This window comes from Ruegeria sp. ABD4_443 (assembly GCF_056160865.1).
Map to the genome: position 1 here is coordinate 1 of NZ_JBSWYA010000014.1, position 53,617 is coordinate 53,617.

At 60.6% G+C, this 53,617-nt stretch carries 52 protein-coding genes and 2 tRNA genes; 26 read left to right on the plus strand and 28 right to left on the minus strand.

Annotated features, from left to right (window positions below; all coding sequences use genetic code 11):
• Positions 1-105 precede the first annotated feature (105 nt).
• Positions 106-1,674 (minus strand): 2-isopropylmalate synthase, encoded by a 1,569-nt coding sequence (locus ACXAG8_RS17815; protein ID WP_475230260.1) that lies wholly within the window; start codon positions 1,672-1,674, stop codon positions 106-108.
• Between the two features lie 350 nt (positions 1,675-2,024).
• The gene (locus ACXAG8_RS17820; RefSeq protein WP_475230263.1) at positions 2,025-3,524 is read right to left on the minus strand and encodes an MORN repeat-containing protein; all 1,500 of its coding nucleotides are present in this window, start codon (positions 3,522-3,524) and stop codon (positions 2,025-2,027) included.
• 150 nt (positions 3,525-3,674) lie between these two features.
• Here ACXAG8_RS17820 and ACXAG8_RS17825 point away from each other — a divergent pair, with 150 nt between their 5' ends.
• Both ACXAG8_RS17825 and ACXAG8_RS17830 read left to right on the plus strand, forming a co-directional pair.
• Positions 3,675-5,333 carry an NAD+ synthase gene (locus tag ACXAG8_RS17825; RefSeq protein ID WP_475230268.1) on the plus strand — a complete coding sequence of 553 codons (1,659 nt, stop codon included), beginning with the start codon at positions 3,675-3,677 and terminating at the stop codon, positions 5,331-5,333.
• A gap of 324 nt (positions 5,334-5,657) precedes the next feature.
• Entirely contained in the window at positions 5,658-5,936 is a 279-nt protein-coding gene (locus tag ACXAG8_RS17830) for a hypothetical protein (protein ID WP_475230272.1), read from the plus strand.
• Positions 5,937-6,140: 204 nt separating this feature from the next.
• Here the strand turns inward: ACXAG8_RS17830 and ACXAG8_RS17835 are convergent, their stop codons facing one another.
• Positions 6,141-7,067, minus strand: coding sequence for an MBL fold metallo-hydrolase (locus ACXAG8_RS17835; RefSeq protein ID WP_475230275.1), 927 nt, complete (start codon positions 7,065-7,067; stop codon positions 6,141-6,143).
• Positions 7,068-7,182: 115 nt separating this feature from the next.
• Here ACXAG8_RS17835 and ACXAG8_RS17840 point away from each other — a divergent pair, with 115 nt between their 5' ends.
• On the plus strand, positions 7,183-7,617 hold the full coding sequence (locus ACXAG8_RS17840) for a DUF1801 domain-containing protein (RefSeq protein ID WP_475230279.1): 435 nt from the start codon (positions 7,183-7,185) through the stop codon (positions 7,615-7,617).
• Positions 7,618-7,736: 119 nt separating this feature from the next.
• Positions 7,737-9,062 (plus strand): glutamate--tRNA ligase, encoded by a 1,326-nt coding sequence (gene gltX, locus ACXAG8_RS17845; protein WP_475230285.1) that lies wholly within the window; start codon positions 7,737-7,739, stop codon positions 9,060-9,062.
• A gap of 76 nt (positions 9,063-9,138) precedes the next feature.
• On the opposite strand, the gene ACXAG8_RS17850 is transcribed toward gltX, so the two are convergent.
• Positions 9,139-9,708: a gamma-glutamylcyclotransferase family protein gene (locus ACXAG8_RS17850; protein ID WP_475230288.1), complete on the minus strand. Its 570-nt coding sequence runs from the start codon at positions 9,706-9,708 to the stop codon at positions 9,139-9,141.
• Positions 9,709-9,803: 95 nt separating this feature from the next.
• Between ACXAG8_RS17850 and ACXAG8_RS17855 the strand changes: the two genes are divergently transcribed.
• Positions 9,804-10,250 (plus strand): RrF2 family transcriptional regulator, encoded by a 447-nt coding sequence (locus ACXAG8_RS17855; RefSeq protein WP_475230291.1) that lies wholly within the window; start codon positions 9,804-9,806, stop codon positions 10,248-10,250.
• A 2-nt stretch (positions 10,251-10,252) separates the two neighbouring features.
• Here ACXAG8_RS17855 and ACXAG8_RS17860 read toward each other — a convergent pair whose 3' ends face one another.
• Positions 10,253-12,781 (minus strand): ABC transporter permease, encoded by a 2,529-nt coding sequence (locus tag ACXAG8_RS17860; protein WP_475230294.1) that lies wholly within the window; start codon positions 12,779-12,781, stop codon positions 10,253-10,255.
• The gene (locus ACXAG8_RS17865; RefSeq protein WP_475230297.1) at positions 12,778-13,473 is read right to left on the minus strand and encodes an ABC transporter ATP-binding protein; all 696 of its coding nucleotides are present in this window, start codon (positions 13,471-13,473) and stop codon (positions 12,778-12,780) included. The genes ACXAG8_RS17860 and ACXAG8_RS17865 overlap by 4 nt, the downstream gene beginning before the upstream one ends.
• A 50-nt stretch (positions 13,474-13,523) precedes the next feature.
• Here ACXAG8_RS17865 and ACXAG8_RS17870 point away from each other — a divergent pair, with 50 nt between their 5' ends.
• The gene (locus tag ACXAG8_RS17870) at positions 13,524-14,159 is read left to right on the plus strand and encodes an arylesterase (protein ID WP_475230304.1); all 636 of its coding nucleotides are present in this window, start codon (positions 13,524-13,526) and stop codon (positions 14,157-14,159) included.
• A gap of 30 nt (positions 14,160-14,189) precedes the next feature.
• On the opposite strand, the gene ACXAG8_RS17875 is transcribed toward ACXAG8_RS17870, so the two are convergent.
• Positions 14,190-14,750: a L,D-transpeptidase gene (locus ACXAG8_RS17875; protein WP_475230307.1), complete on the minus strand. Its 561-nt coding sequence runs from the start codon at positions 14,748-14,750 to the stop codon at positions 14,190-14,192.
• 190 nt (positions 14,751-14,940) lie between these two features.
• Positions 14,941-15,147 (minus strand): cold-shock protein, encoded by a 207-nt coding sequence (locus ACXAG8_RS17880; RefSeq protein WP_008757902.1) that lies wholly within the window; start codon positions 15,145-15,147, stop codon positions 14,941-14,943.
• A gap of 393 nt (positions 15,148-15,540) precedes the next feature.
• Between ACXAG8_RS17880 and ACXAG8_RS17885 the strand changes: the two genes are divergently transcribed.
• Entirely contained in the window at positions 15,541-16,149 is a 609-nt protein-coding gene (locus ACXAG8_RS17885; protein WP_475230312.1) for a DUF1353 domain-containing protein, read from the plus strand.
• A 73-nt stretch (positions 16,150-16,222) separates the two neighbouring features.
• On the opposite strand, the gene ACXAG8_RS17890 is transcribed toward ACXAG8_RS17885, so the two are convergent.
• Complete coding sequence (locus ACXAG8_RS17890; RefSeq protein ID WP_475230315.1) at positions 16,223-16,975, minus strand: hypothetical protein; 753 nt, start codon at positions 16,973-16,975, stop codon at positions 16,223-16,225.
• A complete protein-coding gene (gene ettA / locus ACXAG8_RS17895) occupies positions 16,972-18,639 on the minus strand; it encodes an energy-dependent translational throttle protein EttA (RefSeq protein ID WP_180884738.1) in 1,668 nt (555 codons plus the stop codon). Before ettA ends, ACXAG8_RS17890 begins: the two co-directional genes overlap by 4 nt.
• Positions 18,640-18,788: 149 nt before the next feature.
• Between ettA and ACXAG8_RS17900 the strand changes: the two genes are divergently transcribed.
• Positions 18,789-19,409, plus strand: a complete 621-nt coding sequence (locus ACXAG8_RS17900; protein WP_475230320.1) for a nicotinate-nucleotide adenylyltransferase — start codon at positions 18,789-18,791, stop codon at positions 19,407-19,409.
• Positions 19,410-19,476: 67 nt separating this feature from the next.
• A complete protein-coding gene (dacB, locus tag ACXAG8_RS17905) occupies positions 19,477-20,955 on the plus strand; it encodes a D-alanyl-D-alanine carboxypeptidase/D-alanyl-D-alanine endopeptidase (protein WP_475230323.1) in 1,479 nt (492 codons plus the stop codon).
• A 36-nt stretch (positions 20,956-20,991) separates the two neighbouring features.
• Here dacB and ACXAG8_RS17910 read toward each other — a convergent pair whose 3' ends face one another.
• Positions 20,992-21,414: a tellurite resistance TerB family protein gene (locus ACXAG8_RS17910; protein ID WP_475230326.1), complete on the minus strand. Its 423-nt coding sequence runs from the start codon at positions 21,412-21,414 to the stop codon at positions 20,992-20,994.
• A gap of 316 nt (positions 21,415-21,730) precedes the next feature.
• On the opposite strand from ACXAG8_RS17910, the gene ACXAG8_RS17915 reads away from it, so the two are divergent.
• From ACXAG8_RS17915 to ACXAG8_RS17925, 3 genes are all read left to right on the plus strand, one after another.
• The gene (locus ACXAG8_RS17915; RefSeq protein WP_475230329.1) at positions 21,731-22,309 is read left to right on the plus strand and encodes a hypothetical protein; all 579 of its coding nucleotides are present in this window, start codon (positions 21,731-21,733) and stop codon (positions 22,307-22,309) included.
• Between the two features lie 173 nt (positions 22,310-22,482).
• Entirely contained in the window at positions 22,483-24,057 is a 1,575-nt protein-coding gene (locus tag ACXAG8_RS17920; RefSeq protein ID WP_475230426.1) for a lysine--tRNA ligase, read from the plus strand.
• Between the two features lie 216 nt (positions 24,058-24,273).
• Entirely contained in the window at positions 24,274-26,559 is a 2,286-nt protein-coding gene (locus ACXAG8_RS17925) for a glycosyl hydrolase family 28-related protein (protein WP_475230332.1), read from the plus strand.
• Positions 26,560-26,604: 45 nt separating this feature from the next.
• Here ACXAG8_RS17925 and ACXAG8_RS17930 read toward each other — a convergent pair whose 3' ends face one another.
• Entirely contained in the window at positions 26,605-27,270 is a 666-nt protein-coding gene (locus ACXAG8_RS17930) for a hypothetical protein (RefSeq protein WP_475230335.1), read from the minus strand.
• A 139-nt stretch (positions 27,271-27,409) separates the two neighbouring features.
• Here ACXAG8_RS17930 and ACXAG8_RS17935 point away from each other — a divergent pair, with 139 nt between their 5' ends.
• Together ACXAG8_RS17935 and ACXAG8_RS17940 are read left to right on the plus strand one after the other, a co-directional pair.
• On the plus strand, positions 27,410-27,736 hold the full coding sequence (locus ACXAG8_RS17935) for an antibiotic biosynthesis monooxygenase family protein (protein WP_475230338.1): 327 nt from the start codon (positions 27,410-27,412) through the stop codon (positions 27,734-27,736).
• A gap of 67 nt (positions 27,737-27,803) precedes the next feature.
• Entirely contained in the window at positions 27,804-28,211 is a 408-nt protein-coding gene (locus ACXAG8_RS17940) for a universal stress protein (protein ID WP_475230341.1), read from the plus strand.
• On the opposite strand, the gene ACXAG8_RS17945 is transcribed toward ACXAG8_RS17940, so the two are convergent.
• On the minus strand, positions 28,196-28,720 hold the full coding sequence (locus ACXAG8_RS17945) for a HugZ family pyridoxamine 5'-phosphate oxidase (RefSeq protein WP_475230344.1): 525 nt from the start codon (positions 28,718-28,720) through the stop codon (positions 28,196-28,198). The genes ACXAG8_RS17940 and ACXAG8_RS17945 overlap by 16 nt on opposite strands.
• A 140-nt stretch (positions 28,721-28,860) precedes the next feature.
• On the opposite strand from ACXAG8_RS17945, the gene ACXAG8_RS17950 reads away from it, so the two are divergent.
• The 3 genes from ACXAG8_RS17950 to ACXAG8_RS17960 all read left to right on the plus strand — a co-directional run bounded on the left by ACXAG8_RS17950 (position 28,861) and on the right by ACXAG8_RS17960 (position 30,536).
• Positions 28,861-29,283: an excalibur calcium-binding domain-containing protein gene (locus ACXAG8_RS17950; protein ID WP_475230348.1), complete on the plus strand. Its 423-nt coding sequence runs from the start codon at positions 28,861-28,863 to the stop codon at positions 29,281-29,283.
• A 53-nt stretch (positions 29,284-29,336) separates the two neighbouring features.
• Entirely contained in the window at positions 29,337-29,894 is a 558-nt protein-coding gene (locus ACXAG8_RS17955) for an NYN domain-containing protein (RefSeq protein ID WP_475230353.1), read from the plus strand.
• 288 nt (positions 29,895-30,182) lie between these two features.
• Positions 30,183-30,536, plus strand: a complete 354-nt coding sequence (locus tag ACXAG8_RS17960) for an MmcQ/YjbR family DNA-binding protein (RefSeq protein ID WP_475230356.1) — start codon at positions 30,183-30,185, stop codon at positions 30,534-30,536.
• Between the two features lie 297 nt (positions 30,537-30,833).
• Here ACXAG8_RS17960 and ACXAG8_RS17965 read toward each other — a convergent pair whose 3' ends face one another.
• The 3 genes from ACXAG8_RS17965 to ACXAG8_RS17975 form a co-directional block, all read right to left on the minus strand.
• A complete protein-coding gene (locus ACXAG8_RS17965) occupies positions 30,834-31,553 on the minus strand; it encodes a hypothetical protein (protein ID WP_475230359.1) in 720 nt (239 codons plus the stop codon).
• Between the two features lie 66 nt (positions 31,554-31,619).
• Positions 31,620-33,806, minus strand: coding sequence for an excinuclease ABC subunit UvrB (gene uvrB / locus ACXAG8_RS17970; RefSeq protein ID WP_475230362.1), 2,187 nt, complete (start codon positions 33,804-33,806; stop codon positions 31,620-31,622).
• 66 nt (positions 33,807-33,872) lie between these two features.
• Positions 33,873-34,829, minus strand: a complete 957-nt coding sequence (locus ACXAG8_RS17975; protein WP_475230365.1) for a thermonuclease family protein — start codon at positions 34,827-34,829, stop codon at positions 33,873-33,875.
• 143 nt (positions 34,830-34,972) lie between these two features.
• Here ACXAG8_RS17975 and ACXAG8_RS17980 point away from each other — a divergent pair, with 143 nt between their 5' ends.
• The 3 genes from ACXAG8_RS17980 to ACXAG8_RS17990 all read left to right on the plus strand — a co-directional run bounded on the left by ACXAG8_RS17980 (position 34,973) and on the right by ACXAG8_RS17990 (position 35,859).
• A complete protein-coding gene (locus ACXAG8_RS17980; protein ID WP_475230368.1) occupies positions 34,973-35,284 on the plus strand; it encodes an ETC complex I subunit in 312 nt (103 codons plus the stop codon).
• Positions 35,285-35,761 carry a GNAT family N-acetyltransferase gene (locus ACXAG8_RS17985; protein WP_475230375.1) on the plus strand — a complete coding sequence of 159 codons (477 nt, stop codon included), beginning with the start codon at positions 35,285-35,287 and terminating at the stop codon, positions 35,759-35,761. It abuts the gene before it with no gap.
• A 21-nt stretch (positions 35,762-35,782) separates the two neighbouring features.
• A tRNA-Arg gene (locus tag ACXAG8_RS17990) sits at positions 35,783-35,859 on the plus strand.
• 100 nt (positions 35,860-35,959) lie between these two features.
• Here the strand turns inward: ACXAG8_RS17990 and ACXAG8_RS17995 are convergent.
• The 4 genes from ACXAG8_RS17995 to ACXAG8_RS18010 all read right to left on the minus strand — a co-directional run bounded on the left by ACXAG8_RS17995 (position 35,960) and on the right by ACXAG8_RS18010 (position 40,333).
• On the minus strand, positions 35,960-37,687 hold the full coding sequence (locus ACXAG8_RS17995) for a TRAP transporter permease (RefSeq protein ID WP_475230432.1): 1,728 nt from the start codon (positions 37,685-37,687) through the stop codon (positions 35,960-35,962).
• 138 nt (positions 37,688-37,825) lie between these two features.
• Positions 37,826-38,785, minus strand: a complete 960-nt coding sequence (locus ACXAG8_RS18000) for a TAXI family TRAP transporter solute-binding subunit (RefSeq protein WP_475230378.1) — start codon at positions 38,783-38,785, stop codon at positions 37,826-37,828.
• A 136-nt stretch (positions 38,786-38,921) separates the two neighbouring features.
• Positions 38,922-38,997: transfer RNA gene (locus ACXAG8_RS18005), tRNA-Val, on the minus strand.
• An 82-nt stretch (positions 38,998-39,079) separates the two neighbouring features.
• Positions 39,080-40,333, minus strand: coding sequence for an aminotransferase class V-fold PLP-dependent enzyme (locus ACXAG8_RS18010; RefSeq protein ID WP_475230381.1), 1,254 nt, complete (start codon positions 40,331-40,333; stop codon positions 39,080-39,082).
• A 243-nt stretch (positions 40,334-40,576) separates the two neighbouring features.
• On the opposite strand from ACXAG8_RS18010, the gene modA reads away from it, so the two are divergent.
• From modA to ACXAG8_RS18030, 4 genes are all read left to right on the plus strand, one after another.
• A complete protein-coding gene (gene modA / locus ACXAG8_RS18015; protein WP_475230384.1) occupies positions 40,577-41,353 on the plus strand; it encodes a molybdate ABC transporter substrate-binding protein in 777 nt (258 codons plus the stop codon).
• Between the two features lie 4 nt (positions 41,354-41,357).
• Entirely contained in the window at positions 41,358-42,050 is a 693-nt protein-coding gene (gene modB, locus ACXAG8_RS18020) for a molybdate ABC transporter permease subunit (RefSeq protein ID WP_475230387.1), read from the plus strand.
• Positions 42,047-43,156: a molybdenum ABC transporter ATP-binding protein gene (modC, locus tag ACXAG8_RS18025; protein WP_475230390.1), complete on the plus strand. Its 1,110-nt coding sequence runs from the start codon at positions 42,047-42,049 to the stop codon at positions 43,154-43,156. The genes modB and modC overlap by 4 nt, the downstream gene beginning before the upstream one ends.
• A gap of 74 nt (positions 43,157-43,230) precedes the next feature.
• Complete coding sequence (locus tag ACXAG8_RS18030; RefSeq protein WP_475230393.1) at positions 43,231-43,656, plus strand: hypothetical protein; 426 nt, start codon at positions 43,231-43,233, stop codon at positions 43,654-43,656.
• Between the two features lie 7 nt (positions 43,657-43,663).
• Here the strand turns inward: ACXAG8_RS18030 and hemF are convergent, their stop codons facing one another.
• From hemF to clpS, 4 genes are read right to left on the minus strand one after another with little or no spacing between them, the layout of a single operon-like run.
• Entirely contained in the window at positions 43,664-44,548 is an 885-nt protein-coding gene (gene hemF / locus ACXAG8_RS18035) for an oxygen-dependent coproporphyrinogen oxidase (RefSeq protein WP_475230436.1), read from the minus strand.
• A 5-nt stretch (positions 44,549-44,553) separates the two neighbouring features.
• Entirely contained in the window at positions 44,554-45,354 is an 801-nt protein-coding gene (locus ACXAG8_RS18040) for an SDR family NAD(P)-dependent oxidoreductase (RefSeq protein ID WP_475230396.1), read from the minus strand.
• Positions 45,355-45,391: 37 nt separating this feature from the next.
• A complete protein-coding gene (locus tag ACXAG8_RS18045; protein WP_475230399.1) occupies positions 45,392-46,357 on the minus strand; it encodes a class I SAM-dependent methyltransferase in 966 nt (321 codons plus the stop codon).
• Positions 46,358-46,409: 52 nt separating this feature from the next.
• A complete protein-coding gene (clpS, locus tag ACXAG8_RS18050; RefSeq protein ID WP_475230402.1) occupies positions 46,410-46,751 on the minus strand; it encodes an ATP-dependent Clp protease adapter ClpS in 342 nt (113 codons plus the stop codon).
• Between the two features lie 85 nt (positions 46,752-46,836).
• Between clpS and ACXAG8_RS18055 the strand changes: the two genes are divergently transcribed.
• Entirely contained in the window at positions 46,837-47,544 is a 708-nt protein-coding gene (locus tag ACXAG8_RS18055; protein ID WP_475230407.1) for an HAD family hydrolase, read from the plus strand.
• 282 nt (positions 47,545-47,826) lie between these two features.
• The gene (locus ACXAG8_RS18060) at positions 47,827-49,227 is read left to right on the plus strand and encodes a D-alanyl-D-alanine carboxypeptidase family protein (RefSeq protein WP_475230412.1); all 1,401 of its coding nucleotides are present in this window, start codon (positions 47,827-47,829) and stop codon (positions 49,225-49,227) included.
• 69 nt (positions 49,228-49,296) lie between these two features.
• Here ACXAG8_RS18060 and ACXAG8_RS18065 read toward each other — a convergent pair whose 3' ends face one another.
• From ACXAG8_RS18065 to ACXAG8_RS18080, 4 genes are all read right to left on the minus strand, one after another.
• Positions 49,297-50,544: a hypothetical protein gene (locus tag ACXAG8_RS18065; protein WP_475230415.1), complete on the minus strand. Its 1,248-nt coding sequence runs from the start codon at positions 50,542-50,544 to the stop codon at positions 49,297-49,299.
• A gap of 129 nt (positions 50,545-50,673) precedes the next feature.
• Positions 50,674-51,435, minus strand: a complete 762-nt coding sequence (locus ACXAG8_RS18070) for a LamB/YcsF family protein (RefSeq protein ID WP_475230420.1) — start codon at positions 51,433-51,435, stop codon at positions 50,674-50,676.
• Positions 51,436-51,447: 12 nt separating this feature from the next.
• The gene (locus ACXAG8_RS18075) at positions 51,448-52,452 is read right to left on the minus strand and encodes a 5-oxoprolinase subunit C family protein (protein ID WP_475230423.1); all 1,005 of its coding nucleotides are present in this window, start codon (positions 52,450-52,452) and stop codon (positions 51,448-51,450) included.
• On the minus strand, positions 52,449-53,198 hold the full coding sequence (locus ACXAG8_RS18080) for a 5-oxoprolinase subunit B family protein (RefSeq protein WP_475230440.1): 750 nt from the start codon (positions 53,196-53,198) through the stop codon (positions 52,449-52,451). Before ACXAG8_RS18080 ends, ACXAG8_RS18075 begins: the two co-directional genes overlap by 4 nt.
• Between the last annotated feature and the right edge of the window lie 419 nt (positions 53,199-53,617).

Sequence of the window (53,617 nt, forward strand, 5' to 3'; positions counted from 1 at the left end):
TCCCCCCCCCCCCCCCTCCCCCCCCCCCCCCCCCCCCCAAGCCGCTAGGGTGTCCGGCGCAGCCGGGCACCCGCGGGTGCGGGAGCGTTTGCCGCCCGCGCCGGATCAGGTCAGGTCTTTGTAGCTGATCTCGCGTGCGTCAGCGCCGGGGCCGGTCTTTTCGCGGCGCATGATCAGGCGGTTCAGCGCGTGGATATAGGCCTTTGCCGAAGCAACCACGGTGTCCGTATTTGCCGACTGGCCGGTGGCGATCATGCCGTCCTCGCCCAATCGAACGGACACGGTGGCCTGTGCATCGGTGCCTTCAGTTACCGCGTGGACCTGGTAGAGTTGAAGATGCGCCGTGTTCGGATAAATTGCGCGGATGGCCCTGAAGGTTGCATCAACGGGCCCGTCACCGTGCTCAGTTGCGATGACATCCTTGCCGTCGACTTCCAGCTCGACGGTGGATTCCGCCTGGCCGCCGGTGCCGCAGGTCACTTTCATCGAAACCAATTGCAGATAGTCGTCGGCCTCATCCAGCGTCATCAGCGCAACGAGGTCGTCGTCAAAAACCTCTTTCTTGCGATCAGCCAGATCCTTGAACCGCACGAAGATATCCTTGAGCTGGTTGTCGCCAACCTCGTATCCCAGCGTTTCCAGCTTGTCGCGCAAGGCCGCGCGGCCCGAGTGTTTGCCCAGCGGCAAAGACGTGCCCGAGAGCCCGATATCCTCGGGGCGCATGATCTCGAAGTTTTCGCGGTTCTTCAGCATGCCATCCTGGTGGATGCCGCTTTCATGGGCAAAGGCGTTTTTGCCGACGATGGCCTTGTTGAACTGGACCGGAAAGCCCGCAACGGTCGCCACGCGGCGCGAGATATGCATGATCTTGGTCGTGTCGACGCCGGTATGCCACGGCATGATGTCGTTGCGTGTGCGCAGCGCCATCACGACCTCTTCCAGCGCAGTGTTGCCCGCACGTTCGCCCAGACCGTTGATGGTGCATTCGATCTGCCGCGCGCCGCCCGCGACAGCGGCCAGCGAATTCGCGGTCGCCATGCCAAGGTCGTTGTGACAATGGGTGGCAAAGACCACCTCATCGGCATCGGGTACGGTTTCAATCAGGCGCTTGATCAGGTCGGCGCTTTCGGCCGGGGCAGTATAGCCCACCGTATCGGGGATGTTGATCGTGGTCGCACCTGCCTTGATCGCAATCTCGATCACGCGGCAGAGGTAATCCCACTCGGTCCGGGTTGCATCCATCGGTGACCATTGCACGTTTTCGCACAGGTTGCGCGCGTGGCTGACCGTTTCATGGATCTTGTCGGCCATTTCGTCCTGCGTCAGGTTCGGAATGGCGCGGTGCAGCGGCGAGGTGCCGATAAAGGTGTGAATCCGGTTCTTCCCGGCGTGTTTCACCGCCTCCCAGCAGCGGTCGATATCGGCGAAATTGGCACGGGCCAGACCGCAGATGCGGCTGTTCTTGGACCGTTCCGCGATTTCGGACACTGCCTTGAAGTCGCCTTCGGATGCGATCGGGAAACCGGCCTCGATGATGTCGACGCCCATTTCGTCCAGCAGCTCGGCAATTTCGAGCTTTTCGTCATGGGTCATGGTGGCGCCGGGGCTCTGCTCGCCGTCGCGCAAAGTGGTATCAAAGATCAAGACGCGGTCTTGGTCGGTCACGTTGGTCATGGGGTACTCTTTCTTCTTCTGTCCTAAAGCCATTGGCGCGCGGGCGTCCTCCTCTGAGCGGGCGCGCCGGATGGCACGCTCAGAGGCGGATTAGGATCAGTAGGCCACGCAGGTCGACGCTGCCTTTGGCGACGTTCGCAATACGGATATCTGCGTGGTTGATCATGGGTCCGAGGTTATACACCCCGAACGGCGAATGAAAAGCCGGAAAATGCAGGGCGCGGAGTTTTGACAAGCCGAGGTCTCGGCCGCCGCGCCCGCCCCGAAACCACTGGGGCAATTGGGTGCGATCGGGGGCGCCGCATCAGGCTGCGCCGTTCAGACAGGTTTTGCGGGGTTTGGTCGGCGGTTCAGCCGTCTGACCCTTCGGTACTGTCGCCAGTAGCTTGCGTGTCGGTTTCGGGGGCCTGTGTTGCCGGTGTTGCGGGCGTCGCTTCGGGCGTGGATGCGCCGCTGTCGGACAGCGCGCCGTTTTCCCAGGTTCCGGTTTCCTCTTCGCCATTGGCATAGCGCATGGTGCCCGCGCCCTGGCGTTTGCCGTCGACGAAATTTCCCTCGTAGACATCACCATTTGCGTATGTGGCGACCCCGAAGCCGGTGATTTTTCCCTGGGCCCATGTGCCGGTATATTTGAACCCGTTGGGCATGATGACCTCGCCCTGCCCATGGCGCTGACCTTGGGCGAAATCGCCGGTATAAACGGTGCCGTCGGCATAGGTGGCCTTGCCGGTCCCCTGACGGACGCCTTCGACCCAGTCACCGTCATATTTGGACCCGTCCGCGCGCGACAGCACACCCTTGCCATGGGTGCGGGCATTCTTGAACTGGCCGCGATAGACCGTGCCATTGGCATAGGTCGCAACACCCTGACCTTCGATCACGCCGGCAATCCAATCGCCATCATAGGTCGACCCATCGGGATAGGTGATCAGCCCTTTGCCATCGGCAAGATCGGCGCTGAAATCGCCTGTATAGACCGACCCGTCGGGATAGCTGAGCTCTCCCAGGCCCTCGATCTGTCCGTGGGACCAGTCGCCGGTATAAACATAGCCGTCGGTGCCTGTGAACGTGCCCTTGCCGTGGCGCTGGTCATCGACAAAGTCGCCGTCATAGGTGTCGCCATTCGCATAGGTCGCCTTGCCTTTACCCTGGCGGCGACCGTCCACCAGGTCACCCTCGTACACGTCGCCATTGGCCTGCGACAGCTTGCCTGCGCCGGTGATCTGGTCCTGCGACCAATTCCCGTCATAGCTGAGCCCGTCGGGCATGGTCAGGCTGCCCTGGCCGTGCCGTTGCCCGTTCTGAATGTCCCCGTCATAGACGGCACCGTCGGCATAGGTGATCTTGCCGCGGCCCTGCTTGACGCCATCGCTCCAGTCGCCCTCATAGACGTATCCGCCCGGTGCGGTCATCACGCCCTTGCCGTGGTGCTGGGCATCCTTGAACCCGCCTTCATACCGCATTCCGTTGGCGTATTCGGCTGTGCCGGTTCCATTGATCGCACCTGCCGACCAGGTGCCCTCATAGGTTCCGCCATCGGCGAATGTGATCTTTCCCGTCCCCTCGGGCTGACCTTTCGCGAATTGACCGACATAGACAGACCCGTTGGCATAACGCGCGGTGCCTTGTCCCTGGATCTCGCCTTCGACCCATTCTCCGGAATACTCGAACCCGTCCGGCAACCGGTACGTCCCGGTCCCATGCCGCAGGCCGTTTTCGAACGTCCCCTCGTAGACGCCGCCCACATCGTCGTCGGCGGTCATGACCTGCCCGTCCTGCGCCAGAGCTGCCGGGGCGCCCAGGCAAAGGGCCACAATCGCAAGGGTCTTGGGGAAAACGGTTCTGGTCATGCAGGTCTGCCCGATCGTCAACTGTTTATGCGCGTTTGCGCAAAACTAGGACACCGCCGCTGCCGGAGCAACGGCTTTTGCCGCATTTGTCTTTCACTCGCTGACCGATCTGGTAAACGCCTTTTAGACAGACGAGGGCAAGAGGGCACAATGGCCGACCGTTTCCGCATCACCCTGGCGCAACTCAACCCCACGGTGGGTGACATCGCACATAACGCGTCCAAGGCCGTATCGGCATGGAAAGCAGGGCGGGATGCCGGTGCCGACCTGGTCGCGCTGCCCGAGATGTTCATAACCGGTTACAACACGCAGGACCTGGTGACCAAGCCGGCCTTTCACCGCGCAGCGATTGAGGCGGTCAAGGCATTGGCGGAAACCTGCGCAGATGGTCCCGCGCTGGCCATTGGCGGCCCCTGGGTCGAGGACGAAAAGCTGTACAATGCGTACCTGGTTCTCAGGGGCGGCAAGATCGTCAGCACGGTCCTGAAGCATCACTTGCCGAACGAAACCGTGTTTGACGAAGTGCGCCTGTTTGACGCCGGGCCGTTGGGTGGGCCCTATGCCGTCGGCAATACGCGGATCGGCAGCCCGATTTGCGAAGACGGCTGGCACGAGGATGTGGCCGAAACGTTAGAAGAGACAGGGGCGGAATTTCTGCTGATCCCCAATGGCTCGCCCTATTTTCGCGACAAATACGACGTGCGCCTGAACCAGATGGTGGCGCGCGTGGTCGAAACCGGGCTGCCGGTGATCTACCTGAATATGGTGGGCGGACAGGATGACCAGGTTTTCGATGGCGGAACCTTTGGCCTGAACCCCGGCGGCGGGCTGGCATTTCGCATGCCGGTCTTTGACGAGGCCGTGTCCCACATCGACCTGACGCGCGGCAGCGCAGGCTGGGAAATCGTGCCCGCCGAGGTCGCGCCGCAACCTGATGCTTGGGAACAGGATTATCGCGCGATGGTTCAGTCCCTGCGCGACTATATGGGCAAGACCGGGTTCACAAAGGCCGTTCTGGGCCTGTCCGGGGGGGTCGATTCGGCTTTGGTCGCCGCCATTGCCGTGGATGCAATCGGGCCAGAGAATGTCCGGTGCGTGATGCTGCCGTCCGAATATACCAGCGACGCGTCCCTGCAAGACGCCGAGGCGGTGGCCAAGGCGCTGGGCGTGCACTATGACTTTGTCCCGATTGCCGAAAGCCGCGCTGCCGTCACCGGCACGCTTGCACCCTTGTTCGCAGGTCGCAACGAAGACCTGACCGAAGAAAATATCCAGTCACGCCTGAGGGGCCTGCTGCTGATGGCGATATCGAACAAGTTCGGCGAGATGCTGTTGACGACCGGAAACAAGTCCGAAGTCGCGGTTGGCTATGCCACGATCTATGGCGACATGAATGGCGGGTACAACCCGATCAAGGATCTGTACAAAACCCGCGTGTTCGAAACCTGCCGATGGCGCAACGACAATCACCGGGACTGGATGAAAGGGCCAAAGGGCGAAGTCATCCGTCCCTCGGTCATCGACAAACCCCCCAGTGCCGAGCTGCGAGAGGACCAGAAAGACAGCGACAGCTTGCCCGACTATCCGGTTCTGGACGCGATTTTGGAAATTCTTGTCGATCGCGACGGCTCGATCGCCGATTGTGTTGCGGCCGGGTTCGACGCGGTCGAGGCCCGCAAGGTCGAACATCTTGTCTATATCAGTGAATACAAACGCTTTCAGTCCGCGCCCGGAACGCGCCTGACCAATCGGGCCTTCTGGCTGGACCGCCGCTATCCCATCGTGAACCGCTGGCGCGATTCGGAGTGATCGTGGCCCCGGGGCCGCGCCTCATTTCCGGGTGCATTGCGTCTGGGTAGATGGCTGATTTGGCGGCCAATGGTTCTGGTTCGGAAACAGTGCGGCCCTATCCATTTGTTCGTTGCCTCATCGGGGATGAAAGGTCGGTGCCTTCGGGCGGTCGGCTTGCGCGGCGAACACTTTCTTGCCATAATTTAGATCCAGTCCTGCCGCATATGGGGCGGGCGTGGCGCGTTGCGATTGGGTGGGTTGACCGTTTCGTGCAGTGCCAAACAAGTTTGTTTTCGATGGCGCGCCCATGTTCGGGTGCCGGGTCATAGTTTTGGTGGTCAAATGGTTGATGAGTACGACAAGCCTCTGCATTCTCCTCTAAAGTGGAAGACGATGGAAACGCGTGCCCGCGATTTTGACGAGGCACGGCTGGACGCGGCTATTGCGGATATCCTGCAAGCTGAAAACGCCAATGAGTCCGCGGCCGCCGAAGAAAAAGTGGCCTTCAGGCCGGAATTCCCCGACCTTGCCCCGCAGGACCAGGCCGAGCCGCAGATGCCGGAACCCGGGGTTGCAGCGACGCTGCGCCAAAAATGGGCGGAGCTGTCCGGCGCGGCCTGACCGGCAAAAAAATCTCTCGAATCATTCACTCGGTCGCCGGTTTGATTGCGGCCGCCGGCGCTTTGCCCGTTGCCCGGATAGGGTGATCGCGCATTCGCCTGCCAAAGCATTTCATCCTATCGCATGATTTTCTGACCTGACCGAATGGCCCCCGCGCAGAAACTTGGCGCGTGCCACCCGGTCAGGAGAAAATCGTCGCTCAGATCAGCCCATCATCTGATAGCTGACCGGAACAAAGCGGAAGCCTTCCCCGCGTGCTTCGACATATCCCGCAGCAGGGAATGGCATGTGATAGCCGATCATCGGAATCCGGTCGGCGGCCAATTGGCCCAACACATTGCGACGCGACGCGGTCGCGGCGGTCTTGTCCATGTCAAAGCGGACCTCCCATTCCGGGTGGGCAAAAGACCATACATAGTGATTGGCCAGGTCGGCAGTCAGGATCAGGCGCTGGCCGTTGCTTTCCAGATGGTAAACCATGTGACCGGGCGTATGCCCAAAGGCCTGCATCGCGGTAATGCCAGAAACAACATCGCTGCCATCTTCGACAAAACCCATCTTTTCCGCAAAAGGCTTCACCTTCTCAGCCACCAGGTCGCCGACCCTGTTACCGGGGTCCATTGCGGCCCAGAAATCATACTCTGTTGCGCCGGTAACATAGCGGGCATTGGCAAATGTCGGTGCCCCGTCGGTCATCATGCCGCCAATATGGTCGGGATGCATATGCGTCAGAACCACCACATCCACGTCGGAAGGAGCAACGCCCGTATCCGCCAGCGCAGTCTGAATCCCGCCCTGTCCTAGCCCGGTATCGAACAGAACACGCTCGGATCCGGTATCGATCAGCGTCGGCGTAAAGAAGAACTGAGCCTTGTCTGCGGGAATGAAATTCTCGGCAGAGACTCTGGCGAATTCTTCATCTGACGCGCCGCCGCCAAAAATGTCTTTCGCGCCGTCGCGCGGCAGGCTGCCATCCAGCAGAGTGGTCACCGTGAAATCGCCCAACTGGAACGATTTCGCCTGTGTCGAATTGGCCCCGGTCCCGGCAGCCAGAACCGGGGCGGTCGCGGTCGCGAATGGCAACGCGGCGGCCGAGCCAAGGGCCGCCCGGCGGGTCATTTTCATCGTCATGGTCGTTCTCCCTTTCTGCGCATGATTGTTTGACTTAGGTCTGACTTTGGCTCGGGCCAGTTCAACGCCCAAAATTCTGCCGCGTATCTGAAGATTTCGTGATAGTTTCCGGTTCATGCCGCGCGCCCGGAACAAAACCTTGCCATCTGAGCATAGCGTCGCCGATTTTCTGGCGACGGTGCAACCCGCCCGAAAAGCGCAAGAGGCGCAACTGCTGGATCGGCTGTTTCGCGACGTGACGGGCTATGCTCCGATGATGTGGGGGTCCTCCATCATCGGCTACGGCCGCTACCACTACCGCTATGCATCGGGGCGCGAGGGTGACTTTCTGGCCACCGGTTTTTCGCCCCGCAAGACGGCGCATTCGATTTATATCATGCCGGGCTATGCAGATTTCAGCGAAATCCTGTCCCGGCTGGGCAAGCATAAGATGGGCAAATCCTGTCTTTATGTTAACAAGCTGGCGGATGTCGATCTTGGGGTGCTGTCCGCGCTCATCCGCGCCGGGCTGGATGAGCTTGCAAAGAGGTGGGAAATTCAACCCAGCTGAAACCATTCATCTTTTTCCAAATACTCTCGCCGAAGGCACGCGCCGAACCGGCGCGTATCTGCCATCTGCTGGACAATTCACCCATCCTGTGACAAGAGCCGCGACAACAGGAGACACCCATGACCACCACCCGTTTCGCCCCGTCGCCCACCGGTTACATCCATGTGGGCAACCTGCGCACCGCGCTGATGAACTTCATGATCGCCCGCAAGGCTGGCGGCACGTTCATCCTGCGTATCGACGACACCGACCCCGAACGGTCGAAGGAAGAATATGTCGACGCCATCAAGCAGGACCTGGAATGGCTGGGCCTGCATTGGGACCGGGTTGAACGGCAATCCGAGCGGCTGGACCGCTATGCCGAGGCCGCCGACAAACTGCGCGAAATGGGGCGTTTCTACGAGGCGTTCGAGACACCGACCGAGCTGGACCTCAAGCGCAAGAAACAGCTGAACATGGGCAAGCCGCCCGTCTATGACCGCGCGGCATTGACCCTGAGCGAAGCCGAGAAAGACGCCCTGCGCGCCGAGCGCGGCAATGGCGTCTGGCGTTTCAAACTGGATCACGAGCGGATCGAGTGGAATGACGGCATTCTGGGCGACATCTCGATTGACGCAGCCTCGGTTTCCGATCCGGTCCTGATCCGCGGTGACGGTCAGGTACTTTATACAATCGCGTCTGTCGTGGACGACACAGAGATGGGCGTGACGGATGTGGTGCGTGGTTCGGATCACGTGACCAACACGGCGACCCAGATTCAGATCATCAAAGCGCTGGGCGGCACCTGCCCGCGGTTTGCGCATCATTCGCTGCTGACCGGCCCACAGGGCGAGGCGCTGTCGAAACGTCTGGGCACGCTGGCCCTGCGCGACCTGCGCGAGCAGGGCGTGCAGCCGATGGCCCTGCTGAGCCTGATGGCGCGGCTTGGTTCGTCCGACCCGGTCGAATTGCGCGCGGATATGGCCGAACTGATCGACGGGTTCGACGTCAACCGGTTTGGCGCGGCGCCGACCAAGTTCGACGTGCAGGACCTGTTCCCGCTGACCGCCAGGCACTTGCAATCGCTATCGCTGGCAGATGTGGCGGACGCTGTCGCGGACGCTGGTGTTCCGGCGGAATTGGCCGAGGCGTTTTGGGCCATGGCGCGCGAGAACATCACCACCCTGGGTGACCTCAAGGGCTGGTGGGAGCTGTGCCGCGACGGGGCCGAGCCGCTGATTGCGGACGAAGACCGCGACTTTATCGCAGAGGCCGTGGCCCTGTTGCCCGAAGGTCCGTTTGATGGCGAGACCTGGGGCAACTGGACCAAAGCCGTGAAAGAGGCGACCGGTCGCAAGGGCAAGGGATTGTTCATGCCACTGCGCAAAGCGCTGACCGGAATGGAGCGCGGGCCCGAAATGGCCACCTTGTTGCCTTTGCTGCAGGTCATTCGCGCGCGCGGCTGAGGCCGCAGAGAAACGCGCCTTTTGGCGCGTGCCTTCGGCGAGAGTATTTGTCGAAAAAATGAATTGGGCCGTCGTGTTACACGGGGTGAACGAGTTGGGCACCCGTCTGTGTGAGGCGGTCATCGACGAATGAAATCTCATCCGCGCTCAGTTTCTGATGGCGCGGGTAGCGCGGTGCATCGCGGTCATTCAGGACCGGTGTTTCCCAGCCATCTGTGGTGGCAAAGAACCTGTCTGCACCGTCTGGTCCGAAGGCGCGCAGATAGCCCTGGACCACCACGTCGAGATAGCTGAGCAGCAGGGGGTGTTTGTCAGCCGGTGTGCTTTGCCGTTCCGGCGGCACCGCATAGACGGCAATGTCGACCGGATGTTTCAGGGGATGTGTCACCGAACGGGTGGCCGGGATGCGATCATAGGCCCATTCCCTTTTGTCCAACGCGGCCCAGTCGTTTTGCGGGACATGGGCGATCATGCCGTCGATCTCTGCGTCGGGGTCGGGGATTGCGGTCAGGAAGGCGGCCGGGCGGAGGTCTGTATGTCGCCACGCGCGCCGCCAGCCTTTCAGTTGGGCGGGGCGCGGGTCCGGGAAGTCGTGGGTGGCAAGGTTCACCAGACTGCCATAGCCAAAGAAATATGGGGCTGCCATGTCGCGTGCGGTCCGTGATTGACGATTGATGTATGTCAAACCGGTTTTTTGCGGAACATGCAATAACGCTGCATCTGAAAAATTGGGAGGCCTCAATGCGGATTACCAAGCGAACAAACATTGCTGTACGGTTGTTGATGTATTGTGCCGCGCATCAGCAGCGTCTTGTGACCAAGGCCGAGATCGCCGAAGTTTGCAATATTTCGGAAAACCACCTGGCCCAGGTTATCAACCAGTTAAGCCAGTTGAACTATCTGAGCACGCAACGTGGCCGCAACGGCGGAATGACATTGGCGCGCCCGGCAGATCAGATCCGGATCGGGGCGGTATTTCGTCATGTTGAGGGCGGTCTGCCTATTGCCGAGTGTTTTGCCGATGCCGACAACACATGCCCGCTGACCGACGCGTGCCGATTGCGGTTGGCGCTGCAGGACGCGGCCGAGGTGTTTTATGCGTCTTTGGACGACATCACGCTGGACGCGCTGGTGTGCGACAATGACCCGTTGTTGAAGATATTGCAGCCGGTGGCCTGCGTCCGGTGATCTCAGTCCGTGGCGCGCAGGACGTGGGCAGGTCGTGCCGATAGCGGGCGCAGCGCGAAGGCCAGCCCTGCAACCAGGGTGATGGCAATACCGGCTGTGATAATGGCGATGGCTGATGGCCATATGACCGCGTAGGTCGTCTCGAATACATAGGTGGCGACGGCCCAGCCGCCAGTGACACCCGCCACAAGGGCAACGCAACCCGCAGCCGCGCCTAGAATTGCCGCGCGCAATGCGAAGCTGAACAGGATAGGGCGGCGACCTGCGCCCAGTGTTTTCAGAATGGCGGCTTCGTATCGTCGTGCGGGCTCGGCCGAGGCCGCAGTGCCGATCAGCACCAGGAAACCGGTCAGCAACGAGACACCTGCGCCGATCGAGGTCGCCGTCGCCAGCCCCTTCAAAAGGTCCGATACGCGGGCGATTGCATCGCGAACGCGGATCGCGGTGATGTTGGGAAAGGTTTGGGCAAGGTCGCGAAGAATGGCCGCTTCGGCGTGCTGTTCGGCATAGACCGTTGCGATGAAACTGTGCGGCGCGGCGGACAAGGCGGACGGGTTCATTGTCATGACAAACCCCATTCCGGCCGTAGAAAAGTCTACCTCGCGGAACGAAGTCAGCTGGGCCGTGATATCGCGACCCAGAATGTTGACGGTCAGCGCATCGCCCAGTTCCAATCCCATTTCCATCGCCTCTTCTGCGGCAAAGCTGACCTGAGGGGGGCCGTCATAGTCGGGCGGCCACCACGTGCCCGCGGTTATGCGGGCGGTGTTTGGGGGCGCGGCTGAATAGGTTACCCCGCGGTCGCCGTCCAGGACCCAGTGATCACCCACTGCGTCGCGTGCTGGCACGCCGTTGATCCGGGTGATTATGCCGCGAAGCATCGGCGCCGTTTCGACGCGGGTGACGGCGGGGTCGTTTTCCAGGCGCGCCATGAAGCCGGGCATCTGGTTCTTTTGAATGTCGACGAAGAAATAGGACGGTGCCACTTTGGGAAGGTTGCCCGAGATGGCATTGCGCAATGTTCCGTCGATCTGGCCGATGGATGCCAGAACCGAAAGCCCCAGCCCCAGCGACAAGACGACGGATGCCGCCCCTTCCTGGGGGCTGGAGATGGCAGAGAGAGCCCATCGCAAGGGCGGGTAACCTCGCGCCATGGGGGCGGATTTGCGGGCAAGCCAGCGCGTCGCAGATGCCGACAGGAACAGCAATAGCAGCGCGGCTGCCATCCCTCCGCTTGTCCAGAGCGTCAGGCGCACCGTACCGCTGAACCAGGCCGCAGCCGTGATCAGAAGCGCCAGCCCGACCCCGGTGGCCAGGACGAAAACCGGTCGCGGAAAGCCGTGGGTCGACGACAGGGCATCACGAAACAGCGTTGCGGCGCGTATCTTTTCGGTCTTTGCAAGTGGCCAGAGGGTGAACAGGAAGGCGGTCAACGCACCATAAAGGGCGGCTTGGGCCATCGGTTGCGGATAGATCGCGAAATTTGCGGGAACCGGCAGATAGGCCTGGATCACCGGCGCAAGCAGCACCGGCCCCAAGGCACCCAGCACCAGGCCGATGGCGATGCCTATGGCAGACAATATGGCGATCTGAAAGCCATAGGTTTGAAAAATCGTTGCCCGGTCCGCCCCCAAAGTTCGCAGCGCCGCGATGGTCTCGGTCTTGCGGATGAGATAGGCGCGCACGGCTGCCGAGACACCGATCCCGCCGACAGCCAGACCGGACAGGCCAACCAAAACCAGAAAGGCCCCCAGACGGTCGACAAATTCGGCCATTCCGGGTGCTCCGTTGCGCGCATCGGCCCAACGCATTCCGGTGTCATCAAAGCGCGTTTGGGCGTCAGCGGACACCATGTCAAGGCGCGTATCGGGCGGGAGGTCCAACCGGTACCGGGTGGAAAACAGGGTGCCCGGTGCCAACAACCCCGATGATTGCAGGGCGTCCGTTCGAACCAATGTGCGCGGACCCAGGCCGAACCCACCTGACGCGCTGTCCGGCTCGGACAGGATCGCGGCCATCAAGACGAATTGCTGAGTTCCCAGTGTGAACACGTCGCCGGGCGTCAGCCCCAGTCGGTCGATCAGGACCGGGTCCATCACGCCTCCGGGCAGGGCCGCCGTGCCGTCCAGCGCGTCTTCGAGCGGCATGTCTGGGTCCAGCTCTACGGCGCCGATCAGAGGATAGGCGGCGTCAACGGATTTCACCTGGGTCAGCGCCCTTATGGGGTCAGGGTTTTGCGGGGCAACGGCCATCGACCGGAAATTGACGGTTTCGGAAACAGCTTGTGCGTTTTGCGCCATCCATTGACGCTCATCCGCGCTTGCGAACCGATAGGTGAACTCCAGCTGCGCATCGCCGCCCAGCAGGGTTGCGCCTTCCTGGACCAGACCGGCCTGGATTGCATAGCGAACGGACCCCACGGCGGTGATGGCAGCAACACCAAGCGCCAAGCATGACAGGAAAACGTAAAACCCGCGCAGGCCGCCGCGGAGCTCGCGCCGGGCCATCCGCCAGGCGAGCCTTACGGTCATTCCGCGGCCTCTTGCCGAAAGTCCTCGGCGATCCGGCCATCGCGCAGGCGGATAACGCGATCGCATTTCCGGGCAAGCGAGTGGCTGTGTGTCACCAGGACAAGCGTTGCACCATGCCGGTCCCGCAGATCAAACAACAGGTCGATGATGGCGCTGCCGGTGGTTTCATCCAGGTTTCCCGTGGGCTCGTCGGCCAGCAGGACGCGCGGGCGCGGTGCAGCGGCGCGTGCCAGCGCGACACGTTGCTGTTCGCCCCCGGACATCTGGGCAGGATAGTGGTCCAGACGGTGCGACAGACCGACTGAACGCAATTCGTCTGCTGCACGGTCGAACGCATCCTTGTGCCCGGCCAGTTCAAGGGGTGTTGCCACATTTTCCAGCGCGGTCATGGTCGGGATCAGGTGAAAGTTCTGAAAAACCACCCCCATGTTTCCCCTTCGAAACCGCGCCAGGGTATCCTCGTCTAGGTCGGTAATGTCGCGGTCCATCACGCGGACGCTGCCGGATGTCGCCTGCTCGAGCCCGCCCATCAGCATCAAAAGCGAGGATTTCCCCGACCCGGACGGGCCGACGAGGCCCAGGGTTTCGCCATGATCCACGGTCAGGCTGATGCCGTGAAGGATATCGACCCTTCCGGCATTGCCATCCAGCGACAAAGCGGCATTTTGGAGGTGCAGAGCAGGCGTTGCCATCAGTCTTTCCACAGGAGAACGGTCAATTGGGATATGGAGCGGCAGGAAGAATGCGCAAGGCTTTGATGTCGGGGCTGTTTATCTGCTGCGGCTTTGCGGCCACAGCAGAGCCGGTGGTCATCGCGGCGCTGGGCGATTCCCTGACCCAAGGGTACGGGCTGGCCGAGCAGGACGGGTTCGTCCCGCAACTTGGCAAATGGCTGGCCGGGCAGGGGGCCGATGTGCGGCTGATCAATGCCGGTGTTTCCGGGGATACAACCGCTGGCGGCGCGGCTCGGGTTGCGTGGACTTTGACACCGGACGTCGACGCGCTGATCGTGGCGCTTGGTGGCAACGATCTGCTGCGCGGGATTGCGCCGGGCGTGTCCCGCCAGAACCTTGAAACCGTCCTGCGAACGGCTGCCGAAGCGGATGTAGATGTCCTGATCGTCGGTATGCAGGCCCCGATGAACTATGGCGCCGCGTACAAACAGGATTTCGATGCGATCTATCCCGACCTGGCCGAGCGGTATGACACGGTCTATGCCCGGAACTTTTTTGCCGGGCTGCCGGTACAGGGTGATCCGGCAGCGGTTGTGGGTCTTATGCAGGCCGACGGCATCCACCCAAATGCGAAAGGGGTCAGCCTGATCGTCGACGCGCTTGGCCCTGCCGTTCTTGAACTTGTGGACAGGGTGTCCGGCTAGCTTTGCATGTTGCCGCGCCTGTGCGGGGCTTTAGACCACGGTGACGACCGTTCCCAGCGGGACGCGGTTATAGAGGTCGATCACATGCTCGTTCAGCATGCGGATGCACCCGTTCGATGCCGCGCGCCCGATGGTCTGTGGCTGCGTCGTGCCATGGATGCGGAAATAGGTGTCGACGCCGTTCTGGAACAGATACAGCGCTCGTGCCCCCAGTGGGTTGCCGTTACCACCCGGTTGGACATAGTCGTTATCCTTGAACCGGGCATAGGCGACAGGGTCCCGTTCGATCATCTCGTTCGTGGGTCGCCAGGTCGGCCATTCTTTTTTGACGTCAATCGTTGCTGTGCCAGTGAATTCCAGACCAGCCTTTCCGACCCCGCAGCCATAGCGGATTGCCTTACGCGGTTCGGTCACGAAGTACAGGTAGAACGAGCGCGGCACGACCAGAAGCTGGCCCGGCAGGAATTGTTTTTTGATCCGCACGAACTGCGGCGTCGGGTCATATTCGACCGCTTTTTTCTTGGCGCTGGCAACGCTGGGGGCGATGCCTGCTGCAACAGTTCCGGCAAGAAAGGCGCGGCGGGTGAACATGGTGGGCCTCTTCAACATTTCAAACAAAACTGGGTGCCAGTTTCGGAAGGATACCCTATCTGGTCAATTGTCAGTTGAAAATCACCGGAATGTGAAGTGCTGCGCGTGCCAAACAGGCAACGCAACCGACGCAGGGGGGGATGACCCCAAAAACAAGAAGGGCGGGGTTTAACCCCACCCTTCCAAGAGCTTATGCAAGCTCGATATTGTCGGCGCTTTCGCGGCCGTCGCGACCAGCGCGCAGTTCGTATGTGACCTTTTGGTTGTCGGCCAGGCCGGTCAGGCCAGAGCGTTCAACAGCCGAGATGTGCACAAACACGTCCTTGCCGCCTTCTTCGGGTGCGATAAAGCCAAAGCCTTTGGTGGTGTTGAACCATTTTACGGTGCCTGCTGGCATATCCGTTACTCCTGTTAAAGTGCTGCCCACGGTGTTGCGGCAGCCCGGCGTCGTCGTCTGTATCGATAGACTGAGCGCCGATGAAGGAGACAGCAGGTCGAAATAGAAAAACGTAAGCTTCTTGGATATGGCATCGGGCCGGGCGTTAGACAAGGGTTATTGTCGCAAAGGTTTCCCCCCGAGGTGCCGGTTTCGGACCCGGCGCGGATTGCCGCCGACGGTTTTGACCGGCGCATTGGGATCGAACTAGGCTGTACGCATTAGTTTACCGGATTGGAGGATGCGATGTTCAGGCAATGTCTTGTCTTTGTTATATTTCCACTTCTTGCGGCATGCAGCAGCAAGATCTACGACGACTCGGTTGCGGGAACTTTCAAAGGGTCTCTGCTTGTCATGTGGGTCGAAGGGAAAGCCGATGGCGACGGGGACGGGGAGTTCGTCTATGTCCCCGACATCACAGCCAAAGGGAAGGCGCTGGTTTTCAACAGGGCGCCCCAGACCGATGGACGGGTTGTTCATGCAACGTCGATGAGCCCGGACTGGATGTATACGGACGGCGGAAGCATTCCGCGGATTTTTCAGCCGGTCAAGGGACTGAACCCATGGGGATATGCGCCGGCGTATATGGTGCATGACTGGTTGTTTGTCGCGCACCGTTGTGTGACCGACGGCGATGCAACACCCAAGGAAAGGGAAATGGCCGACGTCACGTTCCGCGAAAGTTATGAAGTCATGGCCGAAATGCTGAAGACCCTTGAGAAAAGCGGCCGGATTTCAGAAAGCGACGTGCAACCGCGCGCCATTTCGTGGGCGGTTTCGACGGGAATATCCAAGAACCTCTGGGAACAGGAAGGCGTGTGCAAGGGCCGCAGGGTCACGGGTAAACATCGGGACCAGATTTTGGCCCGGTTGCGCATTGGCGCGGCAGGCAGGCAAAAATCGGTCAGGATCAATGGTCGAAACGTCAAACCGGCCACGGTCTTGCAAGTGGTGGATTTCTGATCCCCGCGACGTGACCGGGACCAAGCCACGTTTGAATGTCCCGCGGGCCCATCAGTCTGGGCCCGCAAGGGGTTCAGGCGTTTTCGTCTATGGGTAACCGGTCGACAATTTCGGCATACTGGCGGGATGCCACGAATATCTTGGGCAATTCGTCCACGACCTGGTCAATCGGGTCATAGATTTTGTCTGCCCCGGCCTGGATGTCCTCGGGGATGGTTTTGGGTTCACGCTGCCTGCGTTCCGGTGGGATGAAATCCAGCCCGATGAATTCGGAAATTTCGGCTGTGTTGTCCCAAATCGCATCATAATGCACGCACAGGACCGGCACCTTTTCAAACGTGACCCAGTCCCGGATCTGGCGCGCCTGTTGCAAGACGTCCCGTTTGAACAGGTCTTCAAATGACCCGGTCGCGTGAAGGTTATAGAAATGCTTTTTCACCCATTCCGGCCCGTATCGTTCCATGGCGGAATATACCGAGATCGTTGAATCCTTGGTCGAGCCAAAGCAAAACACAACCCGCACATTCTCGGGACCCGATGCCAGCGCATCCGGGAAATCATGCGTCTTGTACACAAATGGGGCGGTCAGGGGCGTCCCGTCGAGCCGTGACACAAATACCGCGTTGCGTTCCAGCCGGATGTCGCGCGCACCCATTGCCGCGCGAATGGCCTTGAACGTCAGCGTACTGCCAGAGCGCCCATTGCTGGCCACGATAATGCACTTGTCGGGTTTGGGCCTTGTGTCGAAAATCTGCCTGACACGCCGCAGCCTTTTGCGAACGCTTCGGGCCAGCCTTTGCGAAGTGCGTCCTAGCCAGTGGGTCATCGCGCGAACTTCTTATGCTTCAGGCGCTTGGGCTCCAAGGCGTCCGGTCCCAGACGGCGCTTTTTGTCCTCTTCATAGTCCTCGAAGTTGCCCTCGAACCATTCCACATGGGCGTCACCCTCAAACGCCAGAATATGCGTGCAGATCCGGTCAAGGAAGAAGCGGTCGTGGCTGATGACGACGGCGCAGCCGGCGAAATCGACCAGCGCGTCTTCCAGCGCCCGCAGGGTTTCGACGTCCAGATCGTTGGTCGGTTCATCCAGCAGCAGGACGTTGCCGCCCTCTTTCAGCAGGCGCGCCATGTGGACGCGGTTGCGCTCACCGCCTGACAGCAGCGAGACTTTTTTCTGCTGGTCGCCGCCCTTGAAGTTGAAGGACGAGCAATAGGCGCGGGAATTGACCTGCGCGTCGCCCAGCTGAATGATCTCGGCGCCGCCGGTGATCGCCTCCCACACGGTGTCGTTGTCGGCAAGGTCGTCGCGGGACTGATCGACATAGGACAGCTCGACCGTGTCGCCCAGCGTGATGGTGCCTGCATCGGGCTGTTCCTGACCGGTGAGCATCTTGAACAGCGTCGATTTACCCGCACCGTTGGGTCCGATGACACCGACGATGCCGCCGGGGGGCAGGGCGAAGTCCAGCCCTTCGATCAGTTGCTTGTCGCCCATATGTTTCGACAGGCCCTCGACCTCGATCACCTTGCCGCCAAGGCGCTGGCCGTTGGGGATGACGATCTGAGCGCGGGTCAGCTTTTCGCGTTCGGACTGTTCGGCCAGCTCGTTATAGGCGTTGATCCGGGCCTTGGATTTAGCCTGACGGGCCTTCTGGCCCTGACGCATCCACTCCAGTTCGCGCTGCAGTGTCTTTTGCTTGGACTTGTCCTCGCGGGCTTCCTGCTCCAGCCGTTTGGCCTTTTGTTCCAGCCACGCGGAATAGTTGCCCTCGTACGGAATGCCGCGACCCCGGTCGAGTTCCAGGATCCAGCCGGTGATGTCATCCAGGAAATAGCGGTCGTGGGTGACGATCAGGATGGTGCCCTTATAGTCGATCAGGTGCTGTTGCAGCCAGGCGATGGTCTCGGCGTCCAGGTGGTTGGTGGGTTCATCAAGCAGCAGCATGTCGGGCGCTTCGAGCAGCAGTTTGCAGAGCGCCACGCGGCGTTTCTCACCACCCGAGAGGTTGGCGATGTTGGCATCGTCCGGCGGACAGCGCAGCGCCTCCATCGAGACATCGATCTGGCTGTCGAGGTCCCACAGGTTTTCCGCATCAATTGCGTCCTGCAGGGTTGTCATCTCCTCCATCAGCTCGTCCGAGTAGTTCTCGGCGATCTCCATGGCAATCTCGTTGAACCGGTCGACCTTGGCCTTTTTTGCGGCCACGCCCAGCATGACGTTTTCGCGGACGGTCAGCGATTCATCCAGTTGCGGTTCCTGCGGCAGATAGCCGACCTTGGCACCCTCGGCCGCCCAAGCCTCACCGGTGAAATCCGTATCAAGGCCCGCCATGATCTTCATCAGCGTCGATTTACCTGCGCCGTTGACGCCGACGACACCGATTTTCACACCGGGCAAAAAGCTCAGGTGGATGTTTTCAAAGCACTTCTTGCCACCGGGATAGGTCTTTGAGACACCCTGCATGTGGTAGACATATTGATAGGCGGCCATGTCGCGTCCTCTGGGTCGGGGAATTCAGGTTGGAACGCTGGATATCCGAGCGGGGCGGGCGGGGCAAGCTGGTGGTGCCCTGATTCTCGTCCAAGCCGTTGGCGGTCGGTCGATTGACAACACCCGTCAGTTCTGAACATCAGCAAGGAATGGAACGGTACAGGTTACCATATGCGCGACCCGGGCAGGTCGTGGGGCTGTTCGGCGGGTCATTCGATCCGCCGCACCAAGGCCATGTGCATGTCACGCGCGAGGCGATGAAGGCGTTTGGGCTGGACCGGGTGTGGTGGCTGGTATCGCCGGGCAATCCGTTGAAACAACGCGGACCAGCACCGCTGGCGCAACGGCTTGAGGCGGCGCGGGACGTGATGCGGCATCCGCGGGTCGAGGTCACGGATATCGAAGCGCAGACCGGCACGCGGGCGACAGCGGACACTTTGGCCGCGCTGCGGCGGCTTTACCCGCAGGTTCGGTTCGTCTGGCTGATGGGGGCCGACAACCTGGCGCAGTTCCATCGCTGGAAAGACTGGCGGCTGATCATGGACAGCGTGCCGGTGGGCGTTGTGGCCCGCCCCGGCGATCGGATTTCGGCCCGGATGTCTCGGGCGGCGCGGGTTTATGCCAAGTACCGCATTGACGGGCAGGCGCGACAGTTGCTGGGGCGCGCCAGTGCTCCGGCGTGGTGTTTCGTGAATGTGCCCATGGTTGATGTCAGTTCGACCGAGATTCGCGGACGCGGAGGCTGGGGCGACCAAGTGTTGCCTCAATAGCCCCTATCAGAGCATAATCGCTTTTACGTGGTTGTTTGCCCGTGATCTCTGGGATTTTAATTGACCCATGGTTGATCGTTTTTCACGTCGTGCATTTCTGGGGGGATTGGGGGCCTCACTGATCCCCTGTGCCGGATTGGCTGGGCCGCCGGCCGTGTCGTTGCGTCCGCAATTGCGCGGCGCCGATCTGAGCGGCGTTGACCGGGTCGTTCAGGCGGCTGGCCTGCGAGGGGAGGTCGCCTTTGCCGTGGCAGACGTCAAGACCGGAACCCGGCTGGAGTCCTTCGGCGGAGAAACCGGTTTGCCGCCGGCAAGCGTGGCCAAAGCGCTGACCGCACTTTATGCGTTGGATGTCTTGGGGCCGGACTTTCAGTTCGAAACCCGGTTGGTTGCGGATGGCCCGATCCAGAACGGAATTCTGGATGGTGATCTGATCCTTGTCGGCGGTGGTGATCCGCTGTTGGACACTGACGCATTGGCAACGATGGCGGCCAACCTGCGCGAGGCCGGGATCACCGAGGTTCGCGGCGCGTTCAAGGTCTATGAGGGTGCGCTGCCTTATGTGTTCAGTATCGATCCGGGCCAACCCGATCACGTTGGTTACAGCCCGGCCATCAGCGGTATATCCCTGAATTTCAACCGCGTGCACTTTGAATGGAAACGCGGCGGGTCAGGTTTTGACGTCAATATGGATGCCAGAAGCGCGCATTATGCCCCGGCGGTGGATATGGCCACCATGCGGGTCGAAAACCGCAAGCTGCCGATCTATACCTATCAACCCTCGGCCCGTCAGGACCGATGGACCGTGGCCAAGGCGGCGTTGGGAAACGGCGGTGCGCGGTGGTTGCCGGTGCGCAAGCCTGCCCTATACGCAGGCGACGTGTTTCGGACGCTTGCGCGCGTGAACGGCATCGTGCTGAACCGGGTGCAGGTGACGCGGCAAGCACCGCAGGGCCGTATACTGGTTCTGCACCAAAGCCAGCCGATGACCGACATCCTGAAGGGGATGTTGAAATATTCAACCAATCTGACGGCCGAGATGGTCGGGCTGACCGCCAGCAAAGCCCGGGGCGCGAACCCTCGGGACCTGGCCCAATCCGCCGCCGAGATGAACCGCTGGGCGTCCGAGACCTATGGGACCGCCAGGATACAGATGGTGGATCACTCTGGCCTGGGTGACAGGTCGCGCGTGGCGCCGAACGATCTTGTGGCCGCGCTGGTTGCGGCCCGCAAAACCGGCGCCCTGCGCCCATTGCTGAAGCCGTTCACATTGACGGATGCAAAGGGCAACAAAATCAAGGACCATCCCGTCCGTGTGGATGCCAAGACCGGTACGTTGAATTTCGTTTCGGGTCTTGGCGGGTTTGTCACGACGGCGCGCGGCGATGAGCTGGCGTTTGCATTCTTTTCCGCAGATATGGCGCATCGGGCCACGATCACCCGTGAAAACCGCGAACGGCCCGAAGGGGCGCGCAGCTGGAACCGCAGGTCCCGAAAGCTCCAACAGGTATTGATCGAACGCTGGGGCGCGCTTTACGGAAGCTGACGGAAACCGGCGTTCCTGCCCACTGCCCCGGACGTGTCAGGTCGTGTGGCGCGCGCGGGCACCGCGTTCGATTGCGGCGGCATGCAGCCGGTCGATGTCCAGCTCATAGCGGATTTCTTCCAGCAGGCGCAGCTCGGTCTCGGCAAGGGCGCCATCGGCTGCGGCAACGTCACAGGCCAGGGCATAGGCGGTTTCATTCAGCCGCTCGGGCAAGTTGTCCCGGATCAGGCCAAACAGGGCGTCCAGCCCGTCTTCCTGTTCGAACAGGTCAAAAACGATCTGGGACACGCGCCGTGTCCGGTCGATATCGTAATCGGCAAAAACCGGCAACATATTCACAGCGGTTTCAATCTTGACCAGTTCCGCCGTTCGAATGGTTTCGTCAGATGCAGAAACCGCCACCATGATCGCCACAAGGCAATCCTGAGGGGACATCGGGTGAGGAACTTGGTCGGTCATGAAGGTCGTCCTGATTGGCTCGGTTCTGCGGCGCACGATAGGAGCGCAGGCAGGAGGGTTCAACACATTGTTTCTGGCGGGCCGCGGCGGCGGACGTTTCAACCAGGGCCGATCTGTATTGATTGCGCCGTACCGCGCGCCTTTCGGAACATTAAGAACATTTCAGCACTGCCCAACCCCAGCTTAACCCGGCGCAACCATCTGGGTGCCAGACAGTTATCGCATTTGGTTGACGTTACGTAAGGAGTGAGTTGCGATGCGCATTGAAATGAAAAAGGGATTTGTTGCACTGGTTTCAGGGCCAATTCTTGGACTGATGGCGGCAAGTGCCGCGATGGCCGAGCCTGAAATCTGCAACCGGAACACGGCGCGAATTGCAGCCAACAGCGGGGATATGGACACGCTGTGCGGATGCAGCCACGTGACGCCGGGGTTCCTGACACAGTTGCAGCGGCATGCGGATTTCGGAAATGTCCTTCAGGCGACCTCGGCGCAATGTCCGGGTTTGGCGGGGCTTCTGACCGACTTGCCGACCGGGTCCATAACCACCGCCAGTAACGAGGACGGGCGTTCGAATGATCCGGGTCTTGTGTGGTCGGGCGGGAATACCGGCCCCAATCCCAACGCTGGCGGCGGGGACGACGACCCTGGCAACGGCGATGATCCCGGCAACGGCCCAGGCAAGCCGGGGCACGGGGGCGGCAAACCCGGTCATGGCGGCGGCAAGCCCGGTGACGGGGGCGGCAAGCCCGGCCATGGCGGAGGCAAACCGGGTGACGGCGGCGGAAAACCGGGACATGGCGGTGGCGACAAGCCTGGCAAGGGCGGTGGCGGCAAACCGGGTCACGGTGGCGGTGACAAACCGGGCAAGGGCGGCGGCAAAGGCAAGCGCTGATCCCTCTGCCATGTGCGAATGGGTTTTGCCGCGCTTTCCGCAGCTGCGAAATGCAATTGGCGCGGGGCTGAATTGTCCCGCGCTTTATTGACTCATGCTGCACCGGCACAATAGGAGGGGCCGGTCGGCATCATCCGGTGCTGGCTCAGAGATTTCCGATGGAGCTGAAACTGATGTCTGAACTGCGTGAAACCGCGATGTCGTCCAAGGCCTGGCCTTTCGAAGAGGCACGCCGGTTGCTCAAACGCTATAGACAAGGTGCGCCCGAAAAGGGCTATGTTCTGTTCGAGACAGGGTACGGGCCGTCGGGCCTGCCGCATATCGGCACATTCGGCGAAGTCGCACGCACCACGATGGTCAAGCGCGCGTTCGAGGCTTTGTCGGACATACCGACAAAGCTGATCTGTTTTTCAGACGATCTGGACGGCATGCGCAAAGTGCCCAGCAATGTGCCGAACCCGGACAAGCTGGAAGGGTATTTGCAATGCCCGCTGACCACGGTGCCCGACCCGTTTGGCGAATATCCCAGCTTTGGCGAATACAACAACGCCATGCTGCGCCGGTTCCTGAATACTTTCGGCTTCGAGTACGAGTTCTATTCGGCGCGCGACTTCTATCGCACGGGCCAGTTCGACGAGATCCTGAAGCGCGCGGTTGATCGCTATGACGACATCATGGCGATCATGCTGAAAAGCCTGCGCGAAGAACGCCAGCAGACCTATTCGATCTTTCTGCCGATCCATCCCGAAACTGGGCGGGTTCTGTATGTGCCGATGAAAAAAGTCTGCGCCGAGACCTACACCGTCACGTTCGATGATGAGGATGGCAAGGAATGGACGCTGCCCGTCACCGGCGGCAACGTCAAGCTGCAGTGGAAGCCGGATTTCGGCGCACGCTGGGCCGCGCTGGGCGTGGATTTCGAGATGTATGGCAAGGAACATGCCACCAACGAGAAGATTTACGACTCGATCTGTCGGGCCCTGGGCGGCCGTGCGCCTGAACATTTCAGCTATGAACTGTTTCTGGATGAGAACGGGCAGAAGATTTCCAAGTCCTCCGGCAATGGTGTCTCGATTGACGAATGGCTGACCTATGCGCCGACCGAGTCGCTGGCCTATTTCATGTATCAAAAGCCTAAGACCGCGAAGCGGATGCATTTTGATGTGATCCCCAAGGCTTATGACGAATATCATCAGCAGTTGCGCGCCTATCCGGGGCAGGAGCTGAAGGCGCAGCTGAACAACCCGGTGTGGCATATCCACGGCGGGAATGTTCCTGAATCCACCCTGATGGTGCCGTTTGCGATGCTGTTGAACCTGGCGTCCGTTTCCGGTGCCGAGGACAAAGAGGCGCTGTGGGGCTTTATTCGTCGCTATGCGCCAGAAGCCACGGCCGAAACCCACCCCGACCTGGATCAGGCGGCGGGCTTTGCCGTTCGGTATTTCAACGATTTCGTCAAACCCACCCGCCAGCATCGCGCGCCGACGGATCAGGAACGCGAAGCGCTGGAGGCGTTGAAAGCGGCGCTGATGGCCTATGACGGACCGGTGGAAGACGAGGCGCTGCAATCGGTGGTCTATGCCATCGGGCGCGAGCGGTTCGATCCGATGCGCGGCTGGTTCACTGCCCTGTACGAGGTGCTGCTGGGTGCCAGCCAAGGGCCACGTTTCGGCGGGTTCATTGCGCTTTACGGCGTGCCGGAAACCATTGCTCTGATCGAAAAGGCCCTGGCCGGAGAGCTTGCCTGAGCCAGCGGGAACCTGGCCTTTCCCAAACATCAGCGGCGCATCGCGCGCCGCTTTTCCCATAGCACGCGCGTTGCGCGTTGCGCGACCTGCGTCACGGTGTGATGAGCGGGGGTTAACGCCTTTCACGATACTCAGACTTTCGCGTTCAGGGTGACTCTGAACATGGGGTTTTGACGGGGTGCAGCCTGACGCATCCCGATTGGGAAAGGGATTTCTATGAACAAGGCAATCACCGACGGTATCGTTTTCACGCCGCCTGAATTTTCCAATGGGCTGGACGTGTGGTCCAGCGGCGATGGGACGCCGGGTTCGCCGACCTATGACGGATCGGGCTCTGGGGCATTTGTTCCGGCAGATGCGGATTTCGGTGGATGCCTGGAAATCCTCAAGGTCGATACGGTCCAGCAATTGCGATACATGGGCCAGACCCCCTTGTTGCCGGGGTGTTACCTGCAGATCAAGGCGCGGGTAAAAGCGATCAGCGGTCCCTTGCCCGAGATACGCATTTCCGCCTGGGCAGGCGGAGCGGGCGAGCTGCATGTTTCCGGCCCGGCCGAGCAGGGCCCATCGACACAGTTGACGGAATACGGCGCCATACACGAAATCACGGCAATCGTCGGAACCGGCCAACGCGCGGGCGTAGACTTGCCGTGGAACACATCCGTGCTGTACGGTCACTTCGGTCTGGATATCGAAGGCAGCAACGGTGCCGTTGTCCGCGTTGATGATATCGAGATTGCGGATGTGACCAATGTCTTTCTGCGGGACATGATCGGCGTGGTCGACGTGGTCGATTTTGGCGCCGTTGGAGATGGCGTAACCGACGCGTCAGCAGCCTTCGAGGCGGCCGACCAGGCGGCAGGGGGGCGCAAGGTCTACGTGCCCGAGGGAGCGTTCTTTCTGGGCCAAACGCTGAGCCTGGTCTCGGAGGTGGATTTTGAGGGCACGGTCACGATGGCCGATGACTCGATGTTGCTGCTGACCAAGAATTTCGATTTGCCCAGCTATATCTCGGCCTTTGGTGACGAGGCGCTGGCCTTTCGCAAGGCGTTTCAGGCGCTGCTCAACAATTCCGATCACGAATCCCTGGACATGGGCGGGCGCAAGGTTGCGGTCAGCGCGCCGATCGACATGCAGGCAGCAGTGCCCAACAGGGACAGCTATTCGACACGGCGCGTGGTGCGCAACGGTCAGTTTGACGTCAAAAGCAGCGCATCCTGGGACAGTCAGAGCTTTACCTCGGTCGCGACTTATGACCCGGCGGACCCCTTCAAGCTGTCCAATGTTGCAAATGTCGCCAATATCCCGAAAGGCGCCCTGGTCCAGGGCAGTGGCGTTGGACGAGAGGTCTACGTGCGTTCCAAGGATGAGGGTGCCGGGGAAATCACCCTCAGCGCGCCGCTTCATGACGCGGCGGGCACCCAGACCTTCACCTTTGTTCAGTTCCAGTACCTGCTGGATTTCGGCGGGTTCAGCGCGTTGCAAAAGTTCGGTATGGAAGACATCGAATTTCAGTGCAACGGGCGCAGCAGCGCAATTCGCCTGGCCCCATCGGGAAGCACCTTTGTGCTGAAGAACTGTTTTGTCAGCCGTCCAAAAGATCGGGGGATCACGTCCATCGGCACCGGGTGCCAGGGCATGCTGATCGACGGTTGCCAGTTTTTGTCCAGCGAAGAGTCGTTTGACGTCGTCGACCGCAGCTCGATTGCGCTGAATGCCAATGCCAATGACGTCAAGCTGCGGCACAACCGGGCCGTGAGGTTTCACCATTTTGCCGTTTTGGGCGGGGATAACAACCTTGTGCTGGGCAACCACTTTTTCCAGGGCGATGCAGTGCCCAGCGGTGTGCGAAACGCCGGGCTGGTGATGATCGGGGGGTATAACAGTTCGACCATTGCCGAGAATTACGTCGACAATTGCTTTGTTGAATGGACAAACGAAAGGGATTCGGCCCCGGATTTTACAGCCGGATATTCCTTTAGTGCGCTCAGCATCACCGACAACATCTTTTACTGCAGCGATGTGGCGCCCTGGTTCAGCTATCTTGTCGTGCGCCCCTACGGCAGCGGGCATTTTTTGAATGGGCTCGCCGTCACCGGGAACAAGTTTCGCACAAGCAATGGCACGATTGACCGGGTTGAAAAGGTCGATACCACCTTTGCCGACCTTGATCGTGACAGATACGTGAACGTGACCTTTGAAAACAACACCTTCCACGGGGTAACCACGCACAGCGCCAATCCGCTGAGGGTGCGGCACGCGCAGAATGCGGCATCGCAGGCCTGGCTTGTAAGCTCGGATGGAAGGTTGCCGTTTGGCGGCAAGGCGCGCAGCTGTGACAGCGTGGTCGCGCTGGGCGCGCTGAAATCCGTGCTGAACGCAACGCGATATGTTGTTCCTTATGTCGAACTGCAACAGGGCAGCGACAATGCCGACCTGCAATTGCGTTGGTCCGAAAGTGTCAGCGGGACCGTTTCCGTAACGATGCGCATCGAAAACTGATGGGTCACGGGTTGCCTGCTGACGCGGGCAGCCCATGCCTTGGGCTTAGAAGTCCCGCCAGAACGCAAGCTTGACGCCGGTCGTATCATGCCCGGCGTTTCGCTCGGCGCTGAGGACCCATGTATTGCCCTTGCCGGGTACCCGGATCATGACCGAGGGCCGAACGCTCCAGTAAAACGCATGCCCAGGCGCATGGGACGTTTCGATCTGCAGAAGGGGGTCGAAGCGACGACCAGAGGAAAGACCGGCGGTAAAATCCAGCTTTCGGACCAGCGCGGCATGAGAGCGGTATTCAAGCGCTGCATCAATCGCCAGCCATCCGTTCCCCCAGGCCGACTGGATGCCTTTGCCATAGGACAGCGTTGCCTTGTACATCGCCCAGGTCCGCGTTCCGTAATGATGGGCCCCGACCCCAAATTCAGCGGCCAGTCGTCCGGATGTTTCGAAATCGGCAATAGGGATGCGGCCAAAGATCAGCGCGTGCCCGCGCAGGTCGTGGCTTTCTTCGGCGTCGATCCCAAGCGTCAGCTTTGGCCGATACCCCCATTCCCCGTATAGCGACGTCTTATAGGTATAGCCGCTGTCGGATCCCTGAAAGACGGTGGCTGACACCGCTGTAAAGCCCTTGTCCTTGTCACGCAGCCAGGCCCCGGCGTCGGCCGGACCGGATGCCAGAAAGACGAACAGCAAAATGGCACCCAAGCGACCCATGGGGGCAGCATCGGTAAGCTTGGTTAACGGATCGTTAGCGCGTGCGAAGACCGGGGCACAGATCACAGGGCGAGGCCGAGGAAACACGCGACGTTTCAAAAACATGTGCTAGGCTGAAGGCAGCCAATGGAGGTTCCAGATGCCAGAAATATCAAAAAGCACGAATATTCAAACGGTCATTACGACATTCGAGATGACGCCGGGAACATGTCAGGATTTGCTTGAGGCGCTGACAGATGCCTATGCAAGTTTCATCTCGAAACAACCCGGTTTTGTTGCTGCCGGTCTGCACGTCAACGATGCGCAAACCCGGATCGCGAACTATTCGCAATGGCAACGCCGCGAAGATTTCCTTGCGATGCTGCGTACGCCAGAGATGCGCAACCGCAACCGGAAGATCAACGAATTGTGCAAAAGCTTTGAGCCGGTGATGTATGATGTCGCCGAAATCTTTGGGGGCTCCTGACCTGAATCAAGGTCGCAACAGGCTGATCAAGTCACTCTGAGCTTGCGAAAACACGGAGGCGCGAGCCATGTATCACAACATTCTTGTACCGATTTCCTTTGATGTGGACCGGGACATTTCGGGCCCTTTGAAATTGGCCAATTTGCTGGCGACGCCCGATGCCCAGGTCACCTTGCTGCACGTGGTCGAACATATTCCGGACTATGCGATTTCGTATATGCCGAAAGAGTATCTGACCGAAGCGCGCCAGGCGATCCAGACCGAATTGGACACATTGGCCGCCAAGCTGCCCGGCGCGAAAGGGTTGGTGGTGGAAGGTCATTCCGGGCGCACGATCCTGGACTGGGCCGAGGTCAATACACCGGACCTGATCATCATGGCCTCGCACCGCCCGGGAATGCAGGACCTTCTGTTGGGATCAACCGCGACCCATGTGGTGCGGCACGCGAAATGCGCGGTTCACGTCGTTCGTTGAGCGCCGCCTAAATCCGCAGCCGACAAGCGCCACGCCTTGCCAAAGCCGCCGTTCAGTAACCCGTCCTGTACCTGGAACCGGACAAAGCTGAAATCGGCGAAGTCCACGTAAAGTTTGGCCTTGGGTCTGAGGGTAACGAACCGCTTGCGCAGGGTCGCATGTTCCGGACTGCTGCGCGATATCGGCATGGCCCGGCAATGCAGGGTCAGCCGGGGGTGGGTCAGCGGGTCGCCCTTGTCTCCGGCCTGGCCAATCAACAGCGCGCAGGCAGGGTTGACCTGCAGGGCGGCGGTATGTTCGGCAAGTGTTGAAATCAGCGTGACCGGGGTGCCAAGATCATCCGTCGCCAGCGCAATCCTTGTGACCGAGGGCGCGGTGGTTCCGGGGCGCTGCACCGCAAGCGCGGCATGTGTGGCATCGCCAATCAGCGCGTGGGCAAGTTCTCGGGCCGCGTCGTCGGCGGGGCGAAACGGATCGGCAGGGCGCGGTGGGTTGTAGTCGTTTTGCATGGCAGACCCTGCTTAGCAGAGCCTGCCCTCGGCAGCACCAGCAATCCGGCAGCAAACGGCGTCTTTGACGCATCCGAAAAAGACGGCTGTGTCATCACCTTGCCTCGGCTTTGCCACATAGCGTGGCTAAACTCACGCCCATGACGCTTGATCCGATGACACCTGAAAACGATCCCCCCAACCCGCGGATAATTCAACGGCATCGCCGTGCGGATGCCACGCGCCGAAAGGCGCTGTCGCCCCTGCGCATCATCACGATGGTTCTTGCCCTGCCGCTGACCACCGCTGCGATCGCCTTTGGCGTGTATATGCGGACGTCCGACTTTGAACGGACCGAAGCCCTGATGCACCTGATTGCCCTGGCGGGTTGTGACGCGGCGCATGCGGTTGGTCTGGGGCAAATGCACAAGGGGCAGCCGGGGTATCATGCCCGGAACGACCCAGACGGAAACGGGGTTGCCTGCGAATCCGGCGGGACGGCCAAGCCGTCTTTCAACGCCCCCCGGCAATCCGAGAATACCGGGTCGCGCATGGTGGGCGGAGCAAAATTCGTCCGACCCTGAGCGTTCGACGCTGCGCGTCTTGCAAGCTCTATCGTTGGTGATAAGTTCCACCTATGATTGTTGCACTCTTTGTTCTTCTTGGCGCAGCCTCGGTCGTGCTGTGGTCCGTTTCCACATTTGGCCCGGTGTTGAACCTGCCCCTGATCTGCGGGGCGCTTGGATGCGTTCTGGGCGCGATTTTGCTGCTGCAGCGGCTTCTGCGGCGCAGGACGAACTGGGTTGTCGTCGATGGGTCCAACGTTTTGTACTGGGACAAGGAAACACCCAGGCTGGAAACTGTCCGCCTGGCGCTGGATCTTTTGCAAGAGGAAGGGTTCGCGCCGATCCTTTGGTTTGATGCCAATGTCGGATACCTGGTGGCCGACCGGTATATGGGCCCCGACAGGCTGGCGCGCGCCCTTGGGTATTCAAAGCGTCGGATATTCGTCGCCCCCAAGGGAACGCCTGCGGACCCGCTGTTGATAGAAGATGCATTGAAACTGGGCGTTCCAATCGTATCCAATGACCGTTTCCGGGATTGGAGCGAGACATACCCGCCCGTGGCAGAGCGTGACAGGTTCATGCGCGGAACCTTTCGCGGGGATGTGCTGCAGCTTACGTTGCCCGGATAGGGTCGGCCGGCGGTTCCCGACAAGTTCTGTCAACTATTTGTTTTTAATAACTTTTTCGCTTGACGCCGCGCGGCAAATGCGTATCTATGGTCAGCAAGAGGACCACAGGTACCCAGCAAAAGCCAGCCGCCGCCAGCCAAAGCCAGGTCCCCATGCACTCCTTGTTTCCCAATCAGCGCCCAAGCCCCCTCGCGACCAAGCCAGGCAGCCCGAGCGCATGACCCCGCAAACCGCGCGCGCCGACCCGCCGGGCTTGCCTTGCCGATTGCCGACCGCCATGGTTGGGCAATGACCCGCGATGAATTCAATACGTTTTGCGCCTCGCTCAGGGCCACCAGCCATGTGGTGCAATGGGGCAATGCAGATGTGTGGAAAGTCGGCGGCAAGGTCTTTGCAATATGCGGCTGGAACGACGGCAAGGACGCGTTCACCTTCAAGGCCACCGACCTGGCGTTCGAAGTGCTGGGCGATGAGCCCGGCATCCGCCCCGCACCCTATCTGGCCTCAAGGGGCATGAAATGGCTGCAGGTCTATGAGGCGCGCGGGATGAGCGATGCCTCGCTGCGAGAGCATATCGTGACGTCGTATGATCTGGTTGTTGCGAAACTGACCAAGAAGTTGCGGGCGGAATTGGGGGTTTAGGGGCGGTGATCCTGGGCGCTGAAGGGTTTTCTTGAGAGTTGCGTTAGATCCTCGGCCAGCAACACGCGATTGCCTCGCACACGGTGAATGGCGCTTTGGACCTCATGGGTGCTGGGCAGGGTATTCGTCATGGAAACCGTTTGGAATCACAATTTGTGATTTCAAACGTGGAGGATCGGGTGCAGGGCCGTAAGGGTAGAAGTGGCAGCGATGTGTAGGATTGTGTTCTTACACCATTATCAATCGAATGTTCTCGGCTGAATGGGTTGGAAACCAATCCAACGCTTGCTACATCCGTCATTTTTTCGAAATCAGAGGCACTCTCAATGGTTTGTAACATTCAAGCATTGCGCTATCGAAAGCCAACTCCAATTCGCTCCAATCCATAAGTTGGCCAAATTTAGACCAACTTGATATGGCATAGTGAGCTTCTTGTTGGTTTCTCCATTTTCCCTGTTCCCTTTTAATGAAGGTATAAAGCTCATATGCGTAGCTGTCGTGCTCGTGAATTTCTTTCGCAAACAACCTTGGAACCTGATTGAGTTCAGTCACGCAGTTTTGTTCGTGAGTCTGCACTATTGATTTAAAGCTACCTCTAAACGCCGCATCAGAAGCGGCCATGTCGGAGTCGATGGATTCCCGTCGCTGCCGAGCGTCTGCCAGTTGTGCTTTCAGGTCATTGAAAGCTACAACTTCTTCGGCTTCTGAAAGTTCTGAGAAAATATAGTCTGGTTGAACGTAGGCTAAGGCTTCGTTAAATGCATATTCATGAAGTAGGGTTTTCAGTTTGGCCAGATGATTAGCTGCTAGCAAGAAGGAAATTTGCAATTCTTTGAGCTGATTAATTCTATTAATTCTCTCCTGATGTGACCGCTCGAAGGTTAGCTTATCCTTCCAATCCTCAAACTCTTGCGAAATTTTGTTTGAGGTAATAAAATAATTGGAAGAAATCGCGCAGATTGCACCTATTACTGCTGACGCAGCAGCAATCGAGATTTTGTGATCATACCAAGCCATTTCTATCTTCCAGAATATATAAAATATATTAACGACTTTAGACCATCGTTTCGGTTTTATGCAAGATCACCCCCTCCGCCGCTTCACATTCCCACCCCGCTGCCCCGGCCGTCCGGCCGTTGATCGTCCCTTCGACCGAACCGCGTCCTCTGACGCTTTCTCGACCGCCCATTGGCGCGCCATGGGGTCGTCGGCGACGGCCAGATCGACCGCTTCCAGGCGTTTGATCTCATCGCGGATGTTGGCGGCCTCTTCGAATTCCAGGTTCTCGGCGGCTTTGCGCATCTTCTCGCGCAGGCCGTCCAGATGGGCTTCGAGATTGGCGCCGTGCATCGGTTTGTCGATGGTGGCGGTGACGCGGTTCATGTCGACGTCGCCGTCATAAAGCCCGGCCAGAACGTCCTCGACGTTTTTCTTAACGGTCTCGGGCGTGATGCCGTGTTCCTGGTTATAGGCGATCTGCCTGGAACGGCGGCGGTTGGTCTCGTTCAGGGCGCGTTCCATGGAACCGGTGATCTTGTCGGCATACATGATCACGCGGCCTTCGGCGTTGCGCGCGGCGCGGCCGATGGTCTGGATCAGCGAGGTCTCGGACCGCAGAAAGCCCTCTTTGTCGGCGTCCAGAATGGCGACCAGACCACATTCGGGAATGTCGAGCCCCTCGCGCAGCAGGTTGATGCCGATCAGCACGTCGAATGCGCCCAGCCGCAGGTCGCGCAGGATTTCGATACGTTCCAGCGTGTCGATATCCGAATGCATATAGCGCACCTTGATGCCCTGTTCGTGCAGGTATTCGGTCAGGTCTTCGGCCATGCGTTTGGTCAGCGTGGTGACCAGTGTGCGGAACCCGTTGGCGGTGACCTTGCGCACCTCGTCCAGCAGGTCGTCCACCTGCATCGACACGGGGCGGATTTCGACCTCGGGGTCCAGAAGGCCGGTGGGGCGGATCACCTGTTCTGTGAAGACGCCGCCGGTTTGTTCGATCTCCCACTTTGCAGGGGTGGCCGAGACAAAGACGGATTGCGGGCGCATGGCGTCCCATTCCTCGAACTTGAGGGGGCGGTTGTCCATACATGACGGCAGCCGGAACCCGTGTTCGGCCAGCGTGAACTTGCGCCGATAGTCCCCCCGATACATGCCGCCGATTTGCGGCACGCTGACGTGGCTTTCATCGGCAAAGACAATCGCGTTGTCGGGGATAAATTCGAACAGGGTCGGGGGCGGCTCGCCCGGTGCGCGGCCCGTGAGGTAGCGCGAATAGTTCTCGATCCCGTTGCAGACGCCGGTGGCCTCAAGCATTTCCAGATCGAAATTGGTGCGCTGTTCCAGACGTTGGGCTTCCAGCAATTTGCCCTCGCCCACCAATTGGTCCAACCGCATGCGCAGTTCCTTTTTGATCCCGATGATCGCCTGCTGCATCGTTGGCTTCGGCGTCACGTAATGCGAGTTCGCATAGACGCGCACCTGCTCCATCGTCGCCGCTCGTTCGCCAGTCAGCGGGTCGAACTCGGTGATGGTTTCCAACTCCTCGCCGAAGAACGAGAATTTCCAGGCGCGGTCCTCAAGGTGGGCGGGCCAGATTTCCAGTGAATCCCCCCGCACCCGAAAGGACCCGCGCTGAAATGCCTGATCGTTACGGCGATATTGCTGGGCCACGAGGTCAGCCATAACCTGCCGCTGGTCGTATTCGTTTCCAACCTTCAGGTCCTGCGTCATTGCCCCATAGGTTTCGACCGAACCGATACCATAGATACAGGATACCGAGGCCACGATGATCACGTCGTCCCGTTCCAGCAGCGCCCGCGTGGCCGAGTGGCGCATCCGGTCGATCTGTTCGTTGATCTGCGATTCTTTCTCGATATAGGTGTCGGACCGCGCGACATAAGCCTCGGGCTGGTAGTAGTCATAGTAGGACACGAAATATTCGACCGAGTTTTCGGGGAAGAACCCTTTGAACTCGCCGTATAGCTGCGCCGCCAGCGTCTTGTTGGGGGCAAGGATGATCGCCGGGCGCTGCGTTTCTTCGATCACCTTGGCCATGGTAAAAGTCTTGCCCGTCCCGGTTGCCCCCAGCAGAACCTGGTCGCGTTCGCCGTCCAGCACGCCGCCCGCCAGTTCCTTGATCGCGGTGGGTTGATCGCCCGCCGGGGCAAAGTCGGTATGCATGACAAATTGCCTGCCACCTTCAAGCTTGAGGCGCGCGCGGACGTCTTCGGCGGTCAGCTGGGACTTGTCAGAATGGGCATAGGGCATGGGCAGGCTCCGCTTCGGCCCCATACATTTGTTCTTATTTTGTCCGCGCGCAACCCCTGAGTTGCCTCAACCGGCCAAACCGGCCCGTTCCAGCGCCACATCCGGCCAGTCGGTTATCTGGGCGGGGTCTGTCACCACGATTTCGGGGCGGCCGGTTTCATTGTCGGGGAACATCTTGGTCGGGCCGGTGACATAAGCGTAAGAGCGGCGCGGGCGATCCTCGCCATCGGCGCGATAGCGGGTCAGGATCAGGTTCATGATGTCCTCTCCGCCGCCGACATTCCCGTTCGGAACAAAGACCTGATAGGGCTGGGTCAGGCTGCCGGTGTTGAACAGGATGTGGTCCCCGGATGTGGGGGTGAAATCGCGCAGTTCGATGAAAACGGTGGTTTCCTGACCGGCCTTGGCAATCTCGACCAGGCGGTCGTAATCAAGGCGCGTGTTGAACAGGTTGATCGTGGGGTGGCGCCGTTTGATATCACGGTATCCCTCGATGATCCGGGCGCGCAGGTCCCACCATGTGGTCAGCGCGGCATAGTTGCGCATGACTGACCCGTTATGTGCGACCTGGTCCCAAACACCAAGCTTTTGGGTTTGGGCCTTTCGTTCGGCCTCGCGGTACCGGTCGTGCAGATGGGCGAATTCGGCATAGCCGTATTTCTGGAAATAGGGCGACATCCCTTCCTGGATCATCACCTGTTGGAAATCTGTGCCGTCTTCCAGTTCCAGGTAACACAGCACCCGGCCGAAATTGCCCCGGTATTTCCGCAATGCCTCTTCTCGGGGTTCTGTTCCCGGCAGGATCAGCCTGACCGTATCGCCCGGCTGGATCAGCTCTTTCGCCCGGTCCGAGGCCATCTGCCCCAATGGGGTCACGGGTTTGCTGCCGGCGAATACCTCTTCGGTATCCAGCGACAGGATTCGCAGGCTTTCGCTTTTCTCTGCGGTGTCGTCCAGGAAAACGCGCACCGTATCCCCGTCTACGACGCGATCGACTTTTACGGAAAAGGCTGTGCCAGACATGCTGTCCTCCAATGGTTTAAAGAAAATCACAGCCAGTCTACCACGCGAGGGCGACAGTTTGTTAACTGTGACAATTGCAATCTTGTCCCCGCGCGCTGGCTGACGCATAAACAGGGCCAGCCAAGTGAGCACGGAGAGGCGACATGCGCGCACGGATTTACCAGCCTGCAAGAAATGCAATGACATCGGGGATGGCAAAGACGCGGCAATGGGTTTTGGAATATGCCCCGGCATCGTCGCGCGAAGTTGACCCGCTTATGGGGTGGACATCGTCTTCGGATACGCAAACGCAGGTCCGGTTGAAATTCGATACAAAAGAAGACGCGATGAGCTATGCCGCGGATCATGGTATCGACGCGCAGGTTATCGAACCGCACAAGCGCAAGCCCAATCTGCGCCCGCGTGGATATGGCGAAAACTTTGCCACGGACCGACGCGGCCCCTGGACCCACTGAATGATCCGGATTTGTCCGGCCGATCCCGGCGCGGATGATCTGCGCCCGATCATACAGGCCCATCTGAGCCACAGTTGGGGTGCCACGCCACAGACATCGAATCACACGCTGGATACACAGGCGCTGCGTGCGCCCGGGATACGGTTCTGGGCGATTTACGAGGGCGAAACGCCTGTCGGGTGCGGCGCGTTAAAGGCGCTCCCCGATGGGACCGCCGAGGTGAAATCGGTTCATGTGGTCTCGGCCGCCCGTGGCCGGGGACTTGCGCGCAGGATCATGCGCCACCTGGCCGATATTGCGCAGTCCGACGGGGTTTCGGCCCTGGTTTTGGAAACCGGCGCTGCGCATCTGCCGGAATATGACGCCGCCCGCAAATTGTACGAGTCGCTGGGCTACAGCTATTGCGGACCGATCTTTGGATATGACGCGGACCCCAACAGTGCCTTCATGCGCTTGGCCCTTGAACCCGGATCGTAAAAGCAGCAAGAAGAGCGCAACGGTCCCGTAGCTCAACTGGATAGAGCAGCTGACTTCTAATCAGCAGGTTGAGGGTTCGAGTCCTTCCGGGATCGCCAGTTATATCAGTGCCTTGTATTCTGCGCGCCTCCGGGGTGATGATCCGGGCAATCCGGCTGACCATTGCAGGTCAACCGACGTGTTGAACTGGCGGATGGTTCACACCAGGACGGGACCCAGGATCACGGCTGCGCTGAACAGGGCCATTGCGCCCCTGAACACCAGATTGACGCGCCCTATGAGGGCAAAGGAAAGTGTTCCCAATCCTATGGCCAGTGCGAAAAAGGCCGTCAATGCGCCAATGGGGTCGCTGGGCAGGCGGATCAATTGCGGCCAGGTAATCATTCCCACCGGGATCAGGTACAGGCCCACGCCCAGTGCCATCGCCGTCACCGCGACCTTGATCCAGTTCTCGCCAGCCATTCCTGCGGCGATGAAAACCGCTCCGCAGACGGGCGGGGTGATGGTGGACAAGAGGGCGAACCAAAAGACGAACAGGTGTGCTTGCAGCGGTTCAAGACCCAGTTGCATCAAGGCCGGACCGGCAACCGATACGCAAATGACATATGCTGCCGTCGTGGGCACTTCCATCCCCAGTATCAGGCAGGCGAATGCCGTCAACAACAATGAGGCCCACAACACCCCGCCGGACCCCTCAAGGATTACGGACGTGATCTTGACGCCCAACCCGGTTGCCCCCAAAACGCCGATTATGATCGATGCGCAAAAGATAATCGCGGCGATCATCGACACTTGCCGGGCTGCGGTAACCAGGGCTTCGGTAACGCGGCTGGCAGTTTTGGTTGCGCTGAATTTCAGACGCCCGTCGATTGCCAGCAACAGCGCACCGGCAAGTATCGCCATGCAGGCCGCGTATTGCGGCGTGTACCCGGCCCAGAACATCCCCAGCATCAGCAGGGTGAAAGGCACCAGAAAAAACAGCGACGTCACGACGACATCCCGCGGTTGCGGTCGTTGCGACGGGTCCAGCCCCTTTAGGTCGAACCGGGTCGCATAGGCATTGATCCCGATCCAGACCGCCAGAAAGTACAAGATGGCGGGCAGCAAAGCGGCCCCCATGATTTGTGTATAAGGAACGCCGGTAAGCTCGACCATGACAAAGGCGCCTGCGCCCATCAGCGGCGGCATGATCTGCCCGCCAGAGCTTGCAACCGCTTCGACCCCGGCCGCCAGGCGCTTGGGATACCCCAACCGGGTCATCGCCGGCAGGGTAATGGCCCCGGTGGATGCGACATTGGCGCTGGCCGAGCCCGAGATGGACCCGAACAGGGCTGAGGACAAAACGGATACCTTGGCCGCGCCCCCCTTGAGCCGACCGGCCGCTGCGGCTGCGACGTTCATGAACCCTTGTCCGGCCTCACCGGCATTCAGCACCGCGCCGAAGATCACGAAGATCGACACCACGCCAACGGAAACCGCCGTCAGGCTGCCCCAGATACCGCCTTCGGCAATGGTCATGGACCCCAGGAATGAGCGCAACGGCATCCCGGAATGGCCGAATTCGCCGGGGATGTGCTGACCGAAAAACGCATAAAGCAGCGCCAAAGCCGCGACCGTCGGCAGGGGCCAGCCGATCGCACGGCGGGCGGCTTCGATGATGACGGCCAACAGGGAAAACCCGACGGCGACCTGAAAGGGGCTTTCCAGAAATCCGTACTGATCGCCCAATGGTTCGTGGTTTGCTGCGACCCAAATGGCGGCGCTCACCCCGATTGCGCACAAAAGGCCCCCTGTCAGAAGCCGCCTGTAGCCGGTGACGCCAAACAGGAACACCCAAGGCAGAATGAACGCCAGGTGCAAAGGGCGGCTGACCAGGTTCGGCACCAGACCCCAAAAGATCAGACCGATGTGAAAAACCACGAGCATCAATGCCAAAACGATCCAGACGGCACGCAGGCCGGGCGTCGTCGGCAGGTCGGTTGATCCGCTCACGACATGTTCCTTTCCGACAGAAAAACCGGGCCAAATCAGGCCCGGCCTTTGCATTTTTCGATGAGGTACGCCTTATCTCTGGTCGTCGGTCAGCGCAATGCCCGCTTCTTCGTAATAGCGGATCGCGCCGGGGTGGATCTTACCGGTGATGCTGTCCATCAATCCGCTGTCGACACCGCCCCACCAAGCGGCGCTATCCGCCATGGCGGCCTTGCTTTCCCAGTAGGTTTTCGTGAGTTGATATGCGGTTTCGTCGTCCATTTTCGTGGTGGTGAATGCAACAACAGGCAACGAGGTCGTCACGATATCCGCGTCCTGCCCGGCATATGTACCGGCCGGGATAACCAGGCGGGTGCGCTTGGTCTGTTCGATCTGGTCGTCCGTCAGGGACAGCACCTTGACGCCGGTCGATGCCGCCGCCTCGACCACGTTCGGTGCGGGCCAGGAACCGGCCGTCACGAACCCGTCGATCTGGCCATTCTTAAGGGCGGCAACCGCGTTCGACAGCTCTGCGTCGGCGATGTTCACTTTGCCCTCAAGCCCAAACAGGTTCAGGTATTTTTCACCTTCGCGCGCGCCAAAGCTGCCCTTGCCAAGCAAGATGGTCTTGCCTTCCAGTTCGTCAAAGCTGGTTGCTCCGCTGTCGTCGGAAACCACAAAGTGCATCGTCAGCGACGGGATCGGGAACAGGGCGCGGATTTCGTCAAAGGACGGATCACCCTTGCCTTCGAACATGGCCTTGCCGCCCTGGGCCAGGCTGACCAGAACCGGCGGCGTCGTAAAGACATAGTCCCCGCCACGCGCGCGCACCTCCATCACGTTCTGGACCGATCCCTGGCCTTCTTCGATGGTGACAATGATATCTCCGTTCGATCCGGACTTCATGGCCTCGGCAATCTGAACGCCCATCTGGTAATAGGACGTACCGGCCTTTGCAGATTTGTAGGTAACGCGCGTTTCGGCCGACGCTGGTGCGGCCATGGTCACCGATGCGGCGACGGCTGCAATCAGGCATTTGACGTTGTCGAACATTGAATAGTCTCCCTTTGATATCCGCGATAAAGCACCGCGACCAACCCAGGGTCAACCGTTCTGCTGGTCATTCGCGCCCACAGCCGATATTCGCCCGCGGTTCCGGGCGGATATACACGACAGTACAGGAAAAGGATGGTGGGTGATGAGAGACTCGAACTCCCGACATCTTCGGTGTAAACGAAGCGCTCTACCAACTGAGCTAATCACCCGTGAGGGGGGATGTAGCCAAGGCGGCGCGCGGGCGCAAGAGGGTCCGGCACAAATTATTTCAGTTTGGGGAACTGCCCGGCCCTAGGTGCTTATCTCTTTCAATGCAGTCAGCAGCTGAGCGACTTCGTGCTCGGTGTTGTAGTGGCACAGGGAAATTCGGATGCAATCGTCAAGACCAAGCGGATCAAGCACGTTGCCGCTGTAATGATCGGCCTTGCGCGTATGGGTTCGGATGCCCTGCAAGTTCAGGCAGGTTACGACCTGTTCCGAGGGGATGCCACGCACAACGATCGACACCAGCCCCTCGCGCGCGGGGTTGTCTGCACCGGCCAGGATGGTGACGTGGTCCATGTCTCGCAAACCGGGCAGGTTGCCGGTGCCATTGATCATCGCGCCCGTCAGGTGGGCCTCATAGGCGTGGATCGCCTGGCCTGCCGCCTTGATCCTTTCGCGCCTGTCTGTGCTGTTCGAAACCTGCGTGCCCAGCCAGTCGAAATACGCCACCACGTCAGACATCGTGGCATAGGCGCCGGTATCGCGCGTTCCGAATTCCCAGCCCTGCGCTGGCGCGCCGATCAGTTGGTCGTGGGGCAGGGCGCCGAGCCTGTCGGACAGCCAGGCGACACCGTAGCCGTGGCGCGAAAACACCTTGTAGGGCGAGATCGCATAGCCGTCGACGCCATAGCTGTCGATATCCATCTGGCCATGCGCGGCGTGCTGGATGCCGTCAACGATGATGATGCAGTCCGGCGAGACAGTGCGAATTTCGCGCGCAATCGCGGCCACGTCCATTGCCATACCGGTCACGGGAGATGCGTGCAGGATCGTCGCGACCGTGACATCGGGCGTCAGGCAGGCGCGATAGTCCTGCGCCGTCACCATCCCCGTGGCGTCATCGTGGTGGACGTTGACATAGTCCAGCCCGGCAATCCCGGCCCAGCGACGGGCGGCGCTGCGGCTGGCGGGATGTTCGATCGAACTGCCAATGACCTTGCTGCCGCGCGGGGCATTCACGCAGGCGGTGCGGATCAGGCGAAACAGCAGCTCGGTGCCGCTTTCGCCCACAAAAAACTGCCCCTCGGGTGCGTTCATGAACACGGACAGGTCGGCTTTTGCCTTGGTGATAATGTCCACCAGGCCGTGGCTGGCCGCGTTGTCCCGCCCCTGGTTGTCCGGGATGGCCGCAAACCTGGCCGATGTCTCAACCACCGAATTCAGCGTCAGCGCGCCGCCTGCGTTTTCAAAGAAAATCCGCGGGCCTTGAAACGGGCAATGGTCGACATGGGCGAACCTGGACCTGATGGCCTCGATCAGGCCGGGGGTTTCGTGCAGCATGGATATTTCCCTTTGTGCTTCGGCAGCGCGCCGATCCGCCGGCCCTGCAAAATTTAGTTTGCGCCATCAATGGCAGTTTCCGCGCGGCGTCGCCACAGGAATGAATAGTCAGGCGTTCCGGGCGTCACGGGAAACCGTTTTTGGCGCGCCAGGACGGGGCGGCCGTTGAATTCAGCTTGCCTGTGCTACCCCCGCTCCGATATTCCCGGTAGGAATGCAACCTTCCGAACAGGAGAGCACGGGATGCAATCCAGCGCATACCGCTGCCTGATCGCGGTATTGACCTTGTGCACGCTGGCAACGATGCCGGTACGGGCCTGCGCGGAAGGCGTGCTGATCTTTGCGGCTGCAAGCCTCAAGACGGCGCTGGACCAAGCCGCAGCAACATTTGAGAAGCAGACAGGGGCCGGGGTAACCATTTCCTATGCCGCGACATCCGTTCTGGCGCGGCAGATACAGCTTGGTGCCCCGGCGGACCTGTTTATTTCGGCAAATGCGGACTGGATGGATTTCCTCGAGGGTCTGAACCTGATCGACCCCTCTTCACGGGTCGATCTTCTGGGCAATGGCCTGGTGTTGATCGGTGCGGCAGGGCCTGAGGAACAGGCCCGGATCGGTCCGGGGTTCGATCTGCGGCAGGAACTGGGTGACGGATATCTCGCCATGGCCCTGATCGATGCGGTTCCGGCCGGGATATACGGCAAGGCCGCGCTGCAGGAGCTGGGGTTGTGGGACGGCGTCCGCGACCGCGTCGCGCAGGCCGACAACGTGCGCGCCGCTTTGGCGCTGGTTGCGACGGGGGCGGCCCCGTTGGGGATCGTGTACCGGTCAGACGCCGTGGCCGAGAACCGCGTGCGGGTGATCGGAACCTTTGCCGACGGGCTGCACCCGCCCATTGTTTACCCAGCCGCGATGACGTCCGGTGCGTCGCCAGAGGCGCGGCAGTTTCTTGACTATCTGCAAGAAGACGCAACCCTGACCCTATTCACACGGCAGGGGTTTTCCCTGCCCGGAGGTTGAGCGGATGGATTGGCTGGGACCGGTAGAAACCGAGGCGTTGCGGCTTTCGCTGCGGGTTTCCCTTTGTGCAACTCTGGTGTCCTTGCCATTTGGGGTGTTCGTTGCCTATGCGCTGGCGCGCTGGCGGTTTCCGGGGCGGCAGATTCTGAACGGGCTGGTGCATCTGCCGCTGATCCTGCCGCCTGTTGTGACGGGATACCTCTTGCTTATGACCTTTGGTGTTCAGGGCCCTTTGGGCAAGGCCCTGGCCGAGTTGGGCATCGTTGTGGCCTTTCGCTGGACCGGGGCCGCATTGGCGGCGGGGATCATGGCCTTTCCGCTGATGGTACGCGCCATCCGGCTGTCGATCGAGGCGGTGGACCCCCGGCTTGAACAGGCTGGTGCGACGCTGGGGGCATCGCGCCCCATGGTGTTTGCGACCGTGACGCTGCCGATGATCGTGCCGGGTATTATTGCCGGTGCCATCCTCGCCTTTGCCAAAGCGATGGGAGAGTTCGGCGCCACCATAACCTTTGTGTCGAACATACCCGGCCAGACACAGACCTTGCCGTCTGCAGTTTATGCCTTTCTACAGGTACCGGGCGGCGAGGCCGCTGCGACCCGGCTGGTCATCATCTCGATCATCGTCGCGATGTCGGCGCTTTTGCTGTCCGAATGGGTCGGTCGGCGCGCGGCGGCCAGGGTGGCCGGGTCATGAGCCTTTCGGTCCGCCTCAAGCACAGCCTGCCGGGGATCAGCCTGGACCTCAGCTTTGACGCGCCGCCGGGGGTTACCGTCCTGTTCGGGCGTTCGGGGTCGGGCAAGACGACAATCGTCAATGCCGCTGCGGGTCTGCTGCGCCCAGAGGCGGGGCGTATGGCCATCGACGACTGGGTTCTGTTCGACACCGAAAAGAACCGCTGGCTGCCGCCGCACCGGCGGCGTCTGGGCTATATCTTTCAGGAAGGGCGGCTGTTCCCGCACCTGACCGTGCGCCAAAATCTGGCCTATGGGCGCTGGTTCGCCCCGCGGGCTTCGCGGCGAGAGGACCCGGACAAGGTGGTTGAAATGCTGGGGATCGGCCATCTTCTGGACCGGCGGCCCGCATTGCTGTCGGGGGGTGAAAAACAGCGCGTCGCCATTGGCCGGGCGCTGCTGGCCAGCCCGCGGCTGATCCTTGCGGACGAACCGCTGGCGTCGCTGGACGAGGCGCGCAAGGCCGAGATCCTGCCCTATTTCGAGCGTTTGCGCGACGAGATCTCGGTGCCGGTCCTTTACGTGACCCATTCCGCGGACGAAGTGGCGCGGCTTGCAACATCTGTTGTTGTTCTCAATGACGGCAAGGTGCAGCGCCACGGCCCCGCATCCGAAGTGCTGTCGGACCCATCGGTCGCCCCGGCGGGGGTGCGTGCCATTGGCGCCGTCCTGCAAGTGCGTGTCGCCGCGCATCATTCTGATGGCCTGACCCAGTTGGACGCGGGCGGGGCCTGCCTGTTCCTGCCGCGCATCCCGCACCGCGTCGGCGAGACACTGCGCATCCGAATTCCGGCGCAAGAGGTCATCCTGTCCCTTGCAAAACCCCAAGGTCTTTCCGCCCTGAACATTCTGGAAGGCACGGTTGAGGCGATCAGGTCAGGCGACGGCCCGGGTGCGATCGTTTCGGTACGCAGCGCGGCCGGGGTCGTGCTGGCCCGCGTGACCCGCCGGTCTGTGTCTGCGCTGGGCCTGCACGAGGGTCAGCGTTGCCATGCGGTGATCAAGACGGTCGCATTGTCGCCGCAGAATGTTGGCGGGCATATCCCCGAGGGCGCGTCGGGGGGCTAGCGCCTGCGGGTTGCCTCGGGTCGATTGGGGGGTATTATTCCCCATGTGACAATTGCGGCGACAGGGTTGGGCAGATGCGACGTTTCATGATCATGGCATTGGTAACGCTGACGGCCGCGCCCGGTTTCGCGCAGTCCATCGGCTTTGGGGCGGGTGTCAGGATGGGGTACCGAACCGAGGTCGCCCAGTTGGAAAACGGCGTGTTCGAGATTGTCAGCTATGGCACCTCGGCCCCGGTTTCATATTGGTGCGGCGCCGGAGATTACGCGATCCGGGGCTTGGGGACCAAGGGCAACCAGCGCATCTATGTCTGGAAGGCCTACGGCCCATCCGTATCGAAACCCGGCAAAAAAGGGGTGCAGTTTGCCCTGACCGCGCCCGAGGGGGCCGACACCAGCGAAAGCTATTCGATCACAGTCAAGCGCGCCGGGGAAAACATGTCAGCGGGAACCGCGCAAAGCTATTGCTTTGACAATATCATGGACCTTGGTTTCCGGTGATGCCGGATCAGACCCATTTGGCAAGGGGCGGCAGGCTCATCAACACCGCGTCGGGGTCGTGCCCGGTTTCCAGCCCGAACTTGGTGCCGCGGTCGTAAACCAGGTTATATTCCGCATAAAGCCCGCGATGAACCAGTTGGGTGTCCTTGTCGGTTTCGGTAAAGTCCTGAACCCGGCGCTGTTCGACCAGCGGTACAAAGGCAGGCAGGAACGCCCGGCCAATATCCTGGGTCAATCCAAAATCCGCCTGCCAGTCGCCGGTGCAGTAATCATCCATGAAAATCCCGCCGACACCGCGCGCGCGTTTGCGGTGCGGGATATAGAAATACTCGTCGGCCCACGCCTTGAGACGCGGGTAATGTCCGGGGCCATGCGGGTCCAGGTGGGCCTTTTGGGTGGCATGGAAATGGGATGTGTCCTCGTCGTATTCGATACAGGGGTTCAGGTCGGACCCACCCCCGAACCACCAGGTATGGGGCGTCCAGAACATCCGTGTGTTCATGTGAACAGCGGGCACATGCGGGTTCTGCATATGGGCCACCAGGCTGATGCCCGAGGCCCAGAACCTGGGGTCCTCGGTCATGCCCGGAATACCCTTTCGCGCAGCCATCGCCTGTTGCGCGCGCTGCCCCAGCGTGCCGTAAACGGTCGAGACATTGACGCCGACCTTTTCGAAAACGCGGCCTCCGCGCAGGACCGACATCAGGCCGCCACCCGCGTCCGAACCATCGTCGGACTGGCGGCTTGTGGTCCGGACTTCGAACCGGCCCGGATCGGCCTGCGACAACGGACCCTCGGTGTGACTGTCTTCCAGCGCTTCAAAGGCTGCGACGATATCGTCGCGCAATTGGCGAAACCAGGCTGAGGCGGTGTTTTTCTCGGTATCGAACATGAGGGTCAATGCGCCGGTGCCGCCACCGGGTCCAGCAACGTTCGGCCGCCATCGATGGTCAGGATTTGCCCCGTCATGAACCCGGCCGCGTCCGAGGCCAGAAACTGGGCCGTTTCGACCAATTCGTTGGGGGCTGCGATCCGGGCCAGGGGTGTGTGCTTTTCGATGTCGTCGCGAAAGTCGCGGTTTTCTTTCAGCGTGGATTGCAGCGACGCGCTCATGACCGAGCCCAGGGCGATTGAATTCACGCGGATGCGACTTGGCGCCAGGGCCACCGCCAACGAGCGGGTCATCTGGTCCAGCGCGGCGGTTGAAACCGAATAGGCCATCAGGTCCGGGTGGGTGCGCCGCGCCGCAATCGAGGACAGGTTGATGATCGAACCTGCCGGGTTTTCATCATCGTCACCGGCCTGCTTGATCATGCGTTTCGACACCAGTTGGCTAAGACGCAAAGCGGGCATCAGGTTCTGGTTCAGCAGCGTGCGCACCGAGTCGTCATCGGCATCCAGCGGATCGGACGGGATGACCTGCCGCGCGCCATTAAGCAGGATGTCCACCTGGTCGAACGCGTCCAGCGTGGCCGAAAGAAGGTTGGCAATGGTCAGCTTTTCGCGCAGGTCGCCTGCGAAAAAGCGGATGTTGCTGTCATCTGCCTGTTCGCCCAGTTCTTCGACCAGACGTTTTTCGTCCATATCCGCAAACATGACGTTGGCACCGGAATCGGCGAAATGGCGTCCAATCGCCAGACCGATGCCATTGGCCCCCCCGGTTACGATCGCTGTTTTGCCAGCTATGGAAAAGGACATGCTCTTTCTCCTGAATTTCGGCGCAGGTTAACCGGGTTTACCTGCGAGGGCGAGAGGCGTGGAACACCTTGAACCGATTGTCTCCGGCGATCTCATCGACGCGGGAAAACGCGTCATTCAGCGTGGCCTCGTAGGGCAGATGCCGGTTGGCAACAAGCCACAGGCTGCCGGACCGCGACAGGTTGCGGGCGGCATTGGTGATAAACCCCTGTCCCAGCGCCGGATCGGCAGCGCGCGAGGTATGGAACGGAGGGTTGGTAATGACCGTGTCCAACGGGTCCGGTGCGGACCAGTTGGTTGCGTCGGCCCAATGAAACCGGGCGCGGGGGTCGGCGACATTTGTCCGGGCACATTCCAGCGCAACGTGGTCGGCCTCGACCAGGTGCAGGTCCTGAATGCTGGTATCTGCCAACAGGCAGGCGGACAGATAGCCCCAACCGGCGCCAAGGTCAGCCACCCGCGGGCCCAAGGCGCCGGGCAGCGACTTGCGCAGCAACGCTGAGGCCGGGTCGATGCCGTCCGCCGAGAAAACGCCAGGTGCGGTGTGAAACCCATCGGCGGTCTGCGCCTGGGGTGCCGCCCAATCGTCAAAGGCGCCCGGCCTGGACCGGAACCAGAAAATCTTGCCATGTGCCTTGGCGATGCTGCCTTCGACCGCGACCCGCTTGCGGATGTCTTTCAGCAGGCTGTCGATGCCATCGGTCTTGGCTCCATCAACGACCACACACCCGGAGGCCGTGTCATTCGCCCGCTGCACCATCGACCGGGCAAGGGCCTTGGCGCGCGGCAGGAACAGAACAATATCCTGGCAGGGCTGCGGCCCCGTGGCGGACACGGCAAACCCCTGGTTTTCAAAGTGGTCGTGAAACGGCCGGAACGGCTGAACCACCTGTGTGTCGCGCGGCAGCGGGGTCAGGTCATGTGACGGGGTGGGCCCGATAACCGAAAGCGGCCGACCCAGAGCCAGACCATTGTCGAGTGCTAGGCTAAGGCGAAGGGACATGAGCGGTTCCAAAGGGCGGGGTGTTCGGGGCAGCGTTGCAACGCGTTCTGCGTTACTCTTCGCGTTCCATCGTGCATTGCAGCGGGTGTTGATGGCGGCGGGCGAAATCCATCACTTGGCCAACCTTGGTTTCGGCGATCTCGTGGCTGAACACGCCGACCACCGCCACGCCTTTTTTGTGCACGGTCAGCATGATCTCAAAGGCTTGGGCATGATTCATTCCAAAGAACCGTTCCAGCACATGAACGACGAACTCCATGGGAGTGTAATCGTCGTTCAGCAGCAACACCTTGTACAGCGGCGGGCGTTTGGTCTTGGGGCGCGTCTGCGTAAGGATTGACGTATCGCCATCCTCGTCCGAATTGTCAGACATCATCCACGGGTCTGTTCGCATTTGCTGTGATTTTCCGATTCATGCTTCGGTTTGCCTGAAGGCTTATATAACGTCCCGACGACCAGAGGAAAGAGGGGGTGCCGTTTTGCCAGTCAGGGACAGGCTGACCACGATCGGATTCGATGCCGACGATACGTTGTGGCACAACGAGAGGTTTTTCCAGATGACGCAGGCGCATTTTGCGGACCTGTTGGCCGATCACGCCGGTCGGGACCATCTGATGGACCGCCTTCTGGCCGCCGAAAAGCGCAACATCAGGCGCTATGGCTATGGGATCAAGGGGTTCACCCTGTCGATGATCGAAACCGCGCTTGAGGTGACCCAGGACCGGGTCCCGGCCCATGTGATACGCCGCCTGATCGAGGCCGGACAAGACATGCTGGCCCATCCGATCGAATTGTTGCCACATGCCCGTGCCGCGATCGAGGATGTCGCCCGCACGCATCGCGTCGTGCTGATCACCAAGGGGGACCTGATCGACCAGGAACGCAAGCTGGCCCAGTCCGGGCTGGGCGAGTTGTTCGACGCGGTCGAAATCGTTTCGGAAAAAACGCCGGGAATATACCAAAGCATCTTTGCCCGTCACGGCGACGGCGCGGCTGCGGCGATGATGGTCGGCAACTCGATGCGGTCGGATGTTGTCGCCCCGATAAGGGCCGGGTGTTGGGGCATCTACGTGCCACACGGGCTGGTCTGGGAGATCGAGGCAGCAGATGCGCCGACGGGTCATCCACGGTACCGCACCCTGCCGGATCTGGGCGGGCTTGGTGATTTGGTCCGGTCGGTTTCGTGATCTGTTGCCAAATGGTATCAGTTCGAAAAAATCAATGGCGGTTGCTGGCCAAGATTTTGACAACTTCGCCGGTGTAGTGGGTCGGGCCGACCGTGCCGCCATATATAGTAGCGTTTTCCGGAGTTGGGATTTCATCAAAGATACCAGCTTTAGGTTTATTCGATCCCGCCTCTGTGTTAGCCTTGTGGGAATTAGAACAAAATCAGCTGACCGGGAAAACCCGGCGGCGCGAGGCAGACAGAGGCATAGATCGTGCAGATTCGGCGGACAGTTCCGGCCCGAATGGGCTTGCTCCTTATTGCGTTGGCTTGGATGGCAATCGCGGTGCCCATGCACCTGGCGGCTGCCCCTTACGCGGCGATGGTGATCGACGCGCGGACCGGTGAGGTTCTGCATTCCAGGAATGCAGACACTCGGTTGCACCCGGCATCGCTGACCAAGATGATGACGCTGTATATTGCGTTCGAGGCGGTCCGGAACGGTGAAATCACCCTGGATACCCAGGTGCGCATTACCAAAAAGGCCGCATCAGAGCCGCCGTCCAAGCTGGGGCTGCGGAGCGGGCAGAAAATCGCATTTCGGTACTTGATCCGGGCTGCCGCAGTTAAGTCCGCCAATGACGCGGCCACGGCAATCGGGATCGCCATCAGCGGATCCGAGGCGGCATTTGCGCGGCGCATGACCCGAACCGCCAAGGCCATGGGCATGAGCCGGACGACCTTCAAGAACGCGCATGGTCTGACGGAATCGGGCCATTTGTCGACGGCCCGTGACATGACCACGCTGGGCCGTCACCTGCTGTATGATTATCCGCAATATTACAATCTTTTCTCGCGGCAATCGACGCATGCTGGGATCAAAACTGTTCCAAATACGAACCGGCGCCTGCTGGCCGCCTATAAGGGTGCCGACGGGATCAAGACCGGATACACGCGCGCCGCCGGGTTCAACCTGGTGGCATCGGCCAAGCGCCGGGATGAGCGGATCATCGCGACGGTGTTTGGCGGCAAGTCCAGCGCATCGCGCAACGCGCGGGTTGCCGAACTTTTGGACATGGGGTTCCGCCGCGCGCCATCGCGTGCACCGATTCGCAAACCGGCCCGCCCGGCCTATGCCGGCAATACCGGGCTGGGTGGCACAACCCAGGTTGCAGGGTTGATCGCGGCGCCAAAGAAAAGTTTGCGCCCGGTTCTGCGCCCAGGCGCGGGCGTTGCGGTTCAGGTGGCCAGCACTGTTGCTGAAACCGCCGCCAGAAACGGCGGACGGATTCAGGACGGTATTGCCGCGGCGATGGCCGCCGCCGATATCGCGCCCACCGCGCCGCCGGTCGAAAACGCCGATACCCGCCCCGCTATCCGGCCGGACAACCTGGTGCTGGCATCGGTCGAGCCGGAAGCACAACCCGAACCCGAACAAGAGGTGGTGACGCGCCTGTCCACGTCGGGCGGTCACCTTTGGGGGGTCAATGTCGGGCGTTTCACCACGCGTTACGAGGCCGAAAAGGTGCTGTTGAAAACCGCCTTGTCCGAGATGACCACGCTTGAGGGTACTCTGCGCAAGGTCAACCAAAGCTCTCGTGGGTTTGATGCCACCTTCCAGGGCATGACCCGCGAACAGGCAGATTTGGCCTGTCGGCGCCTTAAGGCGCGCAACGTGACCTGTTTCATGATCGGGCCATCATAAGGCCCGACACTCTCTCCTGGATGAAGCTGGGCTGCGATAATACCGCAGCCCTTTTTTTGTCAGCGCGGTTCAGTCGAAGACGTGACCGTGCTGGTATTGTTCGTCTTGCCCGGCGGCCGCCGTCAACGCGGCAACGTTGTCCTTGGTAAAGAAGCCGTCATAGTGGTGGCACCGCTCGATATACTCGGTGATCAGCAGCGTGTTCTTCGAGTGTTTCGAGAAGATCTGTTTGAGGTTCGGGTCGTCTTTGCATTCGCCCACGACATGGGCCAGGAATGGCACGCCCTTGTCCTTGAGCATATTCACCACGAAATCGACATTCTTTTCGCCAGCGCCGTGGTCGCCGTCCTGAATCTCGACCGCCATGTGATGCAGGCGACGCCCGTAATTGCGCACGAAATCTTCCGTGGGCATCGGCAGCTTGGCAAAGGAATTCACAAATGACGGCGTGTTGTTGGCTGTAAACACCTTGGCGGGGGATTTCTTGTCATCGTCCACATTGGCGTTGCGGTTCACATTGGTTGACGAGTTCATGTCGAAGATGTTGTAGGCGCCCCAGAAATAATAAGGCACCATCGTCAGAAATTCGAGGATCGCGTCCTCGCGCTCGCCCGCCAGAACGCGCGTGGCCAGATGGTCGATGCCCAGCATCAAGGGCGCGATCTGGCTGTCGGCGCCAAAGGCCGCGGCCTGGTCCAGCTGCGCCTGTTCCGCATCGCTCAGCAAGACCCGGTCACCCAGGCCCAGACTGTCGGGGTCGTTGAAATCAAGTGGTGAATACCCGACGCGGTTGCAGGTGAAATCCGACGGCGTGGTAAAGCGGAATCCGTCAAGCGTATAGAACGGGTTCTCGGTATCGCCGGAATATTCGAACCGGATGTTCTGCTCTTCCAGCGTGCGGGTCAGCGCGTTCAGATCGGTTGCGCCGAACACCTCGCCGACATAGCGGGTCTGGGGGGTGGCGCGCGCCATCGGATACATGCGGTTGATGCGGGGAATGAAGTCCTCGAACGCGGGGCTGAGCGGGGCCATCACGATCAGCGCCGGGTAATCGGGATGAGAATGCATCACCGCGAACTTGTGGGTTTGACCCAGATAGCTGGCCGAGTGGCGATAGGGCGACATCACGTACAGCTCGATCATCGTGCTGAACAGCGCATCGGGTTCGACCTGAAGGACAATCGCGCGCATCGGCCCGACCTGATCGGCAATTCCGGAACTGGTGCGGCGTTCATAGATACGGGGAAGGTACTCGGTGAAAAATTCCGAGTTCTTCTTGTCGCCCCGGGGCTCATAGGACATCAGGTCGAAAGACATTGGCTCAGCTCCTTGCGTCGCGATGTGCGGATTTGCAGTTTGCAGATCATGCACTTGGGGCCATGCTAGGCGCTGGTGCCTGCACGGGCAACAGCCTGAACCCGGTGTGCCTGTGGGGGGGCAAGCTGATCAGCGGATGAACTTGGTGACCTCGACACCGCCGTCGATCAAATGCTCGCGCACCGAACGGGCGATTTGCACCGCCGTCGGGCCATCGCCGTGCAGGCAGATCGTGTCGATCGATGTTTCCAGCCGTTTGCCGGATTCGGTCAGGATCGCACCGTCCTGCACCATGTTCAGAATGCGCGGGCCGGCAACCTTTGGGTCGTGGATCACCGCGCCGGGCAAAGACCGATCCACCAGCGTGCCATCGTCGTTATAGGCGCGATCCGCAAAGATCTCGCCCACCCAATTGCAACCCAGCTCGCGCGCGGCTTCTTCCTGTTTGGTGACGGCCAACACCATGATGATGATGTCCGGGTCCACATCCAGCGCGCCCTGATAGCAGGCCCTTGCCATATCCAGATCGACCGAGCACATATTGGCCAGTGCCCCGTGCAGCTTCAGGTGCCGGACCTTGGTGCCAACCGCCTTGGCCATGCCCATTGCCGCGCCCAGTTGGTAACGCACGAGATTGCGCAGCGACGCATGCGGTACCTTCATGTTGCGGCGGCCAAAGCCTTGCAGGTCGGGAAAACCGGGATGCGCGCCGATGCCCACGCCATTCTCGGCCGCCAGCGCCATTGTCCCCGCCATCACGTCCCAATCCCCCGCATGAAAGCCGCAGGCGATGTTGGCCGAGGTGATGATTTTCAGCAGGCTTTCGTCATCACCCATCTTCCAGGGCCCAAAACTTTCGCCCATATCGGCATTCAGATCGACGCGGGGCATGGGCAATTCTCCTTACTCGGTGGCTGAGATCATTCCGCTGATCAATTGGTAGGACAACAGGTCAGCGATGTCATGCGGATCGCGGACCAACGGCGCGACGCGGGCGGGCAGGCGCGCCAGATCGGTGTCATGGGCGGATTGCAATGCCAGGGCCTGATCCTGCGTTACGAATTCGAACCGGACGGCACCGCCCGCCGGGGTCTGCGCCGCGCGCGGCAGGTCGCAGGGCAGCACGGTTGCAATACGCGGGTAACCGCCCGTGGTCTGGCATTCCGGCAACAGGATGAACGGCTCTCCGGTGCCGGTCATCTGAATGTCGCCGGGGGTGATAACATCGGACAGGATATTCAGCTGACCTTGCGCAGCAAAGCCTTCGCCTTCGCTGGTCAACTGCATGCCCATCCGATTGGCGCGGGCGCCCCGGCGAAACTCGGTTTGCGTGAAACGCGCCAGGGTGGCGGTGTCGAACAGAGGGGTCTGAAAGCTTGCCACAACGTGCAGCAGGCCGCCGGAAAACCTGTCGCTGGGCGTCATCGTCAGGCCAACGGTGCCCGATCCGGGCGCGGACTGTCCTGCCAGAACGTCCCCTGCCTGGATTGGCCGACCGATCCGGGCTGTCAGATGGGCCGAGCGTGATCCCAACATGATGTCGGATGCGATCCCGCCGGGCAGGTGCAAGTAACCGTAATTGCCCTGCCGCGCCGCGCCGATGGTCAGGTGCTGCCCCGGCTGCACCTCATAAGAGGCATTCCACCGTATTGGGGCGCCGTCGATGGCGGCCTGCATCGGGGCACCGGTCAGGGCAAAGCGCGTAAGAGCCTGGGCCTCGAATGTGCCGCCCGCCCCGGCCATCTCAAGAGCGGCGCAATCCGGGGCCTGCCCCAGCAAAGCCGCGCCTTCATGCAACGCCATCTGATCGGCGGCCCCGGATCGTGACAGACCCTGATCCAGGAAACCGGTACGCCCTTGGTCCTGAATGGTGCACGCGGGGCCGATCCTGTGAACATGCAGGGTCATGACGCGATCTCCGTGCAGGTCGCGCCGCCGGAACCGTCTGTGTTGCGAGCCCCAATGGCCTCAAACTCGGTCCGAGAGACCGGTTCGAACAGCATCTCGTCACCGGGGCGCAACGCAAAGCTCTGTTCTTGGTCCGGTCGAAAGCAGCGAAAGGCTGTCTGCCCCACATGCCGCCACCCTGTCGGCGTCGGGCCCGAGAACAGCACCATTTGCGCGATTGCCAGAACCAGCGCGCCTTGTGGCACCATCGGCGTCAGCGTGGGCAACCGGGGGATGTCGAACTCGGAACCCAGCGGTCCCAGGTAAGGCTGACCGGGTGCGAACCCGATTGTCAGCACGCGCACCTGTGTCTGGCTGAGCCGTTGGATTGCCTCGGCCGGGGTCAAACCGGCGGCATTGGCTGCCTCATCCAGCTGTGGCGCCAATTCGGTGCCGTAAACCGTCGGAACCCGCCACAGCCTGCGCCCCGCGGGCAGGGCGGCGCTGTACCAATCGCGCTGGCCCAGCAATTCATTCAGCCGAAGCTCGGCCTCGGCATAAGGCAGGCGCAGGGGATCGAACCGAACATAGGCCGATGTCAGCGAAGCCGAGGTTTCCAGTATCTCGGGCCAGCCCTGTCTTTCGGCGGCGGCCCGAAACGCCAACGCAGCCCGGTTCGAAAGCTCGGTCATCCGTTGTGAAAACGTAACAAGGACTCCATCAAACCCGACGGGCCGAATAACGGGGTATGATAGAGTGGTCGTCATGGTTGCGTCACGCCTGATCTGCTGCACCGGAACCTGACCGCATATGCGGGGCATTCACAAGACCTGGCTTTTGGTGCGGATAGGGCGACTCGTTGGAAACTTGCGCCACTCAACGGTGTCTGCGCCGGGTTTCGAGTCGGGATGACTTGTGCAAGGCAGTTAGAGTCACGCTACATATTGTGGTCGACCGCATTTGGGCCTGGCAACGCATTCGGGTTTTGGGCGGCGATAGCCTTCGGAAGGGGCTGAGCGAACCATTTGACACCATCTTATCTATTTGTTTTTAAAGGGTTAAACATGAAAATGCAAAAAAAATGGCCCGGATGTGTTTTTCTGCTTGCGGTGTATAGTTGTAATGCTTAGAACGCCCTTCACCGGCGCTGCTGAGGCGGTTGCTGGGACGCTGGGAACGGCGGAGA

Coding starts and splice junctions, on each gene's coding strand:
- ACXAG8_RS18040 (WP_475230396.1), bottom strand. CDS start 45,354: ATGTCCTTTTCCATAGCTGGCAAAACAGCGATCGTAACCGGGGGGGCC.
- ACXAG8_RS18030 (WP_475230393.1), top strand. CDS start 43,231: ATGCGACGTTTCATGATCATGGCATTGGTAACGCTGACGGCCGCGCCC.
- dacB (WP_475230323.1), top strand. CDS start 19,477: ATGGTTGATCGTTTTTCACGTCGTGCATTTCTGGGGGGATTGGGGGCC.
- ACXAG8_RS18010 (WP_475230381.1), bottom strand. CDS start 40,333: ATGCTGCACGAAACCCCCGGCCTGATCGAGGCCATCAGGTCCAGGTTC.
- ACXAG8_RS17875 (WP_475230307.1), bottom strand. CDS start 14,750: ATGTTCACCCGCCGCGCCTTTCTTGCCGGAACTGTTGCAGCAGGCATC.
- ACXAG8_RS17925 (WP_475230332.1), top strand. CDS start 24,274: ATGAACAAGGCAATCACCGACGGTATCGTTTTCACGCCGCCTGAATTT.
- modB (WP_475230387.1), top strand. CDS start 41,358: ATGGATTGGCTGGGACCGGTAGAAACCGAGGCGTTGCGGCTTTCGCTG.
- ACXAG8_RS17830 (WP_475230272.1), top strand. CDS start 5,658: ATGGTTGATGAGTACGACAAGCCTCTGCATTCTCCTCTAAAGTGGAAG.
- ACXAG8_RS18075 (WP_475230423.1), bottom strand. CDS start 52,452: ATGACCCTGCATGTTCACAGGATCGGCCCCGCGTGCACCATTCAGGAC.
- ACXAG8_RS17995 (WP_475230432.1), bottom strand. CDS start 37,687: ATGCTCGTGGTTTTTCACATCGGTCTGATCTTTTGGGGTCTGGTGCCG.
- modC (WP_475230390.1), top strand. CDS start 42,047: ATGAGCCTTTCGGTCCGCCTCAAGCACAGCCTGCCGGGGATCAGCCTG.
- hemF (WP_475230436.1), bottom strand. CDS start 44,548: ATGTTCGATACCGAGAAAAACACCGCCTCAGCCTGGTTTCGCCAATTG.
- modA (WP_475230384.1), top strand. CDS start 40,577: ATGCAATCCAGCGCATACCGCTGCCTGATCGCGGTATTGACCTTGTGC.
- ACXAG8_RS17955 (WP_475230353.1), top strand. CDS start 29,337: ATGATTGTTGCACTCTTTGTTCTTCTTGGCGCAGCCTCGGTCGTGCTG.
- ACXAG8_RS17855 (WP_475230291.1), top strand. CDS start 9,804: ATGCGGATTACCAAGCGAACAAACATTGCTGTACGGTTGTTGATGTAT.
- ACXAG8_RS17920 (WP_475230426.1), top strand. CDS start 22,483: ATGTCTGAACTGCGTGAAACCGCGATGTCGTCCAAGGCCTGGCCTTTC.
- ACXAG8_RS17825 (WP_475230268.1), top strand. CDS start 3,675: ATGGCCGACCGTTTCCGCATCACCCTGGCGCAACTCAACCCCACGGTG.
- ACXAG8_RS17930 (WP_475230335.1), bottom strand. CDS start 27,270: ATGGGTCGCTTGGGTGCCATTTTGCTGTTCGTCTTTCTGGCATCCGGT.
- uvrB (WP_475230362.1), bottom strand. CDS start 33,806: ATGCCCTATGCCCATTCTGACAAGTCCCAGCTGACCGCCGAAGACGTC.
- ACXAG8_RS18060 (WP_475230412.1), top strand. CDS start 47,827: ATGGGCTTGCTCCTTATTGCGTTGGCTTGGATGGCAATCGCGGTGCCC.
- ACXAG8_RS17885 (WP_475230312.1), top strand. CDS start 15,541: ATGTGGGTCGAAGGGAAAGCCGATGGCGACGGGGACGGGGAGTTCGTC.
- ACXAG8_RS17975 (WP_475230365.1), bottom strand. CDS start 34,829: ATGTCTGGCACAGCCTTTTCCGTAAAAGTCGATCGCGTCGTAGACGGG.
- ACXAG8_RS17900 (WP_475230320.1), top strand. CDS start 18,789: ATGGAACGGTACAGGTTACCATATGCGCGACCCGGGCAGGTCGTGGGG.
- ACXAG8_RS17820 (WP_475230263.1), bottom strand. CDS start 3,524: ATGACCAGAACCGTTTTCCCCAAGACCCTTGCGATTGTGGCCCTTTGC.
- clpS (WP_475230402.1), bottom strand. CDS start 46,751: ATGCGAACAGACCCGTGGATGATGTCTGACAATTCGGACGAGGATGGC.
- ACXAG8_RS17980 (WP_475230368.1), top strand. CDS start 34,973: ATGCGCGCACGGATTTACCAGCCTGCAAGAAATGCAATGACATCGGGG.
- ACXAG8_RS17935 (WP_475230338.1), top strand. CDS start 27,410: ATGCCAGAAATATCAAAAAGCACGAATATTCAAACGGTCATTACGACA.
- ACXAG8_RS18065 (WP_475230415.1), bottom strand. CDS start 50,544: ATGTCTTTCGACCTGATGTCCTATGAGCCCCGGGGCGACAAGAAGAAC.
- ACXAG8_RS18045 (WP_475230399.1), bottom strand. CDS start 46,357: ATGTCCCTTCGCCTTAGCCTAGCACTCGACAATGGTCTGGCTCTGGGT.
- ACXAG8_RS17815 (WP_475230260.1), bottom strand. CDS start 1,674: ATGACCAACGTGACCGACCAAGACCGCGTCTTGATCTTTGATACCACT.
- ACXAG8_RS17890 (WP_475230315.1), bottom strand. CDS start 16,975: ATGACCCACTGGCTAGGACGCACTTCGCAAAGGCTGGCCCGAAGCGTT.
- ACXAG8_RS18080 (WP_475230440.1), bottom strand. CDS start 53,198: ATGACGACCACTCTATCATACCCCGTTATTCGGCCCGTCGGGTTTGAT.
- ACXAG8_RS17915 (WP_475230329.1), top strand. CDS start 21,731: ATGGCGGCAAGTGCCGCGATGGCCGAGCCTGAAATCTGCAACCGGAAC.
- ACXAG8_RS17840 (WP_475230279.1), top strand. CDS start 7,183: ATGCCGCGCGCCCGGAACAAAACCTTGCCATCTGAGCATAGCGTCGCC.
- ACXAG8_RS17850 (WP_475230288.1), bottom strand. CDS start 9,708: ATGGCAGCCCCATATTTCTTTGGCTATGGCAGTCTGGTGAACCTTGCC.
- ACXAG8_RS17960 (WP_475230356.1), top strand. CDS start 30,183: ATGACCCGCGATGAATTCAATACGTTTTGCGCCTCGCTCAGGGCCACC.
- ACXAG8_RS17865 (WP_475230297.1), bottom strand. CDS start 13,473: ATGGCAACGCCTGCTCTGCACCTCCAAAATGCCGCTTTGTCGCTGGAT.
- ettA (WP_180884738.1), bottom strand. CDS start 18,639: ATGGCCGCCTATCAATATGTCTACCACATGCAGGGTGTCTCAAAGACC.
- ACXAG8_RS17945 (WP_475230344.1), bottom strand. CDS start 28,720: ATGCAAAACGACTACAACCCACCGCGCCCTGCCGATCCGTTTCGCCCC.
- ACXAG8_RS17950 (WP_475230348.1), top strand. CDS start 28,861: ATGACGCTTGATCCGATGACACCTGAAAACGATCCCCCCAACCCGCGG.
- ACXAG8_RS17880 (WP_008757902.1), bottom strand. CDS start 15,147: ATGCCAGCAGGCACCGTAAAATGGTTCAACACCACCAAAGGCTTTGGC.
- ACXAG8_RS18070 (WP_475230420.1), bottom strand. CDS start 51,435: ATGCCCCGCGTCGATCTGAATGCCGATATGGGCGAAAGTTTTGGGCCC.
- ACXAG8_RS17870 (WP_475230304.1), top strand. CDS start 13,524: ATGCGCAAGGCTTTGATGTCGGGGCTGTTTATCTGCTGCGGCTTTGCG.
- ACXAG8_RS17965 (WP_475230359.1), bottom strand. CDS start 31,553: ATGGCTTGGTATGATCACAAAATCTCGATTGCTGCTGCGTCAGCAGTA.
- ACXAG8_RS17940 (WP_475230341.1), top strand. CDS start 27,804: ATGTATCACAACATTCTTGTACCGATTTCCTTTGATGTGGACCGGGAC.
- ACXAG8_RS17835 (WP_475230275.1), bottom strand. CDS start 7,067: ATGACGATGAAAATGACCCGCCGGGCGGCCCTTGGCTCGGCCGCCGCG.
- gltX (WP_475230285.1), top strand. CDS start 7,737: ATGACCACCACCCGTTTCGCCCCGTCGCCCACCGGTTACATCCATGTG.
- ACXAG8_RS18000 (WP_475230378.1), bottom strand. CDS start 38,785: ATGTTCGACAACGTCAAATGCCTGATTGCAGCCGTCGCCGCATCGGTG.
- ACXAG8_RS17985 (WP_475230375.1), top strand. CDS start 35,285: ATGATCCGGATTTGTCCGGCCGATCCCGGCGCGGATGATCTGCGCCCG.
- ACXAG8_RS17860 (WP_475230294.1), bottom strand. CDS start 12,781: ATGACCGTAAGGCTCGCCTGGCGGATGGCCCGGCGCGAGCTCCGCGGC.
- ACXAG8_RS17910 (WP_475230326.1), bottom strand. CDS start 21,414: ATGACCGACCAAGTTCCTCACCCGATGTCCCCTCAGGATTGCCTTGTG.